General features: G+C 48.2%; 55 protein-coding genes, 1 tRNA gene and 1 pseudogene (2 of these 57 cut by a window edge). 22 read left to right on the forward strand and 35 right to left on the reverse strand.

All coding sequences use genetic code 11. The annotated features are described in order from the left end of the window. The 8 genes and pseudogenes from gntT to IQE94_RS02690 form a co-directional block, all read right to left on the reverse strand. Nucleotides 1–643 carry the 5' portion of a guanitoxin biosynthesis MATE family efflux transporter GntT gene (gntT, locus tag IQE94_RS02655; RefSeq protein WP_223342661.1) on the reverse strand. The gene continues 725 nt to the left of window position 1, outside the view, so only the first 643 of its 1,368 coding nucleotides appear in the window; it begins with the start codon at nt 641–643; the stop codon falls past the left edge of the window. A 156-nt stretch (nt 644–799) separates the two neighbouring features. Then, a pseudogene (gene ispF / locus IQE94_RS02660) lies at nt 800–1,191 on the reverse strand (2-C-methyl-D-erythritol 2,4-cyclodiphosphate synthase). Nucleotides 1,192–1,389: 198 nt separating this feature from the next. Further along, a complete protein-coding gene (locus tag IQE94_RS02665) occupies nt 1,390–1,938 on the reverse strand; it encodes a DUF3782 domain-containing protein (protein WP_212715962.1) in 549 nt (182 codons plus the stop codon). Between the two features lie 171 nt (nt 1,939–2,109). Continuing rightward, nucleotides 2,110–3,045: an NAD-dependent epimerase/dehydratase family protein gene (locus IQE94_RS02670; RefSeq protein ID WP_212715964.1), complete on the reverse strand. Its 936-nt coding sequence runs from the start codon at nt 3,043–3,045 to the stop codon at nt 2,110–2,112. A gap of 77 nt (nt 3,046–3,122) precedes the next feature. Then, nucleotides 3,123–4,271, reverse strand: a complete 1,149-nt coding sequence (gene cbiD / locus IQE94_RS02675) for a cobalt-precorrin-5B (C(1))-methyltransferase CbiD (protein WP_223342662.1) — start codon at nt 4,269–4,271, stop codon at nt 3,123–3,125. A 59-nt stretch (nt 4,272–4,330) separates the two neighbouring features. Then, entirely contained in the window at nt 4,331–5,200 is an 870-nt protein-coding gene (locus IQE94_RS02680) for a glycosyltransferase family 2 protein (RefSeq protein ID WP_212715967.1), read from the reverse strand. A 153-nt stretch (nt 5,201–5,353) separates the two neighbouring features. Further along, nucleotides 5,354–6,805, reverse strand: a complete 1,452-nt coding sequence (locus IQE94_RS02685) for an ATP-dependent DNA helicase RecQ (RefSeq protein ID WP_212715969.1) — start codon at nt 6,803–6,805, stop codon at nt 5,354–5,356. Nucleotides 6,806–6,903: 98 nt separating this feature from the next. Next, a complete protein-coding gene (locus tag IQE94_RS02690; protein ID WP_223342663.1) occupies nt 6,904–8,373 on the reverse strand; it encodes a glycosyl hydrolase family 57 in 1,470 nt (489 codons plus the stop codon). A 201-nt stretch (nt 8,374–8,574) separates the two neighbouring features. Between IQE94_RS02690 and IQE94_RS02695 the strand changes: the two genes are divergently transcribed. The 4 genes from IQE94_RS02695 (at nt 8,575) to IQE94_RS02710 (ending at nt 12,138) form a co-directional block, all read left to right on the forward strand. After that, nucleotides 8,575–9,396, forward strand: a complete 822-nt coding sequence (locus IQE94_RS02695; RefSeq protein WP_223342664.1) for a GNAT family N-acetyltransferase — start codon at nt 8,575–8,577, stop codon at nt 9,394–9,396. A gap of 298 nt (nt 9,397–9,694) precedes the next feature. Further along, a complete protein-coding gene (locus tag IQE94_RS02700) occupies nt 9,695–9,997 on the forward strand; it encodes an HU family DNA-binding protein (RefSeq protein ID WP_194014781.1) in 303 nt (100 codons plus the stop codon). 13 nt (nt 9,998–10,010) lie between these two features. Continuing rightward, nucleotides 10,011–11,114, forward strand: a complete 1,104-nt coding sequence (gene cobD, locus IQE94_RS02705) for a threonine-phosphate decarboxylase CobD (protein ID WP_212715975.1) — start codon at nt 10,011–10,013, stop codon at nt 11,112–11,114. Between the two features lie 145 nt (nt 11,115–11,259). Beyond that, the gene (locus IQE94_RS02710) at nt 11,260–12,138 is read left to right on the forward strand and encodes a bile acid:sodium symporter family protein (RefSeq protein WP_212715976.1); all 879 of its coding nucleotides are present in this window, start codon (nt 11,260–11,262) and stop codon (nt 12,136–12,138) included. A 253-nt stretch (nt 12,139–12,391) separates the two neighbouring features. Here IQE94_RS02710 and IQE94_RS02715 read toward each other — a convergent pair whose 3' ends face one another. Both IQE94_RS02715 and IQE94_RS02720 read right to left on the reverse strand, forming a co-directional pair. Then, a complete protein-coding gene (locus tag IQE94_RS02715) occupies nt 12,392–14,230 on the reverse strand; it encodes a mechanosensitive ion channel family protein (RefSeq protein WP_212715978.1) in 1,839 nt (612 codons plus the stop codon). Continuing rightward, a complete protein-coding gene (locus IQE94_RS02720; protein ID WP_223342665.1) occupies nt 14,190–15,302 on the reverse strand; it encodes a mechanosensitive ion channel family protein in 1,113 nt (370 codons plus the stop codon). The genes IQE94_RS02715 and IQE94_RS02720 overlap by 41 nt, the downstream gene beginning before the upstream one ends. A gap of 328 nt (nt 15,303–15,630) precedes the next feature. On the opposite strand from IQE94_RS02720, the gene IQE94_RS02725 reads away from it, so the two are divergent. Then, nucleotides 15,631–16,305 carry a class I SAM-dependent methyltransferase gene (locus IQE94_RS02725; protein ID WP_212715982.1) on the forward strand — a complete coding sequence of 225 codons (675 nt, stop codon included), beginning with the start codon at nt 15,631–15,633 and terminating at the stop codon, nt 16,303–16,305. A 74-nt stretch (nt 16,306–16,379) separates the two neighbouring features. Here the strand turns inward: IQE94_RS02725 and IQE94_RS02730 are convergent, their stop codons facing one another. Genes IQE94_RS02730 through topA form a run of 3 tightly spaced genes read right to left on the reverse strand, consistent with a single transcriptional unit; the run spans nt 16,380 to nt 20,928 of the window. Next, nucleotides 16,380–17,777, reverse strand: a complete 1,398-nt coding sequence (locus IQE94_RS02730) for a 1-acyl-sn-glycerol-3-phosphate acyltransferase (protein ID WP_212715985.1) — start codon at nt 17,775–17,777, stop codon at nt 16,380–16,382. 24 nt (nt 17,778–17,801) lie between these two features. Further along, nucleotides 17,802–18,206 (reverse strand): NIL domain-containing protein, encoded by a 405-nt coding sequence (locus tag IQE94_RS02735; RefSeq protein ID WP_194014791.1) that lies wholly within the window; start codon nt 18,204–18,206, stop codon nt 17,802–17,804. Nucleotides 18,207–18,213: 7 nt separating this feature from the next. Next, nucleotides 18,214–20,928 carry a type I DNA topoisomerase gene (gene topA, locus IQE94_RS02740; RefSeq protein ID WP_212715987.1) on the reverse strand — a complete coding sequence of 905 codons (2,715 nt, stop codon included), beginning with the start codon at nt 20,926–20,928 and terminating at the stop codon, nt 18,214–18,216. Nucleotides 20,929–21,324: 396 nt separating this feature from the next. Between topA and IQE94_RS18560 the strand changes: the two genes are divergently transcribed. Next, a complete protein-coding gene (locus IQE94_RS18560; protein ID WP_255611347.1) occupies nt 21,325–21,456 on the forward strand; it encodes a hypothetical protein in 132 nt (43 codons plus the stop codon). 40 nt (nt 21,457–21,496) lie between these two features. On the opposite strand, the gene aqpZ is transcribed toward IQE94_RS18560, so the two are convergent. Next, entirely contained in the window at nt 21,497–22,255 is a 759-nt protein-coding gene (gene aqpZ / locus IQE94_RS02745; protein ID WP_212715990.1) for an aquaporin Z, read from the reverse strand. A gap of 348 nt (nt 22,256–22,603) precedes the next feature. Here aqpZ and IQE94_RS02750 point away from each other — a divergent pair, with 348 nt between their 5' ends. The 5 genes from IQE94_RS02750 (at nt 22,604) to IQE94_RS02770 (ending at nt 26,677) form a co-directional block, all read left to right on the forward strand. Continuing rightward, nucleotides 22,604–22,918: a helix-turn-helix transcriptional regulator gene (locus tag IQE94_RS02750; RefSeq protein WP_212715991.1), complete on the forward strand. Its 315-nt coding sequence runs from the start codon at nt 22,604–22,606 to the stop codon at nt 22,916–22,918. Between the two features lie 198 nt (nt 22,919–23,116). Then, nucleotides 23,117–24,166, forward strand: coding sequence for a histidinol-phosphate transaminase (gene hisC / locus IQE94_RS02755; protein ID WP_223342666.1), 1,050 nt, complete (start codon nt 23,117–23,119; stop codon nt 24,164–24,166). Between the two features lie 4 nt (nt 24,167–24,170). Continuing rightward, nucleotides 24,171–24,974: a histidinol-phosphatase gene (gene hisN, locus IQE94_RS02760; protein ID WP_212715993.1), complete on the forward strand. Its 804-nt coding sequence runs from the start codon at nt 24,171–24,173 to the stop codon at nt 24,972–24,974. A 34-nt stretch (nt 24,975–25,008) separates the two neighbouring features. After that, nucleotides 25,009–25,431 (forward strand): hypothetical protein, encoded by a 423-nt coding sequence (locus IQE94_RS02765; protein ID WP_194073058.1) that lies wholly within the window; start codon nt 25,009–25,011, stop codon nt 25,429–25,431. Between the two features lie 205 nt (nt 25,432–25,636). Continuing rightward, the gene (locus tag IQE94_RS02770; RefSeq protein WP_212715994.1) at nt 25,637–26,677 is read left to right on the forward strand and encodes a GntR family transcriptional regulator; all 1,041 of its coding nucleotides are present in this window, start codon (nt 25,637–25,639) and stop codon (nt 26,675–26,677) included. Between the two features lie 75 nt (nt 26,678–26,752). Here IQE94_RS02770 and IQE94_RS02775 read toward each other — a convergent pair whose 3' ends face one another. The 10 genes from IQE94_RS02775 to ureA all read right to left on the reverse strand — a co-directional run bounded on the left by IQE94_RS02775 (nt 26,753) and on the right by ureA (nt 33,601). Further along, on the reverse strand, nt 26,753–28,165 hold the full coding sequence (locus IQE94_RS02775; RefSeq protein ID WP_223342667.1) for a DUF3370 domain-containing protein: 1,413 nt from the start codon (nt 28,163–28,165) through the stop codon (nt 26,753–26,755). Nucleotides 28,166–28,265: 100 nt separating this feature from the next. Continuing rightward, nucleotides 28,266–28,505 carry a hypothetical protein gene (locus IQE94_RS02780; protein WP_212715996.1) on the reverse strand — a complete coding sequence of 80 codons (240 nt, stop codon included), beginning with the start codon at nt 28,503–28,505 and terminating at the stop codon, nt 28,266–28,268. Between the two features lie 40 nt (nt 28,506–28,545). Further along, nucleotides 28,546–29,412, reverse strand: a complete 867-nt coding sequence (locus tag IQE94_RS02785; RefSeq protein WP_212715997.1) for a sulfite exporter TauE/SafE family protein — start codon at nt 29,410–29,412, stop codon at nt 28,546–28,548. 5 nt (nt 29,413–29,417) lie between these two features. Beyond that, nucleotides 29,418–29,957 carry a rhodanese-like domain-containing protein gene (locus IQE94_RS02790; RefSeq protein ID WP_212722176.1) on the reverse strand — a complete coding sequence of 180 codons (540 nt, stop codon included), beginning with the start codon at nt 29,955–29,957 and terminating at the stop codon, nt 29,418–29,420. A 69-nt stretch (nt 29,958–30,026) separates the two neighbouring features. Further along, nucleotides 30,027–30,560, reverse strand: a complete 534-nt coding sequence (locus tag IQE94_RS02795) for a DUF3122 domain-containing protein (protein ID WP_212715999.1) — start codon at nt 30,558–30,560, stop codon at nt 30,027–30,029. Between the two features lie 47 nt (nt 30,561–30,607). Continuing rightward, nucleotides 30,608–31,306, reverse strand: a complete 699-nt coding sequence (locus tag IQE94_RS02800; protein ID WP_212716001.1) for an MBL fold metallo-hydrolase — start codon at nt 31,304–31,306, stop codon at nt 30,608–30,610. A 131-nt stretch (nt 31,307–31,437) separates the two neighbouring features. Beyond that, a complete protein-coding gene (locus IQE94_RS02805; RefSeq protein ID WP_223342668.1) occupies nt 31,438–31,614 on the reverse strand; it encodes a hypothetical protein in 177 nt (58 codons plus the stop codon). A gap of 32 nt (nt 31,615–31,646) precedes the next feature. Further along, a complete protein-coding gene (locus IQE94_RS02810; protein WP_212716003.1) occupies nt 31,647–32,849 on the reverse strand; it encodes a transporter substrate-binding domain-containing protein in 1,203 nt (400 codons plus the stop codon). A 220-nt stretch (nt 32,850–33,069) separates the two neighbouring features. Continuing rightward, nucleotides 33,070–33,142, reverse strand: a tRNA-Glu gene (locus IQE94_RS02815). A 156-nt stretch (nt 33,143–33,298) separates the two neighbouring features. Further along, complete coding sequence (ureA, locus tag IQE94_RS02820; RefSeq protein WP_194015930.1) at nt 33,299–33,601, reverse strand: urease subunit gamma; 303 nt, start codon at nt 33,599–33,601, stop codon at nt 33,299–33,301. Between the two features lie 156 nt (nt 33,602–33,757). Between ureA and IQE94_RS02825 the strand changes: the two genes are divergently transcribed. Further along, nucleotides 33,758–34,171, forward strand: coding sequence for an MAPEG family protein (locus IQE94_RS02825; protein ID WP_212716004.1), 414 nt, complete (start codon nt 33,758–33,760; stop codon nt 34,169–34,171). 196 nt (nt 34,172–34,367) lie between these two features. Here IQE94_RS02825 and crtB read toward each other — a convergent pair whose 3' ends face one another. The 4 genes from crtB to IQE94_RS02845 are packed head-to-tail and all read right to left on the reverse strand — an operon-like array spanning nt 34,368 to nt 37,431. Further along, the gene (crtB, locus tag IQE94_RS02830) at nt 34,368–35,381 is read right to left on the reverse strand and encodes a 15-cis-phytoene synthase CrtB (protein ID WP_212716006.1); all 1,014 of its coding nucleotides are present in this window, start codon (nt 35,379–35,381) and stop codon (nt 34,368–34,370) included. A gap of 60 nt (nt 35,382–35,441) precedes the next feature. Beyond that, complete coding sequence (pds, locus tag IQE94_RS02835) at nt 35,442–36,860, reverse strand: 15-cis-phytoene desaturase (RefSeq protein WP_212716008.1); 1,419 nt, start codon at nt 36,858–36,860, stop codon at nt 35,442–35,444. A gap of 54 nt (nt 36,861–36,914) precedes the next feature. After that, complete coding sequence (locus tag IQE94_RS02840) at nt 36,915–37,133, reverse strand: hypothetical protein (protein ID WP_212716010.1); 219 nt, start codon at nt 37,131–37,133, stop codon at nt 36,915–36,917. A gap of 22 nt (nt 37,134–37,155) precedes the next feature. Further along, nucleotides 37,156–37,431 (reverse strand): hypothetical protein, encoded by a 276-nt coding sequence (locus IQE94_RS02845; protein WP_223342669.1) that lies wholly within the window; start codon nt 37,429–37,431, stop codon nt 37,156–37,158. Between the two features lie 210 nt (nt 37,432–37,641). Between IQE94_RS02845 and IQE94_RS02850 the strand changes: the two genes are divergently transcribed. Further along, entirely contained in the window at nt 37,642–38,370 is a 729-nt protein-coding gene (locus tag IQE94_RS02850) for a Bax inhibitor-1 family protein (protein ID WP_212716012.1), read from the forward strand. Nucleotides 38,371–38,583: 213 nt separating this feature from the next. Here IQE94_RS02850 and IQE94_RS02855 read toward each other — a convergent pair whose 3' ends face one another. After that, complete coding sequence (locus tag IQE94_RS02855; protein ID WP_223342670.1) at nt 38,584–38,838, reverse strand: DUF1816 domain-containing protein; 255 nt, start codon at nt 38,836–38,838, stop codon at nt 38,584–38,586. Between the two features lie 167 nt (nt 38,839–39,005). Here IQE94_RS02855 and IQE94_RS02860 point away from each other — a divergent pair, with 167 nt between their 5' ends. Together IQE94_RS02860 and IQE94_RS02865 are read left to right on the forward strand one after the other, a co-directional pair. Next, nucleotides 39,006–40,829 carry a DUF389 domain-containing protein gene (locus tag IQE94_RS02860; RefSeq protein ID WP_223342671.1) on the forward strand — a complete coding sequence of 608 codons (1,824 nt, stop codon included), beginning with the start codon at nt 39,006–39,008 and terminating at the stop codon, nt 40,827–40,829. 31 nt (nt 40,830–40,860) lie between these two features. Then, nucleotides 40,861–41,151, forward strand: coding sequence for a 4a-hydroxytetrahydrobiopterin dehydratase (locus IQE94_RS02865; RefSeq protein ID WP_194015940.1), 291 nt, complete (start codon nt 40,861–40,863; stop codon nt 41,149–41,151). Nucleotides 41,152–41,389: 238 nt separating this feature from the next. On the opposite strand, the gene IQE94_RS02870 is transcribed toward IQE94_RS02865, so the two are convergent. The 5 genes from IQE94_RS02870 to IQE94_RS02890 all read right to left on the reverse strand — a co-directional run bounded on the left by IQE94_RS02870 (nt 41,390) and on the right by IQE94_RS02890 (nt 46,660). Next, the gene (locus IQE94_RS02870) at nt 41,390–41,902 is read right to left on the reverse strand and encodes a peptidylprolyl isomerase (RefSeq protein WP_223342672.1); all 513 of its coding nucleotides are present in this window, start codon (nt 41,900–41,902) and stop codon (nt 41,390–41,392) included. 66 nt (nt 41,903–41,968) lie between these two features. After that, entirely contained in the window at nt 41,969–42,634 is a 666-nt protein-coding gene (locus IQE94_RS02875; protein WP_212716018.1) for a cytochrome b/b6 domain-containing protein, read from the reverse strand. Nucleotides 42,635–42,674: 40 nt separating this feature from the next. Continuing rightward, nucleotides 42,675–44,987, reverse strand: a complete 2,313-nt coding sequence (glgB, locus tag IQE94_RS02880) for a 1,4-alpha-glucan branching enzyme (protein WP_223342673.1) — start codon at nt 44,985–44,987, stop codon at nt 42,675–42,677. Between the two features lie 209 nt (nt 44,988–45,196). Beyond that, nucleotides 45,197–45,979 (reverse strand): MBL fold metallo-hydrolase, encoded by a 783-nt coding sequence (locus tag IQE94_RS02885; protein WP_223342674.1) that lies wholly within the window; start codon nt 45,977–45,979, stop codon nt 45,197–45,199. Nucleotides 45,980–46,042: 63 nt separating this feature from the next. Beyond that, on the reverse strand, nt 46,043–46,660 hold the full coding sequence (locus tag IQE94_RS02890) for a hypothetical protein (RefSeq protein WP_212716023.1): 618 nt from the start codon (nt 46,658–46,660) through the stop codon (nt 46,043–46,045). 137 nt (nt 46,661–46,797) lie between these two features. On the opposite strand from IQE94_RS02890, the gene pyrE reads away from it, so the two are divergent. Continuing rightward, on the forward strand, nt 46,798–47,394 hold the full coding sequence (gene pyrE / locus IQE94_RS02895; RefSeq protein WP_223342675.1) for an orotate phosphoribosyltransferase: 597 nt from the start codon (nt 46,798–46,800) through the stop codon (nt 47,392–47,394). Between the two features lie 53 nt (nt 47,395–47,447). Here the strand turns inward: pyrE and yvcK are convergent, their stop codons facing one another. Further along, nucleotides 47,448–48,836 carry a gluconeogenesis factor YvcK family protein gene (gene yvcK / locus IQE94_RS02900; protein WP_212716025.1) on the reverse strand — a complete coding sequence of 463 codons (1,389 nt, stop codon included), beginning with the start codon at nt 48,834–48,836 and terminating at the stop codon, nt 47,448–47,450. A gap of 191 nt (nt 48,837–49,027) precedes the next feature. Here yvcK and IQE94_RS02905 point away from each other — a divergent pair, with 191 nt between their 5' ends. The 6 genes from IQE94_RS02905 to IQE94_RS02930 all read left to right on the forward strand — a co-directional run. Further along, entirely contained in the window at nt 49,028–50,635 is a 1,608-nt protein-coding gene (locus IQE94_RS02905; protein ID WP_223342676.1) for a 2-isopropylmalate synthase, read from the forward strand. Nucleotides 50,636–50,889: 254 nt separating this feature from the next. Continuing rightward, entirely contained in the window at nt 50,890–54,396 is a 3,507-nt protein-coding gene (locus IQE94_RS02910; RefSeq protein WP_223342677.1) for an EAL domain-containing protein, read from the forward strand. A 174-nt stretch (nt 54,397–54,570) separates the two neighbouring features. Next, the gene (locus IQE94_RS02915) at nt 54,571–54,783 is read left to right on the forward strand and encodes a hypothetical protein (protein ID WP_212716027.1); all 213 of its coding nucleotides are present in this window, start codon (nt 54,571–54,573) and stop codon (nt 54,781–54,783) included. After that, the gene (locus IQE94_RS02920) at nt 54,780–55,175 is read left to right on the forward strand and encodes a type II toxin-antitoxin system VapC family toxin (RefSeq protein WP_212716029.1); all 396 of its coding nucleotides are present in this window, start codon (nt 54,780–54,782) and stop codon (nt 55,173–55,175) included. The genes IQE94_RS02915 and IQE94_RS02920 overlap by 4 nt, the downstream gene beginning before the upstream one ends. 373 nt (nt 55,176–55,548) lie before the next feature. Further along, a complete protein-coding gene (locus IQE94_RS02925) occupies nt 55,549–56,859 on the forward strand; it encodes an IS701 family transposase (protein WP_223341980.1) in 1,311 nt (436 codons plus the stop codon). 20 nt (nt 56,860–56,879) lie between these two features. Beyond that, nucleotides 56,880–57,671, forward strand: the 5' portion of a protein-coding gene (locus IQE94_RS02930; RefSeq protein ID WP_223342678.1) for an NCS2 family permease. Its footprint extends 807 nt past the window's final position; the window shows 792 of its 1,599 coding nt (coding positions 1–792); it begins with the start codon at nt 56,880–56,882; its stop codon lies off the right edge, out of view.

Raw genomic sequence — 57,671 nt, forward strand, 5'->3', positions numbered from 1 at the left:
CGACAATGCAGATCAAACCCAATGCCAGAGCTAAATACTGACTACTAGCAGTGGCCCAACCCGCTCCCGCACTGGCCCAGCCCCAACGGTTGATCATGAGATAGTCCAAGCCAACGTTGGAAAAATTGGCGACCAGGGAAATGAGCAAAACTAAGCCGTTGCGTTCCTGACCTAAGAGCCAGCCTAGGATCACAAAATTGAGCAATACCGCCGGAGCCCCCCAAATGCGGCCGTAGAAATAATCCATGCCCGATTGTTCTACCCCCGGAGCCCCCGTTAACAGGGCAAAACCGAATTTTTGCAAGGGATATTGCAGGGCTAAAATCCCTAGTCCCAACAATAGGGCCACTAAGGCACTCCTTAGTCCCGCCACCCATACTTCCCCTTGGTCTTCTTCCCCCACGGCTTGGGCTGTGAGGGCAGTGGTACTGGTGCGTAAAAATTTTAAGACCCGGTAGAGATAATCAAACAAAATTGAGCCTAGGATCACCCCCGCTAAATAATCAATGTCTTCCAGATGGCCCAAAAAAGCCGTGTCCACTAACCCAGCTAAGGGCACCATCATATTGGAAAGGACGGCAATGGTGGCTAGGCGAAAAAAACGGGGCAAAAATTGATACTGGCTAGGCAGGGCAAGATTCATAGAGACTTCTAAACTGGTCAGCGGCCAAGCAAAAATGCGGTCAAAATTCACAGGGCAGGTTAGACTGCTCTTCTCACATTTTGCAACAGGCAAACCGTAACAACCTTTACCAGTGGCATAGATAGGACGAGGATCTTCTGCCCTATGGTCCGGTGTTTATCCCTCTTTGACCAATAGGGCCACGCTGTAGGCGGCAATGCCTTCCTCCCTTCCTGTGGGGCCCAAACGCTCATTGGTAGTGGCTTTAATGCCAATCAAGTCTGGATCAATGACCAAAACTTTAGCTAAATTTTCCTTCATGGCCTGGATGTGGGGTTTAAGTTTGGGTTGTTCTGCCACAATCACGTTATCCAGATTATTAATGCGCCAACCCCGTTCAATGATGAGTTGATTAACCTGGGCCAAAAGTTTGAGGCTGTCGGCCCCCTGCCACTGGGCATCGCTGGGGGGAAGTAGTGGCCAATGTCCCCCAAACTCAACGCTCCTAGGAGGGCATCCATTAAGGCATGGGTCAACACGTCGGCATCGCTGTGGCCATCTAGCCCCAAATGGTGAGCAATGGTAACCCCCCCAAAATCAAGGGGCGATCGCCTACGAGGCGGTGGATATCGTAGCCGTTGCCGATGCGGAGAGCAGTCATAAAAATTAGTAAGTTTAAATAAATTGAGATTGAGAAAGTGGAAAATGATCGGGCTACCTAGAATTACTAAATAACGCCCAAAATTCCCATTTGATCGGGTAAATCATTACCAAAGCTTGGGCTGAAAATCAGCTGGAGTCTCGGCCAATTCAAACACCCCGTCGTGAATGCGGGCCACATATAAACCCTCCCGTAATGCCTGTTGCTTTAAGTCACCTGACCAATCTACCGCCACTAGAATGCCATATAATTTTTTATCTTTATGCTCAGGAAAGAAGATACGAAACTTCTGGAGCAAATTTTTCAATTGGGTAATGGATTCTTCCCTAGGATGGCTTTTTACTTCCACCACGTAAGCAGTATTAATGTCACTGTTGGCATAGGCTAGAACGTCAATTTCTAGGTGTTGCCCTCCTTTGCTAGCTCTGACACTGGGACTAATGACCTCCATGCCAAAACGCTCTTGCAGAATGCGCTCCATGGAAGGCAGAGCTAAACCTTCGGTAAAACTACCAAATTTTTTTCCTAATCCCCCAATTTGTTTACCTAGTTCTTTGATTTGACGATCAGTCTCCTTCATGCGGCGATCGGTTTCTTTTTGGGACTCAATTAACTGCCCCAGTAAGGTCCAAACTTCATCGGCAGTGGTAGCCACTATTTTCCTCCTTGATGTTCAGTAACAGTCAACCAATTAAAATGCTGCAAACATTGGCATTTAGTAAACTACAGCAAATTCCGAACCAGACTGATACACATTAAGCAGTCTTAACCACTTTCATTCTGTAAGAGTTTTGCCGTGTCACTCAAATACCCGAACCGCTGTAAGTTAACTAAAAGCTAGGATTTGTTCATCTAAGTCAAAATCTCCTTTTTCTTCCCCCTTACTGGACGGCAGATAATCCAGTTGAAAGCTATTTTTTAGGCCTTCTACTAAATCATAATTGGGATGCCAATCTAAATGGTGTTGGGCTTTTTGAATATCAGCAAAAAAGTGTTGTTGGCGCAACGGGAAGGCTTTGCGTTTACCAAAGTCAAAATCCTTGGGGTCATAGTGGACTAATTTAACTCCCTGGGGGTCAAGGCCCGCCGCACTGGCACAGGCTTGGGCCAAACCATTCATGGTGACGTATCGATCGCCGGAGATGTTATAAATTTGTCCGATCGCCGCTGGGGTAACGATAGTTTTGGCCATGGCGATCGCCAAATCTTCCACATGGCCTAGTTGGGTGATGTATTGACCATTGCCGGGGATGGGAATGGCTCGACCCCGCACTAAACGGTCAAAAAACCAGGATTCGAGGGCATTGTAGTTGTGGGGGCCATAAATATAGGTGGGGCGGATAGCGGTCCAGGGAATGCCGCTCTGGGCCAGATAACGTTCCGTTTCAAATTTTCCCTTATGACGACTTTGGGGATCCACCGCATCGGTCTCCCGGTGAGGCATTTGGGAAGAGGCTTGATACACACCGGCGGAACTCATGTAAACAAATTGTTTGACCCGACCATTGTATAAATCCACCAGGGGCTGGGTGTCGCTCAACTCCCGGCCGTTGTTGTCAAAAATTACGTCAAATTCTTCTTTTTCTAGTTTTTCTCGCAACTGCTCCGGGACCCGGCGATCGCCATGGATTTGGGCCAGGCCATTGACGGGATCAGGGCGATTTCCCCGATTAAACAGCACCACTTCATGACCTTGGGCCACCAGCACCCGGCAGAGATGGATACCGATGAAACGGGTTCCCCCCATAATTAAAATGCGCATGGTTTACTGTCTCCCTCCAAATGGCAACTGTCCTATTATCCCCTAGGCTGTGCCTCCCCGAAATTGTGGCGTTTTGTTTAGGCAGGCCGGTAAGTTTCTGGCATAGTCAACCCCAATTTGTCGGCCATGGCTTGGCCCTGGGCACTAATTACCACCGGTAGGCGATCGCCATCAAACAGTAGACTGCCCACTTTTAACCGATGTTGACTGACCTTATAAACATATTCCTCCGAACAGCGATCGATGGTGCCCGCCATAGCTTGGTAGATTTTGCTAACCCAAGGATAATTTTGCTCCGTTTGCCACTGTCGTAATAGCTTTAACCCGGCCTCAGTGGTGGGTGCCTGGCCAAGTTCCTGCACTAGAGGATAGGGTAAACTCCCTTGTACGGCCTGGGCGGTGAGAATTTCCAAACGGCCATCGGCTAAATGGTGATGGGTGTGGAAAATGCCCCCGGCTAGTTTGATCAATTTGCCGTGGTAACCCAAGAGCAAGATTTCCTGCACCCCTACCGCCGCCGCCGACACCAAAAGGGAGCCTAACCAATTGGCTGTTTTTACCATTTGGTCTAAGGGTACTCCCCACTGCCGGGCCAAATCTAAACCGTTTTCCCCCAAGCAAAATACTAAACATTGATGTTGCTGGGCCAAACTAGTCAAATGCCGCTGAAACTCCGCCAATTGATCCGGAGCACTAAGGGGTTGGGCAATGCCGCTGGTGCCTAACAAAGATAAACCTTCCACCACCCCAAAAGCTGCATTGGATGTGCGGGTAGCTAAGGTTCGGCCAAGGGGCAAAATTAAGGTAACTGCGAGATTCTGATCTTCATTAATACGGGGTTGCAAATGGTGATGTAACAGCCGTTGGGCATAGCTGTAAATGGCCGCTTGCCCTTCCCTGTCAAGCTGTTTGCCAATGCCTTCTCCCCCTTGAATAATCAATTTTCCTTCCCCTGGGGTAAACTCCACTTCCGCCCAAACAGGGGTATGGCGAGTTAAATCCAAGTTATTCCCTGGTTCACTGCGGCTGATGGCCAAAGCTCTGTGCTGGCCCAGTAAGGCTCCCTGTTCAATGGTGATTTCCGCTGTTATGGCCGGTTCCAACAGTTCCAACGCCACCACATCTGGACAGTTACCAGTGAGCAAGGTTTCCACAGCGGCGATCGCCGAGGCACAGGCAAATACGGGCAGAGTATAACCAGATTGGGCGGCAATAGACTGGGGCAAATTTTCTCACTGCTAATTAACTACAAGAAAAATAGGGCGATCGCCATGGAGCAATAGACTTAGTTAGGGTGAGCCGCAAACTCAATTTGTTGCCCATTGTTGGTCATATCTAAAAATTGTTCTAGATTTTGGCAACGACCTTCTTCCATGTAACGACGAAAAACTTTATTCAAAGCTAAATTTTCACTAAATTCTTGGTGGGCCGCCTGACGAATTGTGTTGGTTAAAGTCAAATCACCTTCGTCTAGCAAGGACAAAATAGTTAGATAAGCCTTTTCCGCCGTCTCAAAGGCATTGGCAGATTGGGTAATGGAATTGTCCCGTTTGTAGTAACGATAGAGAGGGTCGGGATGAATCGCTACTTTTTCTGTGCGACTCAATAGCTCTAAATTAAAAAGTACATCCGCCGCAAAGGGCACTTTCGTCCAACCATCTCCCAACAATTGCCGTTGAAAAACTGGAAAAAACGGAATGCGGGGACTAAGAATATCCGCCGCCGTGGCAAAGCTCAGTGCTTGCCGTTGGGGAAAGGGTTGCTTATACAACACCAATTCACTGTTATAAACCCCAGTGTTATCGATCGCCACGCCATATTTTTCCGCTAGGGGGACTAACTTTTCCAGGCGATCGGGGGCAAAGGCATCGTCCGCATCTAAGTTGGCCAGAATGTCCCCATCACAGATACTCACCGCCGTATTTCTGGCGATCGCCTCCCCACTGCCAATGCCCCCGGTAAAAATTTGCTTCAGTCTGGGGTCATTGATGCCCTGTTCCGCCAACAGTTGCAGGTAATCTACTTGGTCATCCACACCGATCGCCACCTGCCAATGGTCATAGGTCTGGGCCAACACACTGCGGAGAGTAAAAGCAATGGTGTTTTCAGCCCGATAGGCGGGGATAATGATGCTTACAAGGGGCTGATTAACCATGGTGAAAAAAGAATAAATACCCCAATTTAAGGCTGTTTGCAAAGAATACAAAGGTGTTAGTGGTCAGTAAAGTAAGACCACATTCGCCTCATATTACCGGAATCAGTATTGAATTTTATATCCAAATCATTAACCCCGGTGACACACCATCCCCTAGACTCCTGAAAATCGCCGACGTTTAGCCAAACAATTGTCGCAGGTGCCACAGGGTTTTCTGGCTTCTAAAGAGTCGGCTCCAAAAGTGGCCAAAATGGTTTGCCAACGACAGCGGGGAGTCGTCAGGTATTGGGTCATTAGGCGGTACTGATTTTTCAATTCCTCTAGGGTATTAGTTTGATTATTGTCAGTGGCAATGCGGTAGTTAAACGGATCTAACCACTCTAAATGACCCCGACGATGGAGCCACGCCAGAGCCATTTCCAAATCAGGAAAATGGGATTTCAATTCCCTTAAGTTACCCTGGGGCGGAATTTGTTTACTCAAGACCTCGGCTCGTTGTAGATATTTGCTGGCTTGACTCAAAAAATATTGGCGCAATTGGCGATCGCCAGAATCCAACCAACCAGTGGGTTCACTAATTAAAGTCAGACATTCTGACGGTTGCAAATCCCGTCCGGCCCGCCCTACTTCCTGGAGATAATCCATCAACATCAAGGGGGCTTGGTAGTGCAATACCCAACGGGTATCAGGTTTGTCGATGCCGAGACCAAAGGCGTTTGTACAAACCACCGAAGAGATTTTGCCCGTTAACCATTTTTGCTCCAACTGTCGCCGTTGGTGAGCCCCCAATCCGCCGTGGTAAGCTTCGCTGTCAAAGCCCCGTTCCTGTAACCATTGGGCTAAGTTAATGGCCATGGTGCGGGTGCGGACATAGACTAAACCAGTTTCTTGCAAATGCTTGAGCAAAAAACGCCGCAGTTGTTGCCGTCGACAATATTCACTCAGCACCGTTTTGACTTTCAGTTGCAGTTGGGGACGATGGGGGCTGACCTGAAAACATTCCGGCGATCGTAGATTTAATCCCGCTATGATCAAATCCTGTTGTTGGCGATCGGCTGTGGCAGTGAAGGCGGCCAGGGGAATCTGGCCCTTGTCTCGGCCTAATCCCCGACGCAGGGCTCCTAAACGACGGTAGGCAGGACGAAAACTATCTCCCCACTGCACTAAACAATGGGCTTCGTCGAGCATTAAACCTTGCAACTTAATCTGAGGTTGGCGGAGCAAATTCCAGACTGGCTCGCTCAGTAATGTTTCTGGGGAAAGGTAGAGAAGTTTTAATTGTTGTTGGCCTAACTGATGCAATACTTGTTTTTTCTCTGGACGACTCAGTTGGCTATGGAGACAGGCGGCGGGCAGATTTTGCCTTCGTAAACTTTGCACCTGGTCTTCCATTAGGGCCACCAAAGGCGAAATCACCAAAGTTAACCCCTTCCCCAGCAATGCCGGCAGTTGAAAACAAATGGACTTTCCGCCTCCGGTGGGCAGTACCACCAGACAATCCCGCCTGGCCAATAAACAATCAATTACTTCCCCTTGCGGATAACGAAAGTGGTCATAGCCCCAAATTCGACGGAGGGCATCTTCCAACGATTGGCGATCGGCCATGGCAGACAATGGGATTGATGATTTACTGGGAGATTGGAAAGTTGGTCAAATTTTACCTAACTCTGCCCAATCTTATTGTCCTCAGTAAACCCGAAGAATTAAGCTAAAGCTTCTTCTCCCCGACGGTACAATTCCCGAGCGTAATCCGTCCAGGTGCCTTGGCCCCAATAGCGGAAGCAACTGGTTTCCACTAACAATAAGTACAGTAGGGCATTTTGATAATCTTGCTGTTGGGTAACGCTGGGACCTTCCGCCACTAAGCGGTCAAATTTTTGGTGGAACTTGGCACTAAGCTGATTCATTGGTTCGAGCACATTTTCATAGCCCTGCACCCAACTGAGATCATTAGTCCAGGAGGCCCCATCCATGGTGAATTGATGGTCGGTGGCCTTCAAATCGGCGATCGCCGCTTCCACCAGTTCATGGCTGGGGGATTCGGGGTTAACCCGTTGCCAAATTTTGTGTTGCTGAATGGCTTGGATGGCGGGGAATTCGGACTCCTGCACCCCGGCCGCTTCCAACAGTTCCAAATATTCCGTACCATTAATGGCCACTGTGCCGGACTTGCCCCCGTTTTCTGCCATTTTGCGGGTGGCTTGTTCGTAGGCAGGGGGAAATTCGTTCATCATTACACCGCCATTTTCTCCGTCTGCGATCTGGGTCACACAAGCAGGAATTTGATGGCTACCCACGGGTTGTTTGCCTCGGCCTAAAGCCTCGTAATAGGGCTGCATTTGGGCCACCAATTTGGTGTCAGACCCCTGGGTTTTAATTAGGGCCACAATGCTGACCTCGTCTCCTTTGGAATTACGGGCCACCAAGCGATTAGGAATATATTTTTGATCACCGGAAAGCCCACTGCCATCGAGGTTTTCCACGGAATGTTCCTGCACCATTAACCAACGGTAACCACATTCTTTCAGGGCTTTAACGTATTCAAACAAGGTGTCGGGATGGTTGGGTAAATGCATTTCCGGTGGGGAAAAACCCTTTACCCTTTGTAGAGCTTCGACACCAAAAATGTCAGCAAAATGCTGTTGCCAAGCCAATATGTGTAATTTCAAATCTGGGATGGGGGTGGAAGGGACCACCGCATGGCTCCACATGGTGCCTAGCCATTCCACGTAGGGCTGATATTGGGCATCACAGGCCAACCGTTTGAGGTCATCCAAAATATCGTGGCGCCCCATTTGCTGAAACGCCCAGAGCAGGTTGCCAGAGTAGTCCAACATGATGCGGGGATTGGCACCTTCCGCCACGAGCCGGGGAATAATTTCACCTAAGCGACGGTAGCACCAGGCAAAGGGATCGGCGTTATGGTTATCCCCTTCCCCAGGATGTTCAAACATGTACTGCAGGTTAGAAATCAACGCTCCGTCTTGCCCGGCTGGGATGGTGGGTTGGTGCATATGCAAAGCACAGGCACAGGCAGACTGCAAATCTTCTAGGCGTAAATTTGTTTGGTGCAAAAACACTGGCTTATTGTCATTCACCACCGCTAAGATTTCTGCCTCTTGGCCAGCAATGGGGGGCAGGTCTAATTTTGTCCGTTCGGCGATCGATACCATCCGCAGTTTCTCCTAGGGTGAGTAGATTAATGATTGTTAAGATTCAAGGTTTTTGATTGACTCAAATCTATGGCAATCCAAGGTTAATGCTAGCATTGGGGCGGTTTCAGCATTAATTACAATTGCCTTTACTAAGTCAACAAACGTTGAACTTCATCACCGCTAAATGTTATGCCTGAGCAAGAATACTTAATCAAAACCATGGATCGATCCGAGGTGGCCTTAGCGGTAGATTGGGCGGCCGCAGAAGGCTGGAATCCCGGTCACCAGGATGCCGACTGTTTTTATCAAGGCGATCGCCGGGGATTTTTACTAGGTTTATTGGCGGGGGAACCCATTGCGACCATTTCGGCGGTTAAATACAACGAGGAATTTGGTTTTTTAGGCTTTTACATCGTCAAACCGGAGTATCGAGGTCAGGGCTACGGTTGGCAAATTTGGCAAAGGGCTTTAGCTCATTTAAACGGTTGTAATATTGGCCTGGACGGAGTGCTGGCCCAGCAGGCAAATTATCAAAAATCCGGCTTTAATCTGGCTTACCGTAATATTCGTTACCAGGGCCTGGCTGGCGGCCAATCTCCCCCATCCTCCCATCTAGTGTCTTTGAATGCCATTGCCTGGGAAGATGTGTTGGCCTATGACCGTCAATGTTTTCCTGCTCCCAGGGAAGAATTTCTAAGAATGTGGTGTCATCAGCCGGGGCACCAGGCGATCGCCTATCAAGAAAATGGGATTTTGTGGGGTTATGGCGTTCTACGCCCCTGCCAGGTGGGGTACAAAATTGGCCCCCTGTTTGCTGATACTCCAGAGGTGGCCGAAGCGCTCTTTTTAGCTCTAAAAGCAATTCCTGCAGCGGAAAATACCATTTACCTCGATGTGCCGGAACCCAACCAAGCGTCGAGCGCCTTAGCGGAGAAATATGGTTTGCAGATAGTTTTTGAAACTGCTCGAATGTACACCGGGCAAGCTCCCCCCATCGCCCTAGACAAAATTTACGGAGTCACATCCTTCGAGTTAGGCTAACTTCTAATTCCGGGTAATCCGGGTAAACTGAGCGCAGTAAAACCCAAATTTTCGTAAAGGATTGTGACAAAATCCCCAAAAACTGCAAAAATTCGTGGGGAAAAGTGATCCTACTTCCACACTTTGTGCATAGAATAAGGCAGTGAAACAGCCGGTATGCGGGGATTTCAGGGATTTTTAATGCCAAATTTCTGTGTAGATCCGGGCTGTGGATCCTCCCGATGACCCTGTTATGGGGAGAAAATGCCTAAAAAATGAGTCTATTCCAACAAACTCACTCTCAAGGAGATTTTTTCAGATGAATAAAGGCGAATTAGTCCATGCGGTCACGGACAAAGCGAAAGAACAACTGGGGGAAAGCATCACGAAAAAGGAGGTAGATGCGGTAATTTCAGCCGCCATTGATTGCATCATGGAGGTGGTGGCCGAAGGGGAAAAAGTGACCCTAGTGGGCTTTGGTTCCTTTGAAGCCAGGGAACGCAAGGAAAGGGAGGGCCGCAACCCCAAAACCGGGGATAAAATGCTCATTCCAGCCACTAAGGTGCCGGCTTTCTCTGCAGGCAAAATGTTCAAAGATAAAGTTGCTCCTGATAAAAAATAATTGCCACTGACCTTTGTTTGAGCGACCCCACCACGGTGGTAATTTGGGTTGGGCAGCGGAGATGGCAGGCTGTCCAGCTTTTTCTTTATTAGATTTTTCCGCCAGTATTAATCCTTTGGGCCCTCCCGCCGCCGTCCTGGCCGCCATCGAGTCAACGTTGCCGGCCCTGCACCACTATCCCAATCCCGAATATCTTCGTCTCCGTCAGGCGATCGCCGCTTACCACCATTTACCAGTGGATTGGGTTTTACCGGGCAACGGTTCGGCGGAATTATTAACTTTAGCGGGGCGCACCTTTGCTAACTTGGACTGCACCTATGTGGTGGGGCCAGCCTTTGGGGACTACGGCCGTAGTTGGCGGGGGGCCGGAGCCAAGCTACAAACTATACCCTGGGAAGTGGACCAACCCTGGCCTTGGCAAAAATTGCAATCACCGTCTGAAACCACTAATGCCATTGCCACCCAGCCCTCAAAACGAGGCTTAATTCTCAATAATCCCCATAATCCTTCCGGCACTCTACTAGCTCGGGAAGAAATTCTCACTCTCCTGCCCCACTATCAATGGGTGTTATTGGACGAGGCTTTTATGGATTTTCTGCCCCCAGAGCAAGAGCAAAGTTTAGTACCCCACCTGGAGGCACATCCTAATTTAATTATTCTCCGCTCTCTGACAAAGTTTTACCGTTTGCCCGGATTGCGCCTGGGTTATGCCCTGGCCCATCCAGATCTTTTGACCCAATGGCAAGCTTGGCGAGATCCCTGGCCAGTTAATGTTTTGGCCGAAGCGGCGGCGATCACCTGTTTGGAAGCGGCGGAATTCCGTCAACAGGTGTGGCAATGGTTACCCCCTGTCCGTGCCGCATTGCAGAAAGATTTAGCTAGTTTGCCAGAATTGTTCCCCGTAGCAAGTCAAGCCAATTTTCTGCTTGTAAAAACCGCTATTCCCGCTCCGGAACTTCAGCTAGAACTATTAATTAAATTCCAAATTTTAATTCGAGATTGCCTTAGTTTTCCGGAATTGGGCCAGGATTTTTTTCGGGTCGCAGTGCGGACTATGGCGGATAACCAAAAATTAACCCAAGCCCTAGCTAGCATTATGGCCACAGCCAAATCTTGATTGGTTATGGTCATAGTTTTATTAGTTTAAATTCTTCCTATTCTTTTGTTTTATTGGAACAAAAAAAAGTAGATTTACTTCTCCAATCTAGCCAGCAAATTACCCTATACTACTAACTTCATATTAATACTCTCCTTTTGCTGCCATGGAGTCCAATTTTTTAACAAACATTTTTTTACCCCTAGCCCTTTTTTTAATTATGTTTGGCATGGGGCTTGGTCTTAACATTAATGACTTCAATCGCATTTGGCTAGAACCCAAAGCAGTTGTAATTGGTTTAATTGCCCAATTACTAATGCTGCCCATGGTGGGATTCGGGTTAGCATCTTTATTTTCTTTGTCCCCAGAGTTAGCAGTGGGTGTGATGATTTTAGCCGCTTGTCCCGGTGGATCCACTTCCAATATCATTACCTATTTGCTCAAAGGCAATGTTGCTCTTTCCATTACCCTAACCGCCATCAGTAGTTTAATTACCATCATCACTATTCCCCTAGTGATTAACCTGGCTGCTAACTATTTTATGGGGGAACAATTTGCCCTCCAACTTCCTTTTTTCCAAACCGTTTTACAAATTGCCGCAATTACCATTATTCCCGTTAGCTTAGGCATGGCTTGTCACCACTTTTTACCCAAGTTGACCATGGTATTGGAGAAAAATGTCAAATGGCTTTCCCTCTTTTTTCTTGGGATTATTATCGTCGCTATTTTGGTCAAAGAAAGAGCAAATTTGGCAGACTTTTTCCTCCAGGTGGGGGGAGTAACCATAACGCTCAATCTCCTCACCATGATCCTGGGCTATGGCATTGCCCTCTTAGCGGGACTGGGCCTTGCGGAAAGAAAGTCCATCACCGTTGAAGTGGGTATCCAAAATGGTACTTTGGCGATCGCCATTGCCACAACCCTTTTAAATGCTCCGATTATGGCCATTCCTGCGGCAATTTATTCCGTGGTCATGTTCCTGAATAGTGCTATTTTTGCTGGTTTGCTGAAAGCGAAAATATTTAGTGGGCTTAAATCTGCATAAAGATTTTATCAGTGACAAATGAACGATCAAAGTTTTTTTATAAGAAAGTCCATTTTAGCTGTGCATGGTAAGCATCTAATCTACTCATCAATCAGCTTGCTGATACCAGGCAAACCATTGGCAACAATCAAATAATTAGACCAGATACCTTTTCCTACAATCCCTCTAATTCCCTGACATAGGGGTTTTGTTGCTGATGGTAGGCTGTACTCCTATGCCTCACAGTAAATTCCGTAAACAGACAGTGCCCTGGTTAAATTGTAATGGGTGACTGGAAATAGATTGTCGGATCTTCCATCGTAAAGACAATTCCTTGCTTAGAAAGGGAGTTGGCAATTTCCACGCTTGCCAGAGTTAATAAGCGTTTACGCACTTCAATTACATCATCTTGAGAACCAAGAATGGTCAAACTAACCCGCAATCTTTTACCTGTGCCATCCGAATAGGAAATATTGGTGCTATTTGCATCAATTCCTGACAAAATCGAGGTTTTTTCGATGATTGCTTGTCGTACTAGAGCGAATTTTCGTTCCTCCAGAACTACCGGAAAATTCATATAAAGTAAAACCATAATTTTCTTGGCAAGGGTCACATTTTCAATTTCTACACTTACTAAAATGGAGTTGGGCATAACAATAATTGTACCGGTACCGAGAGAGCGAATTTTAGTTGATCGCAAACCAATGCTTTCTACCTTTCCTAGTTCTCCACCTGATAAACGGACGTAGTCCCCATTAACGAAGGGACGATCCAGATAAAGAACTAAGGTTGCAATCAATTGTTCGAGAATCTTTTGTGCTGCAAAGGCAACGGCTAAACCAACTAATCCTAAACTTGCTACTAAACCAATTAAGTCAAAGTTGAGACTTCTAGCAAAAGCCACCAAGGCGACAATAAAAGCAAAAACATTAATGATAGTTTCAAAAACAAGAATTGCGTCATCACTTCCGGGACTAAATCTTCCCCCTATCTTAAAACCATAAGTGCGTAAATATCGACTAATAAGTTTTGTAGATATCCAATATATACTGCCAATTAAAAGTAGGTTAGAAATTGGCTTAAGGAGATTATAGGCAATTGGAGCGAAGGATTCTAATAAAATTAAAGACCAACTAACAGCAAGATTAAGAACTACAAATTTGAATAGGCGATCGCTTGGATAAATAATATCATTATAGATTTTTTCAACGGATTGAGGTGCTATTTTTTCTAAAGCTAATTTCACTAAATCTGTGGCATAACGGCTAAATATAAAAGAGCCAATTAAAGCACTGAAAAATATTAGCCACTGGGGTTGAAAAAATGGAGAAATAATATGGTAACGCCAACTTCGTAAAAGGGGGAACCATTCAGAACTAATACTTAGAATGGCAATCCAGCCTAAAGTGAAGCCAATCTTGCTGACAATGCCAGTTTTTAGCTTAAATTTTCGAGTTATAATACCCAGCAAAATTTGCAAGCCAATTAATGCGGCGATCGCCATCAGAATCCAAACACTCCGCTGCCAAAGATATTGATGAGTTCGCTCTTGCTTTGCTTTATTAATGGCCGTCTCTAAAATTTTCTGCCATTCAATAGCTTGTTCTAGCGGCGAAAAATTGGGTAAGACATCATTGGCCGTTACCGTGAGCAGATATTGATCATTTAGGGAAATATAAGTAACTCCAGTGTTGCGATCATTATTGACATCAAAATTAATGTTTTGAGAATTAGCAATAGCTTCGCTGATCATTTTATTTGCAAAGTCAGCTCTATCCTTGGCAGTAAAACGATCTACTGCTTGCAAATCAAAGAGAGGGAGTCCATCTACGATGATGGGCTCACTACTGGAAGCAAAGCCATTGCCAAAATTTGGGGCCGGACTGGGGGAGGGATTTTGGGCAAAACTCAGGGGAGCGAAGAAAAATAACCAACTGATAAAGAATAAGATGATTGGTTGAGTTAATTGCTTAGTTACTGGCTTAGTAATTCTAATTAAATAAAGATTGAGCCATATAACTATAGCTTTAAAAACTTGTAAATAACCTCTATTTAAAATTTTGTTTAAGCATCTAAATAGAGATTGGAGAATCCACATAAATTGTTGGCTCATTAAGAGTAAAAGGAATATTTTGTTGTGTTAGTTGCTTGGTGATTTGCTGCCTAGAAAGATCTAGCAATTGTTTTCGCAAATCCATCGATAACTCATTAGACCCTAAAATAAAAAAGGAAATTTGGGCATAATTATCTGCAAACGCAACCTCAGTACTACGCCAGTCTAAGCCAAAAATATTCACTGTGCTGTCCATAACTATTTGGCGAATTAATGCTTGCTCATCAACTGATACTTTGTCTGGAAAGGTAATCGTCATTACTGACATGATTTTCCTTGCACCAGAAAAATTTTCAATGGTAGCTTGAGTAAGGGAATTATTGGGAATGACTGTGAGTGTGCCTTTGCCAGAAATGCGGATTTTAGTTGACCTCAAACCAATACCCTCAACCCTTCCAAATGTGCCTTGTTTGCCCTGCTGTCCATCGGATAAACCGATATAGTCACCAACCATAAATGGACGATCTAGAGTTAAAACAATTCCCCCTAAAAATTGTTCTAATGTCTTTTGAGCAGCAAAAGCAATGGCGATACCCCCAATACCTAAACTAGCAATAATGCCAGCGACATTAATATTATGACTGATGCAAAAAAAGATAATTAGGGTGACGGCGATCGCAAAATCCCCCAAATAGCGGAGTAGAAAAATTGATTCCCCTCTCACTTTGGGATTAGAGGCAAAAGTTATTCCTAAAATTTTGGTGTCAAAAAAATCTCTAAATAGTTTTGATAAAAACCAACCACTAAGTACTGTGATGCCTATACTGAAACAAAATTCAATTAAACTCAGCCATTCTGTGTTCGGAATTAGCAACAGCGTTATTTCCATAGCAAACAGCGTGATTAAAATCAAAAGAATAGATTTAGACGCAATTACTATTCGCAGATAGGTTTCCGTTAAGGATTGCGGAATGAGCCAACTGAAAAAGAATTTTAGTGTGGGAATAATGATTATTCCTCCGAAGAAACTAACACCTCCTGCAATCATAATTAAGCTAATTTGCAATAGCCGATCGCCATTACTTAAAGCCAATTCTGATGCTTGGTTAATCTTATTAATTGCGTCTATCATGGCGAATCGTTATCGGGAGGTTGTGATTTTGGGCACTGTCAGCTTAAGGAGTGAATTGGGGAAAGCCTCTACAGGTCAGGATTCCTGCAATTTCAATAGGGAACTGAATGAAGCCCATGGCCATAGCCGGAGTGTTTTTTCTCCAGACTTCCATTCTGTAGTCATCTTAAAGGGTAAATAAACACCTGCCAGCTTCCATCATTCCTTGCCGTAGCGTCTTTCACTGTCGGGAAACCACCGCACCCACCTGCCCTATATTCAGTCCTTCGTTAAAATCAATAGTGAAAATAACTCTTTTCCAACGATTCACCATTAGAAATTAAACCCCATGGCCCCGCTTAATCCTGACCAGCGCAGTAAGCTCGACCCCAGCAATGATAGTCAGTTTTATGCTTATCCCCGTTTTGTTACCCATGTGGACAATGGCTTCATCGAACAATTAACAGAGCTTTATCGGCAAAAGCTCAAGCCTGGCACAAAAATTTTAGACTTGATGGGGAGTTGGGTATCCCATTTGCCCGGGGAAATGCACTTTGCTCACGTAGAAGGCCATGGCTTAAATGAGGAAGAATTAGCAAAAAATCCCCGGCTAGATCATTACTTCGTACAAAATCTTAATGAAAATCCAGCTTTGGGTTTCCCAGATGCAGAATTTGATGCCGTATTAATGGCCGTATCAGTACAATATTTGCAATATCCTGAAGCTGTGTTTAGTGAAATTGCCCGTATTCTCAAACCCGGTGGTGTGGTAATTGTCAGTTTTTCCAATCGCATGTTTTACCAAAAGGCGATCGCCGCTTGGCGGGACGGCACCGATGCCAGTCATTTGCAGTTAGTCCGGGCCTATGTCCAATCGGCCAAGGACTTTGGCCCACCAGAATCCATTGTTAAACCAGGGCAAAACTTACCGGGCTTCTTGCAACTTTTGGGTATGGCCGGTAGTGACCCCTTTTATGCCGTGGTAGCTTCAGTGGAAAATAAAACTGTGGATAACCATGGATAAGATCAGCACTGAAACAGATTTGGAAGGCTGATGATCAATAAGATTACTAGCACCAGGTAAACCATTGGCAACAATTAAATAATGAGACCGGATAACTTTTCCTGCAAAACCTCAGTTATCTTGGCGATCGCCAATTTTCGATTCCCTTGGTAGTCGCTATAATAATCATCCACTAAAATAGGATAACCAATGGTAAGTTGGGCCCGCTGACGCCCCAAAATAGGACGATTATTGAGATTGCCGCCCTTCATACGGGTAATGACATTCCAAAGCAATAAGATGGTGTCAGCAAACCGTTCCACCGTCGGTTTTTCTTTGACATAATGGCCCGTTACAGCGACAAAATTTTCCACTAGTCTCATATGCCACATTCTTAAATCTGCTTCTTCAGCAATGCGATCAGCTAATCCTTTTTTAACGGCAGATAAAGATTGTTCATTCCGTAATTCTTCTCGATAAATATAGTCCCAACCAGCCTGCTCCAGCCGCCGACAACGATCGGCTAGGACTCCCTTGGGAGTAATTTGAAAATATTCTTCCCCCACGGTTAAGGCCGCATGAAGTAAATTCTGCAGACGGGAAGCTAATAATTGATTGGCATCGGTTTCTAAGCCGTTAAAGTTTTCTTGCAAACAGTTAGCTAAATTCTTCACCGTTGGCAAATTTTGTTGGTAAAAATGTCGATAAAAATTTTCCATTATATCCAACATCACTTCCCCTAAGTGGTAAAGCCGCTCGTATAGCTTGGCTTCTCCCAAACTATGATCGTCGCTGGGGAGAATGCCACAGTCCTGTTCCAATTGGGAAAGCAAATTTTCAATCTCTTGCCAGGGAGGCGTGAGGTAAAAGTATTGAATACCCACTGGCAAAATTAACGTCTGCTCCTGCCGTTGGGCTTTGCGTAAATCCTCCACGCACCAAAATCCCAGTTGGGCAATGCCTGGTTCCAGGGGAGAAATCAGTTCGTTATGGCCGTTGGTGGCTCCTTCTGGCGCGGCGGCCAGGGGATATTGGCCATTGAGCATTAAATTTCGAGCAGATCGTAAACCAGGGCGGTCTAATTTACCTCGTTGAATGGAGGTACCCCCCAAACGGGGAAATAACCACTGTAGAAAATCTCCTCCCCAGAGGGGAATGCCCCGGTCATACATGAAGTGGGAATGGCTCAAAGGTGGCGGTTGTAGGGGGCCTTTTTTCAACGCAGGCGGCAATAAATTCCAAAATAAATACCCCATACATAGTGGATCATTGATGCTGGGGTGGCGGAAGGCCAGCAGTAGACGGTTTTTCCCTTGGCTAAAATCAGTGTAGGCCCGGACTAAAATTTCTAAATTTTCGGCCTCAATTTTGGCGATCGCCGTTTGGGAGCGGATCCACCAGGGGAGAATCAGGGGCCCTAGTCGAAGCAACCAGGGCTGGAGATTGGGAGCTAAAAAGTCCAGGGGGGGTTGGGCTTGAATGGGGGATTCCATGAGAATAATTGCCGGTGATGGAGCCTAAAAATTAGTGGCGATCGCCTGGACAGGACAGGAGGGAATACATTGCTCACAGACCACACAACGGGAGCGACGAAACATCAGGCGAAAACTGTCCGGGTCTAAACTCAGGGCTTCCGTGGGGCAGACCCCCGTACAGAGACCACAGTCCACACAGCTTTGGTCATCAATGACAATTTCGCGACTAGCCAAGGAAACTTCAATACCTTGGGAGCGCATCCACTCCAGAGAGGCCTCCAGTTGATCAATGTCCCCAGACAATTCCAGCACTACTTTGCCCACCTGGTTGGGGGCCACCTGAGCCCGGATAATATTGGCGGCAATATTAAAATCCTTGGCCAGACGATAGGTGACGGGCATTTGCACCGCACTACGGGGGAAAGTGAGGGTCACACGCTTTTTCATCCTGGTCTCAACTAGCCTCGCTAGACTGGTCTGGATTGGTAGCTTTACTGGGGGATTTCTTCCGGGTGGTGGTGGTGCGTTTAGCGGTAGTTTTCTTGACAGTACCGGTGGCACCAGCCTTTTTAGTAGTGGTTTTCTTTGTTCCCTTGGCTGTGGTGGTAGTCTTTTTACGGCTAGTTTTTTTCCCACCGGCCGCTTTTTCCGCCAACAAAGGTAAGGCCTTTTCTAGGGTAATGGTTTCTTCCGTTTCCCCTTCCGGCAAACTGGCATTGACTTTGCCATGTTTGATGTAAACCCCATAGGGGCCTTTGAACAAATTCACCGGCTCTTGATCTTCGGGATGTAAGCCCAACTGTTTAAGGGGAGTGCGGTTACCCCGGCCTCGTTTTGGTTCCGCCAACAGTTCCAAGGCCCGCTCCAGGGTGATGGCCAAGACATCGTCCTCCCCTTTCAGGGAACGATAATCTTTGCCGTCCTTACCTTGGTCGTGGACCACATAGGGACCAAACCTTCCCAGACTAGCTTTGATATTTTTGCCCGATTCGGGATGGGCCCCCAAAGTACGGGGCAAGGCCAACAATCCCACCGCCATTTCTAGGGTGACATCCTCGGGCTTAACTCCCTTGGGCAGGGAACTACGTTTCGGTTTCTTATTTTCCTCCGTGGCTTCCCCTAGCTGGACATAGGGACCATAGGCACCAATGAGCATAAAAATTGGTTCCCCCGTTTCAGGATGGGTGCCCACTTGATCAGGGCCTTCGGTTTTTTGCTTGAGTAACACCGCCACCTGATCTGGGTTAAGGTCCGCTGGGGTTAGATCGTGGGGGATGGATGCCGTAATAATTTCTTCCCCCTGGGGAATTTCGATGTAGGGGCCAAATTTGCCAATTTTCACCTTGGCGGCTAGGTTTTCCAACTCAATGGCTTTGGCGATCGCCGGGTCGATCTGGTCTTGGCGCACTTTGACTTGGTTTTCTAGCCCTGATTCCCCCAGGAAAAAGCCTTGGAGATAGGGGAGCCATTGGGTTTTTCCCACGGCAATTTCGTCTAACTTTTGCTCCATGCGGGAAGTGAATCCCGTATCTACTAAGTCGGGAAAATGGGATTCCAGTAAACTGACCACCGCAAAGGCCGTGAAGGTAGGGGTCAAAGCTTTGCTCCGCATTTGCACATAGCCCCGGTCAATGATGGTGCCGATAATGCTGGCGTAGGTACTGGGGCGGCCCACCCCTTCACTTTCCAACGTTTTCACCAAGGAAGCTTCCGTATAGCGGGCGGGGGGTTGGGTTTCATGGCCCAAGGTATCGATTTCTTGGCAATTCGGGCGATCGCCGACTTTGAGGGGAGGTAAAATTACTTCTTGGTTTTCCAAGGCGGCATCGGGATCATCGGAACCTTCCACGTAGGCCCGGAAATAACCAGGAAAATCAATGCGTTTGCCCCCAGCCCGGAATTCCGCATCTTCCACCTTCAACGTCACGCTCAATTGGGTGATTTTAGCGTCGGCCATCTGGCAGGCCACGGTTCGTTTCCAGATCAGTTCGTACAGAGCCAATTCCCGTTCCTTTAATCCCGTGCGATTGGGAATGCGAAACTCAGTTCCAGCGGGGCGAATGGCTTCGTGGGCCTCTTGGGCCCCTTTACTTTTGGTGGTATATTGCTTGGGCTTGGGACTGAGGTACTCCTTACCGTACATTTGTTGGACGCAATTGCGGGCTGCTGTCACCGCTTGGTCAGAAAGATGCACCGAATCCGTCCGCATATAGGTGATATAACCCTCCTCGTAGAGTTTTTGGGCCACCCGCATGGTATCCCGGGCGGAAATACCCAATTTACGGTTAGCTTCCTGTTGTAGGGTAGAAGTGGTAAAAGGGGGAGAAGGCTTACGGGTACTAGGTTTTTCTTCCGTATTAATCACTTCCCAGGGTTGCCCCAACAAACGATCCCTCAAGGCGATCGCCTGGGCTTCGTCCAGCACCACCACATGTTTATTAGGTAACAAAGCACCGGTATTGGGGTCAAAGTCACTGCCACTGGCCAATTTCACCCCCGCTAGGGTGGCTAACTTAGCCTGAAAAGGATTTTTGCTTTGTTCCAGTTCTGCTTTTAAATCCCAGTAACCAGCGGTTTTAAAGGCCCGGCGGGCCCGTTCCCGTTGCACAATTAAACGCACCGCCACCGACTGCACCCGGCCAGCGGATAGTCCCCAGGCAATTTTTTTCCAAAGCAAAGGGGAAAGGGTGTAACCCACCAAGCGGTCTAAAATGCGGCGGGTTTCCTGGGCATGGACCAAATTTTCGTCAATTTCCCGGCAATTATCCAACGCATGCCGAATGGCTTCCTGGGTGATTTCATGGAATACCATTCGTTTAATGGGCACCTTCGGCTGGAGCAGTTGTAATAAATGCCAGCTAATACTTTCCCCTTCCCGGTCTTCGTCCGTGGCTAGAATCACTTCGTCGGCGTTTTTCAGGGCGGATTGTAATTCCTTCACCACCTTTTTCTTGGTTTTGGGCACCACATAAAGGGGGCTAAAATGGTCTTCCACGTTGACGCCCAAATTGGCCCAATTCTTGTCCTTGTAGGCCGCGGGCACCTCATCTGCCGAAGCCGGTAAATCCCGTACATGGCCCATGGACGCTTCCACCCGATAATCCTGGGGTAAATAATTGCGGATGGTGCGAGCTTTGGTGGGGGATTCAACGATGACGAGTTTGGACATAGGGAGGGGATGAAACTGGGGATGGAACCGGAGGGGAAAATTTGGGCGGGTCTGAGTTGGACTATCGACATTGATGACTTTAGCGGACTTAAGCCATAACTAATACTTATCTTAATCTTCCCAGAAGATCAAACCTGGCCTGGAGGTGTTGACATTTCCACGATCTAATCATTAAAGAATAGGGGGGTAAGCTCCTTGGGACGCCCCAGACGCTGACGGTGTAACTCTCCCAAGTTTGGGGTTAGGTAAGGCATCATTGGCGTTTATCTTTGCAAGGGCCTTTTAGTAAAGTTTTAACTTGTCCTCTAAATTTCCCAATAATGGGGGAATGGGGGATCTTGTGTTTTCTCCCCAAACTTGGGGGCAGGGGAGCTTGGCAAACACAATCCAAGGAACATGGCAGACCCCAATGGTAACCACGGCAATCAGGTGATTGTGCTACAAATTTGCCACAAAAATCTCCCCGGGGGCTACCACAACGGAGGCTATCTGGGGAGCAACAACATCAACAAAGCTAAGATAACCTAACTCTACAATTAAATAAGGAGAGTGAGGACGATTTCTTTCCCTAGTCTTCCCCTTCTGAGGCCACTGCAGGGCGACTTAAATCTTCCAACACATTGTGATAGACAAAGCCAGCTAATAATGCTCCGGCGATCGGGGCCAGCCAAAATAACCACAATTGGCCGATCAAGGCAGGATTGCCACAAAAAAGAGCAACTCCGGTACTGCGGGCTGGATTAACAGAGGTGTTGGTGATGGGAATGCTGACTAAGTGGATTAGGGTCAGGGCCAAACCGATGGCGGCGGGGGCAAACCCAGCGGGGGCCGGTTTATCCGTTACCCCAAGGATGACCAATAGGAACATGAAAGTAAGCACAAACTCGATTAACAGCGCGGCCATAAAGCTATATCCCTGGGGGGAATGGGCTCCAAAGCCGTTGGTGGCCAGGGGGTTAGATTGGGCTGGATCGAGCACGAAATTAGGATTGCCCTGGGCGACGATGAGGATAAAAAAGCCAGCTAAGATCGCCCCCAGTACCTGGGCTCCGATGTAGGGAGCTAGCTGAGAACTGGGGAATCTTTTGCCCATCCAGAGGCCAAAGGAAACCGCCGGGTTAAAGTGACCACCGGAAATATGACCTAAGCCGTAGGCCCCAGTGAAGACAGTCAGGCCAAAAGCAAGGGAAACCCCCAGATAACCCAAACCGAACTCGTTGGTGTTTTCGCCACCGGGAACAGAAATAAATGCGGCAAAAACAGCGCTGCCACAACCACCGAGAACCAGCCAGAAAGTACCGATAAATTCAGCAATGTACTTTTTCATTTGCGTTTAAAAAAGGTAAAAAGAGTTTATTTTAGTCAGGCCCGACTTAAGTCTAGATGCGATCGACTAGTCCGGATCAAAAATATCCACCACGAAAAATAACATTGTTTTGTCAAAATCGACACAAAAATCGGCAAAACTTTACTTTCGGGCGAAAAACTTGCCTCAATGTTCCCCCATCAAGCTTTCCCCTTAAGTTTTAGACTTATATTTCAACTTGATTTTGCTTTCTGTGCAAAAGTTAAATAGCCCTCCAGAAAAATTTGCACCATGGCCGGACAAAAGCTTGAGGGCATCTCAATCAAGCGGACTGCAAACAATGATGCATTAGTATTTCTGCCTATTGCCGTGAAACCAACCGAAAAAGATCTAATTAGTAGCGGATTCCACGCCCTCTCTGACCCCATTCGCCTACAGGTACTGACGTTACTGGAAAATCAGGAACAATGCGTGTGTGACCTGTGCGAGCAACTAACCATTAGCCAATCCAAGTTATCTTTCCATCTCAAGCGTTTACGGGATGCGGAATTGGTGCACACTCGCCAGGAGGGCCGCTGGATTTATTACCGTCTTAACCCAGACCAGTTTTATCGTCTCCGCCATTATTTGGATTCCTATGGCCAGGCAATCCAGGACTACGGGACTCGCCATTGCTGTGAGTGAACTACCTACGCTGAATCAAAGATTACGGCGTGGAGTTTCTCGCTCACAAGAGCTAAAAAAGAGCCTCAACAAAACTCCCTCTTTGTCCCATTTCTTCCTTGACAACGCCTTTACAGCGGCAACAGTGTCGGGGTATGGTCTGTATTGGGAGAAGCTTTGAACAAAGGGATTTTTTGCCCCTTTGGCCGTAATTTCGCAATGGTGTCCATCCGTCCATCTGTCCGTCAAACCCCTGCCTATGTGCCCGGGGAACAGCCCCAAACTAACGATTTTATTAAGCTCAACACCAACGAAAATCCCTACGATCCTCCGGCCCAGGTGTTGGCAGCGGTGGCGGCGGAATTACCAAAGGTACGGCTTTACCCTGATCCCGTTTCGACCCAGTTACGTCAGGCGGCGGCGGATTTGTATGGAGTGCAGTTAAACCAGTTGTTGGCGGGCAATGGCTCCGACGATATTCTCAATATTGTGCTGCGCACCTTTGTTGATCCAGGGGAAACCATTGCTTTTTTAGATCTTACTTACTCTTTGTATGAAACGATCGCCTCGGTGCATGGGGCTAAGGTGCAAAAGATTGCCACCGATGCCAATTTTGATTTAACCGGGCCGGTGATTTGTCCGGGGGCAAAATTAATTTTCCTCGCTTCTCCCAATCCCCCCAAAGGCAAACATTTAAAGCGAGAATTCCTTTGGCAAACCTGCGCCCAGGCCGAAGGAGTGGTGGTAATTGACGAGGCCTATGGGGATTTTTCCGACGAGGACCATTGGGATTTTCTGCAAGAGTTCGACAATGTGATTGTTTCCCGCACCCTTTCTAAGAGTTATAGCCTGGCGGGGATGCGGGTGGGATTGGCGATCGCCGCTCCGACATTGATTGCGGAAATGGATAAGGTGCGGGATTCCTATAACCTTGACCGTGTAGCCCAGGCCCTGGGCACTGCTGCCTTACGGAACCAGACTGAGTTTGTGCCCCTGTGGGAAAAGGTACGCCATACCCGCAGCCGTTTGATGGCGCAATTGGCAAAGTTGGATTTCCAGGTATGCGAATCGGACGCCAATTTTGTTTTTGCTGCCCCCCGTTGGATTGCCGCCGCTGACCTGTACCAAGCCCTGAAGGAAAAGAAAATTTTAGTACGTTATTTTAACCATCCCCGCATTACCGATTATCTGCGCATTACAGTGGGTACCGACGCCGAAATTGATCAACTACTGTCGGCGATCACCAGTGTGAAGGGGTCTTTAGGATAGGGAAATGTTGCCAGAAGTTGAACAAAGATTAGCCATCGCCCAGCAGTTGGCCACCATTTCCGGGGACATACTCGCTCAATATTTCCGCCGCTCCCATCTCCAGACTGGCACAAAAACCGACCAGGTTTCCGCTATTGTTACCCAAGCTGATGAAGAAGCAGAACAGGCCATGGTGGATTTAATTCAAGCAAAATTGCCCCAGGACAGTGTAATTAGGGAAGAAGGGGAGAATATTAGCGGAGAATCGGGCTATACCTGGGTGCTAGACCCCATTGATGGCACTTCCTCCTTTGTGCGGGGCTTGCCAATTTTTGCCACCCTGATTGGCTTAGTGGATGAAAATATGCAGCCAGTGCTGGGCATTGCAAATCAACCCATCAGCGGCGATCGATGGCAGGGGGTACAGGGAGAGCAGAGTAACGTTAACGGCATGCCCTTAGTTAATCCCTATGAAAAGAGCGAAATTAATTTAGCCTCCGCCTGTATTGCCTCCACCACACCGTTAATGTTCACCACCCCGGAGCAACAGCAGAAAATGGCAAATATTTACCGTCAATGTCAGCGCACCGCCTTTGGGGGAGATTGTTTTAATTACCTTGCCGCCGCCAGTGGTTGGACGGCCATGCCCGTGGTGATAGTGGAAGCGGATCTGAACTTTTATGATTTTTGTGCGCTAATCCCCATTTTGGCCGGGGTTAATTATTGTTTTACTGATTGGCAGGGGCGGGATTTAACCCCCACATCCACCGAAGTAGTAGCTAGCCCCAACATAAAATTGCACAGTGAAATTCTAGCTTTCCTGCAATAATTGATCCGTGTTTGCTTCTGGAGGGGGTTGACGGGTGCAATTAAGCTTTCAGGAACGTTTGGAGTCCATTAAGGCCGGTTGCCTAGGGGCGATCGCCTTTGGGCTGGTTTACGGATTGACCTTGCTGGGCAACAACTATTTCAGCCTACTCACAAGCCCACTGAGTTCGGACTGGATTAACCTGGGTTTGAACGTTGGGAGTAGTTTGCTGAGTGGCTTTTTATTTGCTGTCACCTATCGCTACATCATTCGCCAAGATGACAATGCCCATCTCCGGGACGGGGCCGTGCTGGCCTTTACCCTCGTGCGGAGCGGCGGATTGATTGAATTGCCCACCACTGAAGATCCCCTGGCGATCGCCATTTTGATGGGGGAAAGTCTGATTAGTTTTGCCGTAGTTCGTTCCAGCCTGGATTGGGCCATGGATTGGGGTTGGCTCCGCCCCTTTAACAGTTGAGGGAAATTTTAAAAATTTGTGGCTAGTGAAAATTGATTGGGAAAACGTTGGCAAATTTCGTTAGCGACAACTAATCATTTGGACCAGATGACCAGTGGCGATCAAAACCTAATTGCCAATGAACCTTTCCCTGGTGGAGACCGTCTTTAGCCGTGGGATAAAATCCGGACTTCATCTGCCTACTCCTCGTTTACCCTTCCCTAAAATGCTACAGTTCCAAATTCAAAACGACAGCGAAATTCCTGCTTCCAAGCAGTTATTTGACCAAATCCGTTTTGCGATCGCCTCCCGCCAATACCATCCGGGGCACCGTTTACCCAGCACCAGGCAACTGGCCATGATGACGGGTTTGCACCGCAACACCATCAGTAAGGTTTACCAAAATCTGGAAGATGCGGGCTTAGTGGAATCCATCGCCGGTTCAGGCATTTACGTTAAAGCCCCCAGCACCGAGGAGGGCATTATCCTTGATGGCCCCCTATTCCGGGAATACCCCGAAGCTAGTCAACTAATCCAAAAGACCATTGATGAACTGCTCAGCCAAGGGTTAAACCTTTCCCAGGTGAAAGAGCTTTGTTTGGAAACCATTGACTGGCGACTGCGTAGTAACGCTAGAGTATTGGTCACCGTTCCCCAACGGGACATCGGGGCGGGACAATTAATTCTCAACGAATTGGAACAAGCCCTGGTAATTCCTGTGCAGTTAGTGCCCATGGAAACCCTCAAACAAGCCCTGTCGGAACTGCCCTCCGGCACAGTGGTCACCAGTCGCTACTTCCTGGCGGAAGCGGAGTCCATTGCCACTCCCTACGATGTGCGGGTGATTCCCGTTGATATTTACGACTACAGCAAAGAGCTAGAACTAGTTAAGGCCCTACCGGAAAACTCCTGTTTAGGCATTGTCAGTCTTAGCCCAGGCATTCTCACCATTGCGGAAATTCTTATCCATAGTCTGCGGGGAGAATCCCTCTTTTTGAAATCGGCCTTGGTGAGCGATCGCCAGAAATTACGCTCCCTAGTCCGTACCGCCCGCACCATCATCACAGATCCCGCCAGTGAACCCATTGTGCGCCAGGCGATCGAAGCGGAACGCCATGATCTAATCCGCATGCCGGAAATTATTTGTTCGGAACACTATATTGGCGAAAAATCCATTGCCATCCTCAAACGGGAATTAGGCCTAGGGGAAGAGGAAGGGGAAGAAGAACAGAGCCCAGGGGTAAAGGTTGGTGTAGCCAAAAGTTAGTCCTAGTTGTCCTAACTTGCTAAACTCAGGCGATCAATTCCCCATTAGTCTCATTAGTCTCCCCCAGTCCCCTGGTCAGCGAGTCCTCACTGTCAACAGTTGGGGTGGTGTGGCATCGGGGGGATAGAGTAGATCTACCTGAACAGTGCGTTTTTCTCCCGGTTTTAGGTCTAGGGTGACCAAATTTTCTCCCTTTTGCCCCCGTCGTTGCACCAGATGGTAGTAACGGTTATTGGTCTGACCCCGGCGATCGGTGTAGCTGAATCTTACTGTGCCCCGGAAAAAGACATTGACAGCGGGAGGAACGAGAAAAGTTAACTGGTCATTGGATGCGTCATTAAACTTGAGTGGGGTTTCCACCGTCAGATCAACGGTCTGATTGCGGTTGGTGTTATTCACCAGAGGTAAAGTCAAACTATATTGCACCCCATAATTGCCATGGGATTCATAGGCCGTATCCGGATAACGCACCGCCATGGGGGCAGACTGATTTTGGCCAGTACCCATGCGTCCTCCCTCTAGGGAGCTGATGGGATAGGAAAAGCCCCGTCCTGGTTCGGGAATATTTAATTGTTGGCTGTTGTCGTCGGTGATGGTGCCCTGCCACTGGGAGCCAATGGAAACCCCTGCCACCCGGCTATAAATTCGCCGTTGGCTATTGCGGGGAATACGGTCCCTGGGTTGCATGAGGTTAGCCGTTTTAAGCAAGTTTTCCCAATCCGCTAAGCGGGGAGCTTGTTCTACGCCAAAATTATCCTGGGGAGCATACATGGCCATGCTGGCCGCATGGATAGGAACGTTGGTGTTAAGGCGGAGATAGGCAGAAAAACCATTGCGCGGCAATCTAATCGGTGGCGGCTGCCCGGGCACTGGGGTATAGTTCACCGGCAAAGGCTGATTGATCAGCATGCGACTTTGCCCAGCGGGAATGACAAATTTTTCGGGGTAATCACTCTGCCGTTGTCCCCGCAAAACATCGTTCATTACCCGGCTACCGGGGCCAGCAAAAACCTTACCGTCATTGTTTTCCACCACCGGCGGCAGATCAATAAATAGGGCATCGGGGGAAGTGAGGGAACTGGCTCCCTGGAGAATTTCCACCGTGGCGTCTTGCCGACTGCCATTGAACAATAACACCCCTAGGTATAAAGTCCTGCCTTCGGGAGATGCTTGGACAACGTGGTGGGCAAAGACATCAAACCGACCCCGGAAGGGATGATTCAGGTGGGCGTAGGGATGACCCATGCCAATGGAAGACAGGGTGGAGAGAATAATGCCTTCGTTAAAAATTAGTTCGGGACTATTACTGTTAAAAACCGGAATTTGATCTAGCTGCCCTGGCAAAGGACGCACCGGCTGCACTACTTTTAGTTCTTGGGGAGAGTCCCCAATGTTGGGAGCCGGCTGGGTGATTACCGGGGGAGGAGTGATGGGAATGGTGATCGGATTGGCTTGGGCCAGAACTAGAGGTGTGAGCAGGGAAAGCATGGATGATGAAGCAGGGCAAAAAATCGCTAATGGAGATGGGGACGGTCAAATTGGCTGAAAAGTGTCGTTTTTTCCCTTTAGACAAAAGGTTGCATTGGATTCAGGAGGGGGTATGGCGATCGCCCCACCATTCTTTGAAGGAGATAAGGGCATATAATCCCAGGATAACGAGGGTCGCCCAAGGGGAAAGGTAATGGGCTATGATGCCGCAGGCTAACCCTAGAAAAATTAGCCCCAGGGGAGCAGAAGTTTGCTGTGCATTGGAAAGATAAAAAAAGATGGCAAAAATTAGCAAGCCTCCGATCACCCCTAATGCTGTGTGGATAGCAATGGTTACCATGGTCCGTAAGGTTTTTTATTCCCCATTGATTCTGCCGGATCTACCGGGTTTTTTGTAGCAATACTTGGGAGCTTTGTTCCGGCAGGTAGCTATTGGTCTTGGAACTCCATAGAGTGCCCCGTTGTTGAAAAAGAATAAAAGCGGCGATCGCCATGAGGAAGTAGGCAAAACCCTGCTGTAAATTTCTTGCATCAACAAAACCGGATAGATAGGAACCCAATAAAATTCCCAAGGCAGCGAAGAAGGTGAAACTCACCATCAAGTGATAGTCCAAACTAACTTGGCCAAAATAACCTAAAAAGCCTGCTGCAGAGTTAAAGGCAATAATCAACAAAGAAGTACCGATCGCCTCTTTCATCGGTAACTTTCCTAGCAATACCAGGGCCGGCACAATGGCAAAACCACCCCCTACCCCTACCAATCCAGTTAAAATGCCAATGGCAATGCCCTCAGTCAAAAGCCATAGCCAACAATATTTACAAATGGGGACAGGATAGGCTGCCAAGGCTGTTTCCTTAGTGGAGGCAGACTGGGGCCGCTGTTGGGATTTGAGGATCATAAAAATGGCCGCCACCAGCATCAGCACAGCAAATAAAACCAACTGGAATGTTTCCGTTACTAGGGGATGGGCTGCTAATTTAGCGCCGCCAAAAGCCCCCACCATGGTGGCAGAACCAAAAATCAGGGCCTTAGGCAAATTAACGTTCCCCCGACGCCAATGGGGAATTACCCCAATCAAGCTCACTACCCCCACAATCACCAACGTCATGGCGATCGCCGCCTTGGGAGGAACCTGCATAACGTAAACCAAAATTGGCAAAGCCAAAACCGAACCACCGCCACCCAAAAGCCCCAAACTTAAGCCGATGCAACCTGCCAAAAAATAGCCCACCATTTGGAGCACCATAGTTATTACCCCTTAATTTGGTTGTAGGGTAATTTGCCCAACAAATTGGCCATCATACAGGTGCCAGAAATGCCAGCAAATAATAATCCCGCCCCCACAAAACCACTGAGAAAATAAAATCCCGGCGCAACGAATGTACCCAATAAAACCCCGGTTAACACCAAACTGCCGGCAATAATTTGCACCTGACGCATAATGCTGATGGGGGCATTTTTTGTTTTTACCGTGGGCAATCCTGCCTGCTTCCAAGCTAATAATCCCCCTTCCAAATGAATGATTCCTTCCACTCCAGCGGCTCTTAATTGTTGCAGAGCACTACCAGAACGATTACTACTTTGGCAATACAACACCGTAGTTTTTCCTTCTGCCTGGGGCAATTGGCTACGATTAAGGCGAGATAGAGGGAGAGAATGGGCATCGGCGATGTGTTCTCCGACAAATTCCAGGGGTTCCCGCACGTCAACTAAAATGACCGCATCCTGTTGTCGTAGTTGTTGCAGGGTTTGAGGAGCAATGGTGGAGTTAGTTTGGGTTGAGCTTGTCATCATTAATCTCCGGGATAGTCTCTACAAAATCAGAAAAAATATTACACAAATGAACAGCAAAATTAGCAATTATTCCGAGGATTTGGCCAACAACCCCTGCCATTCTTGAAGCACAAAGTAAGGTACTTTGATTTGTTGATTTCCTTCTTTTAATGGTAAATTTAATGTCCAAATGCTATTAATTTCTAGATTAGTAAAATCTGTTGTAACTAAAAATTGACCGATATTTTCCCCAGGACTATCTTCCGCTAAAAGATCAGTTAAGTTGATGTTGTTACCACCATTATCCTGAACCACTAAGGGAGCAGGATGGCGAAAGGATATTACCCCAGGAAAACCCACCAAGCGCAAATTAGTTTCCGTTTCACCAGTGGCTTTTACCCGTTTAAATAACACCACCTGCCAAGTATTTCCTTCCTGGTCTCGTAGGGATTGGCGAGATTGGGTCAGGGTTTGCCCTGGTTTTTCGGTGGTTTGCCGCACTAGGGCCGGAGTTGCCCCAGGCCAAAGAGTCCCCCAGGCCAGCCAAAGCCCCAAGCTGAGCACCGCTACGGTGAAGATTTTGCCCCAGGTACGGTAAAGGGACTGAAAGCAACTAGCCATAATTTGCAACGGATTTTTCACCGGGAAATGGGTCTAAAATTAAATTTCTAAAGAGCAACGGTCTTTTGACCACAGAGTTGGTTGGCGGGCACTGCTTCCATAATTTTTTTCGGATCGGGCAAGTTTAAACTATTCATAAATTCGATAAATTCCTGGCGATCTCGCCCTAAAAATCGGGGATTAAAACGCTTTTCTTCCCCCATGGTGGAAACGGTGTGGCCTCGATAGTCATGGCCAGGATAAACCAAAACTTCATCGGGCAGGGTGAATAATTTATTGTGGATAGAGTCATATAAAGTGCTGGCATCCCCACTTTGGAAATCCGTCCGGCCACAGCCCCGAATGAGCAAAACATCCCCTGTCAAAACATGGGTTTGATTCACCAAAAAAGCCAAATGGCTGTCGGTGTGCCCCGGAGTGGCGATCGCCAGGATGGGTATGGAACCAACATGAATCATTTCTCCATCCTGCAAATGGCGGTCAGCACAGTCCACGTCAGCATATTGGGGGACGAGGTTTTGACAGCCAGTTAATTGCCGCAGTTTTCCCGCTCCAGTAATGTGGTCGGCATGGACGTGGGTCTCCAGACAAAAAATCAACTTGAGATCTAATTCTTTTAGTAGGCGCAGATCTCTATCCACTTGTTCTAAAACAGAATCTACTAAGGCCGCAGACCGACCACGGGGATCAGCAACTACGTAAGTGTAAGTGGAGGTTTCCGGGTCAAATAATTGACGAAATAGCATGGTTTTTATCGACTCTACTCTTTTAGATCGTGCAACGAAAACAAGCAAAGGTCAATCAGCCACTGGTTAGATCTTTTGATTGCCAGAGAAAATACGGATAAAACCCGAACCTGGATAAAATCTCCAGATAATTATTTAATACTAAAAGTAATGGAAACCACTGCAGTGATGTCCTTCTCAACGGCAGAAGTACTATACATTCCCATATCGCTAACATCGGTGGAATTGCGGGAGATAATTTGAAAAACCCCCGTTTGGGCACTCTGCACTGGCCTCACCTTACTATTGGTGTTACTGGTGATCGCCAAGACAAGTCAAATTTGGTTAATGGGGCGGTAATCTAGCCGGAAAGTTCCCCACTATCGTCGGGGGCAAGGTCTTGATTTTCTTCAACGCCTGGCCCCAACCACCGTTCAGTAAATTCATTTATTCTTCTGCTATAAATTAAATCCAGTATTTCGACATTGAGGGGCTTTTTCAAAGGGCTATTTTCCTCAATCACAAAACCATAGGGTTCCAGGGAAATACGAATTTCTGTTACTTTTAATTTCGCCTCGGGATGCTGTTGGGTGTAATAAATTAATGCCGGTCGGTCGAACATTACCGCCTGCACCTGCTCTTTTTCTAGCAAAGCCACTGCCCCAACTAAGTTATTGGCCTCTTTAATATCCGCTCGATAAAACCGGGCCCAGTCCACCGCGGTTGTGTCCCGCACCACAGCGATGTCTTTATTTTTGATGTCATTGACGCTACTGAACAGGGGAGTGGCATTGGCTTCAGAAAGGGCCGTAGTGAAAGCCGAAGCTAATCCCGCCGTGATGGAAGAAAAACTCAGCAGCGCCACCACCATCCATACCCCTGCCACCAGTTGTCCTAACTTAGTCCGTGGCGATCGATCCCCATAGCCCACCGTTGTTAGGGTGACCAGGGCAAACCACATACCATTTTGCACTCCTTCTGGATAATGGGGGGAAAACTGCTCTGGGTTTTTGCGATGTTCCGCCAGCCAAATTAAATTTCCCACCAGAAATAGTAGTAAAGTGAGCACTCCCGCCGAAGACAGGGCCGCCAGGCCAAAAAAGGGAGCCAATCTCTCCCATAGGCCCAGGGGTTCTCCGGGGATCAATAATCCGACTCCACTGCTGAAATAGGGTTGGGTAAAGGTTATGCCTTCAATGGCTGCCCGCTCCGGGGTGACGCTAATGGGGCCAATCAAAATATCTAGCTTCCCTTCCGCCACTGCTTTGATGCCTTCGGAAATGGAGTTTTGCCGTAAATACTGCGAATTCCATTTCTGGGATTGGGCAATGGCTCTCCACACATCCAAACTAATGCCAGTTACCTCTGCGTCATTTTCTCCATAAACCACAAAGGGCGGATTGCCCACTACCCCCACTTTCAGATTTTGTGAATCATTTTGGGAATCGGATTCTCCGGCAATTTGACCCTGCACTGGCTCATTCCATGGCCCCGTAGTAATGTCAATGGCGATCGTGGCAAAACTAAGGGAAACCACCAGCATTAGACGACGCAGGATTAACATTAGCTAAACAAAGCCTCAAGGACAAAGAACTACGCCCCTATACTGCCATAGATGGAGTTTTGGTCTTGCCATTTCTGCGCTATTTTCCTCGACAAGTTCCCTGTTATGCCTTTCTGTCCTATGAATGGAAAGAAAGCCTAAAACTTCCTGGGGAATTTTTGGGGTAAACAATGAAAAAGAAGCCCCAAAGAACCCCTTTTCGTTTTTTTCTTTTTTATAATACCCCCAAGGGAATTCGAATCCCTGTCGCCTCCGTGAAAGGGAGGTGTCCTAGGCCTCTAGACGATGGGGGCTAGGTGGTCTTGATAACGAGCCGTTATTTCAGACGTTTTTAAATATAGCGATAAAGATTGATCACTGTCAACCCTAGGCAATGATTTTTTTCCACGGTCAACGGGGCTGGGGTTTAACGACCAAAAAGCCGGCCGCTCTGTCTGACCGACCCGTCACTAGCGAATAGGATCGTGAACCGTCACCAGTTTGGTGCCATCGGGAAAAGTTGCTTCTACCTGCACCTCTGGCAACATCTCCGGTACCCCTTCCATGACTTCGTCGCGGCTCAATAGGGTGGCGCCATAGTTCATCAAATCAGCTACGGTGCGACCATCCCTGGCCCCTTCGAGAATGGCGGCGGAAATATAAGCTACGGCTTCGGGGTAGTTGAGTTTGACCCCCCTGGCTTTACGACGTTCTGCTACTAGGCTAGCGGTAAAAATCAGTAGTTTATCTTTTTCTTGGGGGCTTAACTGCATGGGATAAGAAAAACAAAAAGAGCTTGAATAGGAAAAGCAAAAAGTTGGGTAACACCCTGACCGTCAGTATAGCGATTAAGTCCGACCAAATTAATGATTGGGGGGAGGGGAGCTTTTTGGGCTAGTCTGGGACTGTACATTCTTGCAGCGGGACCGATGACGACAACGGAGTTACTCTGGCCAGCTTTGATCACTGCTTTGGCGGCGGTGCTTTATTTGGTATTGGTGATTAATGTGGGAAGGGCCCGGGCCAAGTATAGGGTAATGCCACCGGCCACCACCGGAGACGAAAATTTTGAACGGGTGCTGAGGGTGCAATACAACACCCTAGAGCAGTTGGCATTTTTTCTGCCGGGGTTATGGCTATTTGCTCTTTACCGAGATCCAACCATTGCCACTATTTTGGGGGCCTTATGGTTGCTGGGGCGCATTCTCTACGCCTGGGGCTATTACCAAGCGGCGGAGAAAAGGATGGTGGGTTTTGCCTTGGGTTCCCTTAGTTCAATGATTTTGGTAGTGGGGGCATTGCTGTCCATTCTCTGGCAGTTGTGGCTCCTGAGTTCCCTTTGAAACTCTTAAGTAGACGACGCATTTGTCCCCAACTTGACCAGGAAAATACTGGGGCGATCGCCTTTGTTCGCTACACTGATAGTTTGAACCCTTCATAAAGTGAGTCCTTAGCCCACCATGGTTAGGGGCTTTTTTCTGACCTTAATTGAGTCAAGCCAGTAAGTAGCTACCTATTGACTAAAATCTTATCAACACCCTACAGCACCTGGGCCCTCAACCAGGCCACGGGTAGATATAGCAACTTCTTGGGAGTGGGCACATAGGCCCGGCGATCAAACACGTTGTAATTATTAGCTTCAATTACATCGAGAATGCCCTTGTATAACATTAATGCGGTCCACACTGGCCAACGGGCGTCTCGATTTAAAGCCCGAATCCCCCGTTCCGCATCTTCAAAGTAGGCCCGGGCCCGTTCGATTTCAAACTTCATCAGGCCACGCCAACGGTCATCGTTGACCCCATTAAGCAAATCCTGTTCGCTATAATCAAACCGCTCCAAATCTTCCAGGGGTAAGTAAATTCTGCCCCGCTCCACGTCCTCCCCCACGTCCCGCAAAATGTTGGTCAATTGGTTGGCCACCCCCAAAGCGATCGCCTCTTCCTGGGGAATGTACACGGCATCGGGTTGCCAAGGAGCTTGGCCATTACCAGTATCCACCCCCAATACGGCACTGGACATTAGGCCGACGGTGCCCGCCACTCGATAACAATAGAGGTCTAATTCTTCAAAGGTTTGGTAACGGGAACAGTAAAGATCCATTCTTTGCCCAGCGATCATGTCCCGAAAGGGCTGAATGTCGAGGGGAAAAGTTTCTAGGGTATCCACCAGGGCCACATCAGCATCATCCTGGGGATGTCCAGCAAAAATAGCTTCTAGGCGGCGCTCCCAATGATCCAACGTTTCCGGGGTGGTGGTGGCCGCCTGGGGCCCATCCACTAGTTCGTCAGTCCTACGACACCAAAGATAAATTGCCCAAATGGCCTTCCTTTTGGCAGGAGGCATCAGCAAAGTTCCCAGGTAAAAAGTTTTTGCGTACTGGGCAGTTACTTGACGACAAATTTCGTAAGCTTCCTCAACAGAAGCACAGGGCTTTGCAGATGGAGACGGTTTGGGCAGTTGTAACATTAAGGACGGACGGGGTTCGGAAGTCAGCCACCAGGATTGGGGTTTGGTAACTGCACGCTGGGGGGAAATTTGACCGTTAGCCATTTAGCATTGTCGCATTAGGGTTGCCATTTGTCAGGAAGATTACCAGGGAGTCCAGGCGGCTTAACCCACGGTGACTATTTCCCGGGTTGGGGGAACGGTTTGGGGGTTGAAATCGGCGGCGATCGCCTGGGCACATTGTTTACCGGAAAGCACCGCTCCTTCCATACTGCCCAAGTATTTTTGCATGGTAAAGTCCCCTGCTAAGTAAAAGTTTGGCACCGATGTCCGTTGATCGGGTCGACAGGCCTGCCTTCCTGGGGTCGCTTTGTAGACAGAGCGGGGGGTTTTGACCACGTGGGATTTGAGCAGTTGGGCCGGATTATCACCGGTAAAGTGTTGGGGAAAGAGTTGTTTAATCTCCGCCATGGTGGCCGCCACAATCTCTGCGTCGGATTTGTTGATCCAATCCTGGGCCGGGGCCAGCACCAATTCCAGCATGGATTTGTTTGGGTCACTGTATTCCCGACAGGTGTTGCTCATGTCAGCGTAAACACTCAGTAACGGCGATCGGGAAAAGAGAAGGTGATCAATGTCCGTCAACTTACGGTCAAACCAGAGGTGGAGGTTAATCACTGGGACGCCTTCTAGTCCTTGAATTTGTTTGAATTCAGGATATTCCCGCCAGGGAGCCGGCACCATGGTTTTGAGGGGGTCCACCGGCATGGCAGAAACGTACAAGTCAGCAGTAACAACCCGATCTTCTGCCCCGTCTAAACCCCGGATTAGGTAACCTTTAACGGTGCCGTCTTCATTGAGCAAAATTTCCTTAAGAGGGGCATTAAGATGCACTTCTCCCCCCCGTTCCGTGATGTAATCCACCAACGGCTGACAAAGACGTTCCGGCGGCGCCCCATCCAGGAATGCCATCTTAGAACCATTTTTTTCCTGTAAAAAGCGATTGAGGGCGGTGAGTAAAATGGTGGCGGAAATTTCATCGGGGTCAATGAAGTTCAGCGCCTTACTCATGGCAATAAAAACTTCTTTTTCGATGCGGGGGGGAATGTTTTGTTTGGCCATCCACTCCGACCAGGTATATTGATCCATCTCTTCCACATAGCTCTGGCCCTGGATAATGGCCGGCAAAAGCCCTAAGCCAAAGCGAATTTTTTCTGGCCAGGTGAGCATGTCGTTATTGCGCAGAATGGCCACCAAACCGTTGATGGGAGCCGGAATATCGGGGAAGTCAAAACGGGAATAGGTGCCTGGTTTCTCGGGTTGGTTGAAGATCATGCTGTGCTCTTTCCATTGCAGGCGATCTTCGATGTCTAATTCCTTAAACAACTGCAACATGTTGGGATAGGCCCCAAAAAAAATGTGCAGGCCAGTTTCATACCAATCTCCGTCCTCATCTTTCCATGCGGCGATCTTCCCGCCTAATACATCCCTACGTTCCAAGACGACGGGGGTAAAGCCCGCATCGGCTAAGTATTTGGCACAGGCTAGGCCGGCTAATCCGGCTCCGGCGATCACAACGCGCATGGGTTACTGTCTCGCTAAGGCATTTGGGGTTTACAGGTTGATTGTTATTATACTTTACGTTTCGTAATATTTCGGGGGATTTTGCCAGGATAGCCAATTTGTATTAAATGCTACCAGAGCGATCGCCAAGGGGGTAAATTTCCTCTGGCTAAGGGATAGGAGAATTTTATCGGCCCGGAGTCCAGCCCCTAAAACAGTGACGGTAACCTTTGTCCGGTCTCTCCGCTCCCCAGCCATGAGAGCCAAATTTGACCCATAGGCTCTGGAAAACATAGTCAACCCCAACGGCAACAGATCAGGAATAATCTTCCTCCGCTTCGGCCCCCTCCGCCGCTTCTTTTTCCTTCTTCCTCTCTGCCAGTACACAGGCCTGTCCGGCCCCCAACACAAAACCGGCGATCGCCCCGAACCAAATTAAGCGCCGGCCATATAACGTGCGATAGGGCTGACTCATGGTGACCTGTACTTGGCTAGGCCGTTGACGCAGGGCAATCTGCCCCATCCCCCAACCAAACACAGTGCCCAGTAGGGCAGTCATAACCCCGCTCAAGACAACAACACGGTAATTCATAGGACTAAAGCCTCCTGGTCTGACAATGGAACAATACACAGTTCATGCTTAGCTCAGCCGGCGGGATCCAGGGGCGGAAATAGCCCATAAATAAAGGTTTACAGGGACTTACCAGCACTTAAAGCAAGGCTATGGTTGTCGATAGTATATTAAAGGGAAGGGAAAAAATTTTTCTCCCCTGTGATTATCCTAGTCAAAAATCCACTTTTTATGAGTAATACCAGCAATTTTCGTCAGATCATGGCGGAGGCAAAAGGCCAAAGTCTGATCGGGCCAAACGTGATCAAAAATGCCCTCCCCTATCTTGGCGGAGGCTTGGTACTGACAGCGGCGGGAACCTTTGGCGGCCTCAGCGTCATGCAGGGTAACCCTGGTCTATTCATGACCACCTTTTGGGCCGCTTTAATCGGTAATTTCATTCTCTTTTTCGTGGCCATGCGGGTGGCCCAGAGTGGCAATAACGCAACGGCTCTACCCCTGTTAGCTTTGTACAGTTTGCTGTCGGGCTATACCCTGAGCGGCATTATTTACGTGGCGCTCCAGACTAGCGGAGTGGGTATCCAGGGCATTGGCATTGCCGCTTTGGGCTGTGGAGTGACCTTTGTGGTGGCCCGTAGTATTGGCTCCAATTTGTCGGAGGAAGATGGCATTGCCCTGAACAAAACCGTTAGCTTGGCTCTTATTGGCCTAGTGGTGGTCATGCTTCTGCAGGTGGTGCTTGGATTTTTTGGGATAATTACCCCCACATTCCTAGAAGTAGCCATTTCTGCCTTCGGTGTATTGTTATTTGCTGGAGTATCGGTGGTGGACTTTTTCGTTCTGCCCCGCACCTATCGGGATGATCAATATTTGGCCGCATCCCTGTCCATGTATTTGACCTATATCAACCTTTTTATCTTCATTCTGCGCCTACTGATTGCCCTCAACGGTCGAGACTAGTTTGGAGTTGGCGATCGTCTGATTGCTATCGTTGATGCTGACTAAAACATCAGTCTGAAAAATCTGAAATAAAGCTAATCCCCCAGTTGCATGAAACTAGGGGATTTTTTATGGGGGGGATCGGGAAAAAGGAATGAAATGGGAGCTTGATTAACTTTGCCTCCTTAATGCAGGGAGATGAATAGTCAAAACTTTGCCCCTGGTGGGGAGTTCTCAGCCTTCGATGGTTAATTTTCTCGGCTTATAGGAGCGTTCTATCTTATATTCGATGCCCTGGGCCCCCTCCATCTCCAAATCCTGGAGATAACCTTGGTGGTGGATGATCGCCTCTTCTTGGGAAGCAAAGGGGCCAAAATAATAGATACAGCGGGGGGACTGGGTGGAAACACGAATCCACCATTTACGGTTGGCAAAAAAAGCTAGACTGACGGCGGAGAAAAAAATAAGGAACAGCAGAACGCCAAACATAAACAACTCGCTCGATGGAAAATAATAGATGATATGGGAATGATTTAGGGCAAGATGACTTGGAAGAGCTTGGGCGCAAAAAGGCAGGGGATGATAATCCGACCAACTCTCCCCAGAGTATAGTATTGGTCAAAGCATAATGGAGACTATTCACCTCATCCCAGCCTATGTCAAAGTCGAAGTCCTCCGGGCACCGTTTTTCTTTGTTGATGTTACTGCGGTTACGCCGTGGCTTTACAGCTAACCTAGATTTGACCGATGAACATAAGGTGCAAATCTACACCCAGCTTTCTGAATCCGTCAGCCTTGGGGACATCAGCTATTGGATTGAGGTTTTGTTTGCCGCGGGCATTGCCACCCTGGCTTTGGTGCTCAATAGTCCAGCGGTAATCATTGGGGCGATGTTGATTTCTCCCCTAATGGGGCCAATTTTGGCCAATGGCATGGGATTGGCCGCAGGGGACGTAGTGCTCTGGTTGCGGGCGGCTTTTAACTTATTGCTAAGCTGTAGTTTGGCTATTATTTTTGCGACTATTTTAGTGGTAATTGTTCCTTTTAAGGAGATTACCCCCGAAATTTTGGCCAGAACTAATCCTACCCTCCTGGATTTAATTGTGGCTCTGTTTTCCGGGGCTGTGGGATCGGTGGCCACCTGCAAACAAGCTAAGGGAGTAGCGGCTTCTTTACCGGGGGTGGCGATCGCCGTGGCCTTAATGCCGCCATTGTGTGTGGTGGGTTACGGCATTGGTATCTATTTCAGCCTCAACTCTTCCCAGGGATTGACGGTGGCTAAGGGAGGAGGATTGCTATTCATCACCAACCTAGTGGCCATTGTTTTCACTGCCATGATTGTCTTCTTTTTTGTCCATTTTGATGTGCGGGCAGTGCGGGAAGCCATTGGGGAGTGGAAACAAGAAAATCCCGAAAGCCAATTAGTCAGTTCTTGGCTGAGAAAATTCCCCGCCTATACGACTTTTCAACGGGTGGGAGGTTTGCCCAGTCGCTTTTTCTTGATTCTGGTTACCCTGGGGATGATTTCCTTTCCCTTGACCAAATCTCTGGAGCAGGTGCGCCGCCAAGTGACCCAACAACGGGAGGAAAACCAGTTAAACTCCACCATTAAACAGGTGTGGCAGGATAACTTTGGCGATCGCGGCAATGAAGGGGAGTTTCATTCCTACATTGATCAGGTCAAAGCGAAGCAAGACAACAAGCAAATCACCGTGCAACTCCAAGTGGTGACCGATAAGCTTTACAGCCAAGACGATGAAAAACGTTTTATTGATCAGTTGGCCACCGCCCTCGACCGTAGTCCCAGCAATATCAGTTTGCGCTTTGTGCAAATTCCCACTAGCCAAGCGGTCAATACGGAGCCCATTGCGGTGGTTTCAGAGTTGACCTATTTACCGGATTTACAGGAAGAATTAATGGCGGAAATTGGCCGTTCCCTGGCCCTGGTCACCCTACCCGATACGGTGCAGTTGGTGGACTACCAAGTAGTACTGCGCAGTGATAGTTCTCCCCTGAAGTTGGTGGTGGTCTATCTGGGCGATCGGGATTTACAAGAAGATGCCCAAGCTATCCTCTCTGGCCAAATTCGGCGGTCTTTGCAGGTTAATGATGCCATTGTGGAATACCAACGCCTCGCAACCGATCAAGGGGTGATTCCCCTTACCATTGTTGACGAAACCGCGGCGATCGACAGCGCTCCCCTTAACCTTTCTAGCCAAGCTCAAGCAACGCTTAACAGTGTGGGGCAAATTCTCCAGTCTTACCCATCCTTGCATTTGCGTCTCATCATCCAGCGCCCCCCAGACAGTAATCCGGCCAGTCTTTTTTCCCAAACTGAACAAATCAGAACCAATCTGAGTGATAACTGGCAAATTGACGATAGCCGAGTGCAGGAAACCACCAACGTGAGCGAACCAACCCAAGTATCCTTCAGTCTTTTTCTGGGAGATGGTATAACGGACGGTAAGGGCAATCCCTAATCAATAGTTGAAAATTTAGATAAATTGCACCATGGCTACCCCCCAACGTTTAACTGACTCAGAAATCCAAACCGCCCTGGGGGAACTCAGCGGTTGGAGCCTGCAGGGCAATAAACTCCATCGTCAATTTAAGTTTGGCAACTTTAATCAAGCCTTTGGTTTTATGACCCGATTGGCTTTGGTGGCAGAAACCCTGAACCATCATCCAGAATGGTCTAATGTTTACAATCGAGTCACCATTGACTTAACCACCCATGATGCCGGCGGCATTACAGAATTGGATGTGAAATTTGCCACCCATGCCAATAGCTTTGCCGATTAATTGCCCGAAAAAGCAGAATTCCCCTGAATGTGGCACCAGGGGAAAAAGAAAATTCCGGTTAATAATTTAACCATCCGTTTGGCAGGTTGAATTGTCGCTGTTGAATCCTCCTAAATGCCATTGATGAAAGGAAATTTTTGCAAAAATCCTTTTTTCAAGGGGCAGGCTTAGTGGACTTATTTAAAAGACAAACTCAAACTTTACCCGTAGAGCCTGGACAGAAATCCAGCATAAAAAGTTATTTGATCTCGCCGCAATCACTGATAACGATCGCCTGTTTGGTTTGACCACTTTGGGAGCCGTTGGCTTCTAGTTGCTCGAGAATTTCTAAACCTTCTACCACTTCCCCAAACACGACGTGTTTCCCATCAAGCCAAGGGCAGGGTACAAAAGTTAGAAAGAACTGTGAGCCATTGGTGTTGGGCCCCGCATTGGCCATGGACAGTAAACCAGGGCGATCATGCTTTAACTGAAAGTTTTCATCGGCGAACTTTTCTCCATAAATAGATTCTCCGCCGGTGCCATTACCCCGGGTAAAATCTCCCCCCTGGGCCATGAAATCGGTAATTACCCGATGGAAGTGGGAACCTTTAAAATGCAGGGGTTTACCGGCTTTACCCACACCTTTTTCCCCAGTGCAGAGGGCCCGGAAATTTTCAGCGGTCTTGGGGGTAACTTCGTCAAACAATTCCATCACAATGCGACCTGGGGCATCGTTACCGATGGTGATATCAAAAAAAACTTTACTCATCGTACAAATTTCATTGGGCAACCCATTCTAACAGATTCTTGAATGCCCATAGTTTGGCCAAAGAAGCTAGGCAAAAAGAGGAACAGTCAAGGCAAACAGTAATCCCGCTAGCACTAACCAGTGGAGCCACTGCAAACTTTTTGAAGACAACCGCCAGCGAAAGTCCCTGAGCCATTGCTGGGGACTGTCCTTGGCTCTGCGCCCCCAACTCGCCATTGATCGCCAGAGGGCAATGCCTCCCACCTTGGCACTGAATAGTAAATGGAATCCCAGACAAAGAACAACGACCAACCAGGCCAGCAGGTGGAAAAGGTAGGGCAAATGGTTGAGTTGTTTTTGGGGTAACCAACTTTCCTGCATCATTCTCCCGCTCACCACCGCCATAGTTAAGGCTACCAGCATGAGGGTATTAGCCAATCTCTGCAATGCGAGCCAAAAGCCTGGAGTGCCAGGTTTCCGTAACTGCTCCCAACTTTGGTCGGACCATAAACGGCGATCGCCTAGGTGGAAACAGTACAGGGCAAAGGGAAACATAAACAGAAAGAGGGCCAAAGCGCCGGTGCCATGGAGATCCTGAGTGTAATAAGGTTTCGGCAACGGCAAAGACCCCCAACGACCGTCATAGGTGTTGTAGACCCAAAAGCCACTGGCGATCGCCAATAGGGTCAACAGAGCCATGGCCCCATGGAGGAGCCGCAACAGCAAGGACTGATAGGGACGGGTCTGGGACATACGGAAAATTTGGTGAGGAAATTACAGGTAACCCAACTAACTAGGCTATCTCAGTGCCCTCCTGAGTCGGGATAGCATTACCTTCAGCCTGACGGTTTGACTTCAGTACCAACACCGATAAGGGAGGCAAGCATAAATCCAAGGAATAGGGCTGTTCGTGGAAAGACCATTCCTCCGTCCATTTTCCGCCTAAATTGCCCATGTTACTGCCACCATACTGTCGGGCATCACTGTTAAACAATTCTGTGTAAAAACCAGGCTCAGGAACACCAACTCGGTAATGGCTATGGGGTTGGGGAGTAAAATTACAGATAGTCATCACAAATTCAGCGCTATCCTTAGCCCGACGAATGAAGGAAACTACACTGTGGCGGTTATCACTGCAATCAATCCATTGGAAGCCAGCTTCTTCAAAATCATTACTGTATAAAGCTGGCTCATTTTTATACAAATGGTTCAATTCAGTGAAGAATTGTTTTAGTTGTTGATGGGGCGGATAATTGAGCAGATGCCACTCCAAATCGCCCCACACATTCCACTCACTCCACTGTCCAAATTCCATGCTCATAAACATGGTTTTCTTGCCGGGATGGGTAAACATATAGGTGAATAAAGCCCTAACGTTGGCGTACTTCTGCCATTCATCCCCAGGCATTTTGCCCAACATATTGCTCTTACCATGCACCACCTCATCGTGGGAGAGGGCCAGCATATAATTCTCGCTGTGGTTGTACCACATACTAAAAGTAATACTGTTTTGGTGGAACTGGCGGAACCAGGGGTCCATGCTGAAGTAGTCGAGCATATCGTGCATCCAGCCCATATTCCATTTCAGGTTAAAACCCAGACCGCCAACGTAGGTGGGCCAAGACACCATGGGCCAGGAAGTGGATTCCTCGGCAATGGATAAAATACCGGGGAAGTAGCTGTAAACAACGCTGTTTACTTGGCGTAGAAAGTCCGCCGCTTCCAAGTTTTCCCGGCCGCCATACTCATTGGCAACCCATTCCCCTTCCTCCCGGCAATAATCCAGATAGAGCATGGAGGCCACCGCATCCACCCGCATGCCATCAATGTGGTACTTATCAAACCAGAACAGGGCATTGGCCACTAGGAAGTTCCGCACTTCATTCCGGCCATAATTGAAAATCAGGGTGCCCCATTCCTTATGTTCCCCTTTGCGGGGATCGCCATGTTCGTACAAATGGGTCCCGTCGAAAAAGGCTAGGCCATGGCCATCTTTGGGGAAATGCCCCGGCACCCAATCAATAATGACGCCAATGCCGTTGAGGTGACATTGATCAACGAAATACATGAAATCTTCGGGACTGCCAAAGCGGGAGGTGGGGGCGTAATAGCCTGTTACCTGATAACCCCAGGAGCCGTCAAAGGGATGTTCGGCGATCGGTAGTAGCTCAATGTGGGTGTAGCCCAATTCCTTCACATAAGGAATTAACTTATCCACCAGCTCGTAATAGGTCAAAAACCTGGCCCCGGTATTCCACTCGGACACTTCCACGGGCACCCCTTCCCCATACAAAGTTTTTACCGGTTCGTCGTAGGCAGTGTGGAGCCAGGAACCCAAGTGGAGTTCGTAAACAGAAACTGGTTTGTTGAGGGGATCACTGGTGCGTCTAGCTTCTAGCCAATCTTCGTCATGCCATTGGTAACGGTCTAGGTCAGCCACAATGGAAGCAGTTTTGGGGCGTACTTCCTGGTAAAAGCCATAAGGGTCGGTCTTTTCGTAGATATGCCCTTCCCAGTTTTTAATTTCGTATTTATAGGAGGTGCCCACCCCCAACTCGGGGATAAATAATTCCCACACCATGTTGTTGCGTTTCCGCATTTGGTGCAGTCTACCGTCCCAATTATTAAAGTCCCCCAAAATGGAGACATTACGGGCGTTGGGGGCCCAAACGGCAAAATAAACCCCTTTAACGCCGTCCACCGTCATCAGGTGAGCGCCTAGTTTTTCGTAAATGCGGTGGTGATTGCCTTCCCCAAATACGTGCAGGTCAAAATCCGTCAGTTTGGGAGTTTTAAAACCGTAGGGGTCGTAAATTACCCTTTCGTGGCCATCCTCGGTAATGCGTAGCTGATAATTTTTGGGTTCTTCTAGATCCAACACACATTCAAAAAAGTTGGGATGGTGGGCGGTGGTCATAATCACTTCCCGGCGATCGGTGGGCAGCAACACTGTCACCGCTTCAGCAGTGGGTAAATAGGCACGAATGACCCATTGATTGACCTTGCCATGGTCCCCAAGGGGATGGCAGCCCAACACTTCAAAGGGATCGTGGTGAAGATTATGGACAATCTGATGGACTTGGTCAGCGTTGATGGTGTAGGTCATTCGGCTCTGGTGATTTTTAAACGTTGGCGGTACTGCAATGGGTTTGCCCAGCCCAAGCTAGGGGAAGATCTCATCCTACTCCTGGCTATGACTGCGGAGAAGGAATTTTGATTCGGGAATAAACCTACTTTATACACTTTTTTGCAGTTTTCCCTGGGGCAACCATATTTAAAAGCACTGGGGTAGCAAATGCTTTGTTTATTCCAATTTTAGCCAACGGCGACTTGGGACATATCCAGAGGCACAGTCAGGGGCACCCCTACTTGGGGCTCCAACAAGGTAGCCTGGATGCCTTCGTTGCCTAGGGATTGGCGAAACTGGTCTAAATCACCGTCTAGGCGTAAAACCCTAGTGAGCAGACCACCATAGCTCAATTCCGCAGCGCCGGAGGTGGGCACGATCGCCTGGGGATGGACAGTACGGCAGAGTTCTAGGGTTGTTTTTTGGCCGTTGAGCACGGAGATAAGACCGAGAATATTAATGCCAATGACGGGGGTTAAAACCACATCAATGGGGCCAAGATCCTGCAACTGGGAGGAGTGGAAACCGTGGGGTTCGTAGTAAAGCTTAATGCCGGTTTGTAAATCCGTTAACACATAGGCATTTTCCACCAAGGTAGGGCCAATGGGAGAACCGGGCAGGGCGAGAATTTCTACCCGGCCGTTGAGGACAAATTTTTGCTGATGGGGCAGAGGATGAACCTGTTCATAGCCCAAATCGGTGGCGACTTCAGCGGCCTTGAGAGAACCCAGGATAGGCCAGCTTTTATTTAATTCTTTTAATGTGAGGGGATGGGCATGGTCTTCCAAACCCTGGGAAAGCAAAATCAGATCAATGTCAGTGGGAATTTCCACGGGCTGGGAACGAAAGCCTCGAAACAACCAGGGCGTATTGCCAAAGGTTAGGTCTCCCACCAACCAAGGATCGAGCAAAATCCTTTGCCCTCCCATTTCAATTAACCAAGAGTTACTGTCGTACCAGGTGAGTTCCATAACCAAATTTTTCCCTGCAGATCGTCCCCTCCATTGTAAACGATTGTAAAGAAGGCCCCAGTTTCAGGATAAAAGAACGGATGAATTGTTTGACGGGCAAGTTAGGGGGTTGGCGATCGCCGTTGGGGGCCAAGCCTGAAAACGCCAATGGAAAAAGGGTGGTAAAAAGGGGGAGAATTGCCAATTCATTGACCAAGCGGTGGGGGGCATATCCCTGGCCAGGCAATGGAAAGCTAGCCGCTCCCACAGTAGGGGTTCCGCCACCAACCGACTGCCCCAATGAGTAATTTGGGCCCATTGCCGCTGGGGGCAGTTAACCAAGCAGAGACTGTTGCCCACATAGTTATCGCTGGAAGCCATTAACAATAGACTTTCCCCCATTTCAAAACAATTAAATTGTCCTGGTTGCCAGGCTAACAGAGGGGTTTTATCGGCGGCGGTTAGATATTCCGTTACCCCCACCCCTTGGACATCAAAGCTAGGAATGGGATTGGCGAATTCAGGCCCTGGTTTGACTGCGCCTTGGAATGTGCCCTGCAGTTGGCTACCGTCACTGAAGGTGTAGATCCATTGCCATGGTTGGGGAGATGGAGCGTTTGCCCGTTGGCGGACTAGGTTCACATTGACGGCGATCGCCAAGGGGGAAATGGAGAAACCTGCTTGATAATGTGCCCTGCCCATGATCCTCCCCTTCCCCTACACTTAGGGATTATTACTCAGTGCTGTTATCTCCAGCTTATCGGTATTGCGCTTCTCTTGGGTGCCATACAATGAAAAACTGATCTCGGATATTTATATCAGTTAAAAAAGTCGACTCCATGACCGATCTGACCCTGGCCGCCCTTAAGACTGCTCCCCTGGAACAAGTACGTCAATATTTACTTCGTCTGTTGGCCATCCATGCCTATAAGGAAGGAGATTTTATTCTCTCCTCCGGTCAACCCAGCACCTATTACATCAACGGTAAATTAGTTACCCTACGGGCGGAAGGAGCCCTGGCGATCGGGCGATTACTGTTGGCAGAGCTACCGGCGGGCATCGAAGCAGTGGCAGGGTTAACCCTGGGGGCCGATCCCATTGTCAGCGCTGTTAGTACTGTGTCTGCCTACGAAGAAAAACCCGTAGCGGCCTTAATCATTCGCAAAGAAGCCAAGGGCCATGGCACCAAAGCTTACATTGAAGGGCCAGAGTTAGCTCCGGGAACTAAGGTGGTGGTGCTGGAAGATGTGGTCACCACTGGCAAGTCCGCCATGTTGGCAGTGGAAAGGTTACGGGATGCAGGTTACCAAGTGGACACAGTCATTGCCCTCGTCGATCGCCAACAGGGAGGAAGGGAATTTTACCAAAGCCAGGACCTAGGCTTCCAAGCCCTATTCACCATCCCTGATATCCAAGGGGTTTATCGCCAAAGCTAGACCGGAGGCGAGAGCAGTTAACATTCCGGCTCAATCTTTCAAACTGAAACCCACTACTGGCCCCCGTACCAGCGCATTAACACCCTTGCTAACCTTTGGGGGTCGTGGCGCACCTGATGGCTTTTTTCGTCTTCCTGCATCACATTGGCTAGCACAATGCGGCAACCCTTTTGGATCACCGCTTCCCGGTCTAGGTAAACAGGATGGGAGTTTTCGGCGGCGTATTTCTCCAACACGGGGGCAGAAGGGGGATTTCTTTGCACCAGTACTGCATCGTAGAGCTTTTCCGCACAGACCTGATCGATCGCCGTTAAATGATCCGAGACCGTGTAATTATCCGTTTCCCCCGGTTGGGTCATCACATTGCAAATGTAGATGCGGGGCACCTGGGCCTTGGCGATCGCCGTTTGAATTTCGGGAATGAGTAAATTGGGCAAAATGCTGGTGTATAAACTGCCTGGGCCAATGATGATGTAGTCGGCCGCTTTAATGGCCTTGAGGGCCGCCGGTAGGGCCTTGGGGGATGCCGGTACACAACCGATGCGCCGAATTTTGCCCTGGGCTTCAGGAATATTTGATTCCCCTTCCACATAGCGCCCATCTTCCATCTCCGCCCATAATCTGACATCATCCAGGGTAGCTGGTAACACCTTCCCCCGCACCGCTAACACCTTCGAGCAGGCGATCGCCGCCATTTCCAAATCCCCGGTAATTTCCGCCATGGCAGTGAGGAACAAATTACCAAAGCTGTGCCCCGACAGCCCATCCCCCGCCTTAAAACGGTATTGAAACAACTCCGTTAATAACTTTTCTTCGTCCGCCAGAGCCCCAATACAATTGCGGATATCCCCCGGGGGTAACATGCCCATTTCCCGCCGTAAACGCCCCGACGAGCCGCCATCATCCGCCACGGTGACAATGGCCGTGATATTGGCGCTGTAGTGCTTCAGGCCCCGCAAAAGGGTGGATAGGCCAGTGCCGCCCCCCACCACCGCAATTTTGGCCCCTTTGTTGAGACGACGGTGGGCCAAGAGTACATCCACCAATTCCTGGTCATTGTCCGGTTGTAAGACCTCGGAAATGGAACCAACAGTGCGACTTTGGCCCCAAAACACAAAAAAAAGCCCCAGGGCCAAAATCAGGGGACCGGAAACGTAGTTGGGCAGAAGATTGGTTAAAAATCCGAGGGTACTGGAAACAAATTCCGTAATGCGAAAAATCGGCGTTAACTTGATCCAGATGGCTAAGCCCAAAAATATCAAAGTCAGACCCACGGCACTGATTACCATCCAACGTTTGACAAATAGCCCCGGAGCCATCCATTTGAACCAACGATTCACCCTGGGGGGAGTGCGCTGGGAAACCCGATCGCCCAACTTCCGTTGTTCGGTCTTGAACTTGCGCATGGCAGACTTAGCGGACTTAAAGCGGCTATGGCTCATGGGACAGGGATGATGGCAAAGGCTGGGGAAAAAAATTAGCCATGGGGCAAAAAAGCAAATTACTCCTTACGCACTACGGGGGAACTGGTCGCTACCGATTTTACCCCCTCAAAGCATGCCAACGTCTAGATAGACAAGATACAATCAGAATCTATCTGTGTCTTTTTCACCCTTGAAAAGGTGCGTTTACTATGACTAGTCCGGCTGATCGTATTTTGATTTTCGACACCACGCTTCGGGATGGGGAACAGTCCCCCGGAGCTACCCTGACCGTGGAAGAAAAACTATCGATCGCCAGGGCCCTATCCCGTCTGGGAGTGGACATCATTGAAGCCGGTTTTCCCTTTGCTAGCCCAGGGGATTTTGAGGCGGTGCAGAAAATTGCTCAAACAGTGGGCACAGAAAACGGGCCGGTAATCTGTGGTTTAGCCCGGGCTACAAGGAAAGATATTAAAGCGGCGGCGGAAGCATTGAAACCGGCGGCCAAGCATCGCATCCATACTTTTTTGGCCACTTCTGACATTCACCTGGAGCATAAGTTAAAGAAAACTAGGGCCGAAGTATTGGCGATCGTGCCGGAAATGGTGAGTTATGCCAAATCCTTGGTGGATGACATTGAATTTTCCCCCGAGGACGCTGGGCGCAGTGACCCAGAATTTTTATATCAAGTGTTGGAAGTGGCGATCGCCGCCGGGGCCACCACCATTAACATCCCCGATACGGTGGGCTACACTACCCCGGCCGAATATGGCGCTCTGATCAAGGGCATTGCCGATCACGTGCCTAACATTGACCAAGCAATTATTTCCGTCCATGGCCACAATGACCTGGGCTTAGCGGTGGCCAACTTCCTGGAAGCAGTGAAAAATGGAGCCCGCCAACTGGAATGCACCATCAACGGCATCGGTGAACGGGCCGGCAATGCGGCCTTAGAAGAATTGGTCATGGCTTTGCATGTGCGGCGCAGTTACTTCAATCCTTTTTTGGGGCGGCCAGCGGATTCCACCGAGCCCCTCACCAACATTGACACTAAACATATCTATGCCACTTCCCGTTTAGTGTCGGAGCTAACCGGCATGATGGTGCAACCCAACAAGGCCATTGTCGGGGCCAACGCCTTTGCCCATGAGTCGGGCATTCACCAGGATGGGGTGCTAAAAAATAAGCTCACTTACGAAATCATGGATGCGGAATCCATCGGTTTAACCAATAACCAGATCGTCTTAGGGAAGTTATCCGGTCGGAACGCCTTTGGCACCCGCTTGAAGGAATTGGGTTTTGACCTGAGCGAAACGGAATTGAATAATGCTTTTATTCGTTTTAAGGAAGTGGCGGATAAGCGCAAGGAAATTACCGATTGGGATTTGGAAGCCATTGTTAACGACGAAATTCGTCAACCCCCCGAACTATTTCGTTTGGAGCGGGTGCAGGTTTCCTGTGGCGAGCCTTCCGTTCCCACCGCTACTCTGACCCTCCGTACCCCCGTCGGCGGAGAGGAAACCACTGTGGCGATCGGTACGGGCCCCGTGGACGCAGTGTACAAAGCCATTAATCAGATCGTGCAACTCCCCAATGAGTTATTGGAATATTCCGTCACCTCCGTCACCGAAGGCATTGATGCGTTGGGCAAAGTGAGTGTGCGCCTACGGCACAATGGGGTAATTTACACTGGCTATGCGGCCAACACCGACATCATTGTTGCTTCCGCCCGGGCCTATCTGGGGGCATTGAACCGTCTCTATGCGGCCCTAGAAAACCAGAAATCCCAGGGCCATCCCCCGGTGGTGGCTTCTCTGTAACAAACATCACAATTTGTTGCTAAACTTCCCCCGCAACCCATGGAGGGTGAGGCAAAGACCTATAATTTGGCCATGATCCCCGGAGATATGGTGACTCCGGGAAGGTGGCTTTTTCGCTGAAATTACGTTGGATGAACATTTGGTCTCGTTTCAAGCTCCCCACTTTGCCATGGTGGGTTACCAAATCAAAGGGCTTGCCGGAGTTCGTTGTCCCTGCACATCTGGCGACAGGGGGTGGGCAGGAGGATAGATCGATGGGTACTGATTTAGAGTGCGAACAACAACGGGAAATTGACCAGCTCAAAAAACAATTGGAGGTGGCGGAGGCCACCACAGCAAGGTTAGCCCAAGAACTGGCCCAGCATCACCAACGGGGTTTGTCTTCTTCACAAAATAATACATCAAGTCTGCAGACAGCCCTTGCTCGCTTGGGACAGTGGGGCTTGCTGAGCCATGATTTATATGCATTTTTTGATCAAGCTACCAAGTTAATTCGCACTGTTTTAAATGTGGATTACTGCGGCATCTGGGAACTTTTACCCAACCGTTCTGCCCTACTGCTCTGTGCTGGGCAAGGCTGGGAACAATCCTTAGTCGGGAACTACACCATTGATGCCAGCGACCGTTCCTACGCCGGTTATACCATCCGCCATAATGGCGATCGCCAGGTGGAGGACTACGAGCCAGTGATTGTGCTGGATCTGAGGTTGAGTACTAAATTTCGGGCCTCCCCCTTATTGCATAACCTGGGCATTATCAGCGGGGCAAATGTGATTGTGGCGGGGCCAAAAACAGCTTTTGGAGTTTTGGGCATTTATAGTCTCACTATCCGTGAATTTACTGACGAAGAAGTTGATTTCCTCACGGTGGCTAGCCATATCCTTGCCGCCACCATTGACCGCCAAGAATACGAAGAGAGATTACTGTTACTGGAGCAGGCGATCGACGCTAGTTCCAATGGTATTTTGATCACCGATGCCCTCGATGCAGGCAATGCCGTAGTTTACGCCAACCATGGTTTTGAAACCATTACTGGTTTTAGCCGTGAAGAAGTGATGGGGCAAAACTGCCGTTTTCTGCTCAACGAAGACCGCCAAGGGGAACAGGGCAAACAGTTAGCCATACTCCGCTCGGCGATCGCCCATGGCCAAAAATGCGAAGTGGTGCTGAAAAATTACCGTAAAGACGGCGTCCCTTTTTGGAATCATTTATATCTGTCCCCCATCTATAACCAGCACAATTTTTTAGTCAACTTCATCGGCATCCAAACCGATGTCACTAAACAGAAGCTAACAGAACAACAACTACGAACCAGCCAAGAATTTTTCAGCAGGATGATCGTCACCATCACCGATGGGCTATTAATTGTCGATCAAGAGGGCATTATTCAATTTGTTAACCCCGCCGCCAAGCAGATGTTTAAACGGCGGGAAAGCGAACTACTGCAGCAACCCTTTGGCATTCCCTTTGTGGCGGATCAGGTGACCGAAATTACCCTCACGCCCCTCGGCGGAGATCTAGTGGTGGCGGAAATGCGGGTGTCTCCCATTCATTGGCAAAAGGGTAAAGCCTCTTTGGTTTCCCTACGGGACATCACTGAACAACATCAAGCCCGCCTGGCCCTGGCGGAAAGTGAGAAAAAATACCGCCATATTGTGGAGTTAACCTCCGAAGGAATTTGGATTTTAGACCAAGACCAACAAACTACCTTTGCCAACCGGCAATTGGCGGATATGTTGGGCTATTCGGTAGAGGAAATTTTAGAAAAAAATATTACGTCCTTTGTTCTTGCCATTCACCATTTGCCGGAGTCGGAAAATAGTCACCAAGAGACTTTGCAATCTTTCCCCCGTTGTATGTTGCCCAACCATTATGAGGTTTACGACGTACAACTCCAACGGCGAGACGGTAGTGTGCTCTGGGGTTTGGTGTCCCGCAGTGCGTGGTATAACCAATGGGGTAATTACCAGGGGGAGCTGGCCATGCTAACGGACATCACCAAACGGAAATCCGCCGAGCAGGCCCTGGCCGCCAGTGAGCAACGCCTAGAGGGGATTTTAGGCTCCATCCAAGATGTGGTTTGGTCCGCTGACGCCGCTAGTTTTGCCACCCTTTACCTTAACCCCACCACGGCCATGGTCTATGGCCAAGCCCTGGAGGTGTGTTACCAGAGCCAAAATTTTTGGTTTGAACAGGTCCACCCTGGCGATCGCCTTTTGCTGGAATATCATCTGCAATTGTTGATGGAAAAGGACCAGACGGAGGTGGAGTATCGCATTGTGCAACCAGGGGGTAAGGAGCGGTGGTTATTTCGCCGTAGTCAATTGGTGCGGGATGCCCAGCATCAACCCCTGCGTATCGACAGCATTGACAGTGACATCACCGAGCGTAAATCGGCGGTGGAAAAACTCCACTACAATGCCAACCATGATTCCCTAACCAATTTGCCCAATCGGTTAATGTTCCTCGATCGCCTGGGCCATGCTCTGCAAAGAAATTTACGTCGCCAGGATTTAAGGTTTGCGGTGCTATTTCTGGATTTAGATGGTTTTAAAATTATCAACGACAGTTTGGGGCACGCCTGTGGGGATTTACTGCTCCAGGGCATTGCCCATCGCCTGTGCCAATGTCTACGGCCGGAGGATACCTTGGCCCGGTTAGGGGGAGATGAATTCACCATGTTGATTGAAAACATCACCTGTCCGGAAGATGTGATCGCCGTGGCCCAAAGAATTCACCGGGAATTACAAAAGCCATTTAACTTGGACGGCCAGGAAATTTTTACCAACACCAGCATTGGTATTGCCCTCAACCACCCCGAATATGGCCATCCCCAAGATATTTTGCGGGACGCAGACACCGCCATGTATCGAGCTAAGGCCGCAGGTAAGGGTCGCTATGCTATTTTTAACCAGACCATGCACCACCATGCCGTGCAGAGGCTCCAGCGAGAGAATGACCTACGGCGGGCCATTGCTCGCCACGAGTTGCAGTTATATTATCAGCCGATTGTCTGCCTCAAAACTGGACAGTTACAGGGAGTGGAGGCCCTAGTGCGTTGGCATCATCCGCAAGAGGGTCTGCTCCTACCCGCAGAATTTATGGCGATCGCCGAAGAAACTGGCTTGATTGTACCCATGGGGGATTGGATTCTCTGGGAAGCAAGCCGACAATTACTGCAAATTAAGGAAAAATTTCCCCACATTCCCCGGCTCCAAGTAAGTGTTAATGTTTCCGGCCGCCAATTGCGGGACCAACGGCTGATACAAACGGTGGATAAAATTCTGGCCATCACCAGCTTGGTACCCCAGGATCTCAAACTGGAAATCACCGAGAGCTTATTGATTGATAACTTAGACCTGGCCACCGATGTGTTGACCAATCTACGCCAGAGAAATATCCAAATTTCCCTCGATGATTTTGGCACCGGCTATTCTTCCCTCAGTTATCTGCACCGCTTTCCCATCAACACCATTAAAGTGGACCGTTCCTTTGTGAACACCATGGAGCCCAACAACCAAAACACTGCCATTGTCCACACCATTGTGACCCTGGCCCACACTCTCGGATTGGACGTGATTGCCGAAGGCATTGAAACTGAGCGGCATCTAACCCAACTCCATTGGCTGGGATGCGATGCAGGACAAGGATATTATTTTGCCCATCCCATCCCCTCAGAGGATTTGCTAGATTTTTTGGCGATCCAAATGCCCCGTTGGCTTGTGCCTGCTGTGACTGAATTACGAACTAAGCCAGCTTAGTCAATTAAATCTCCATGGCCAGAAAAATGACTGTTTTTCCCCAGGGATGGAGTAGCTTTTTTATGTTGACCAGTCGATCAACTTGACCTCCCGCTTCCTATTTCCTCGGTGCTATGAATACTTTGGCGATCGCCGAGTATATTGAAAAAAACTCTAACCTAGAGAGTAATAATTATGACCTTGCAAGAGATCCAATTCCAAATCTTAAAATTACCGACCCAAGACAAATGGGAACTGGTTCAAACTCTTCTAAATGCCATCCAAAAAGATACTAGTGACTTAAAAATACCCTCAAAAAAAACCTATCCTCTGCGCGGCTTACCTATCACTATTAGTGAAGATTTTGATGATCCCATGCCAGAATTGTGGGAGGTATTAACGGAATGATTCTCCTTGATACCCATACTTGGCTGTGGTTACTTCACGATCCTAATCAATTATCCACCCCAGCCCAGGGCATTATTACCGAATCTGAAAACAACAATGGCATTCTTATTTCCAGTATTTCAGTCTGGGAAATTGCCACTAAACAAAGCCTCAATAAACTGCAACTTCCTCTACCCATTCACGAATGGTTTGAATTAGCCCAACAACAACCTGGCACAGTCATTGAACCTCTTTCTCCTTCCGACGCAATTGATAGTGTTAATCTGCCTGGAAACTTTCATAAAGATCCGGCCGATAGAATCTTAGTGGCGATCGCCCGGCGGTATGAAATCCCATTGATTACCTGTGACCAAAAAATCTTGAGCTATTCCCATGTCAAAACTATTTGGTAAAGCCTAATTGCCGAGGGCATTGAAACTGAGCGGCATCTAACCCAACTCCATTGGCTCGGGTGCTATGCAGGACAAGGATATTATTTTGCCCATCCCATCCTCTCAGAGGACTTGCTAGATTTTTTGGCGATCCAAATGCCCCGTTGGCTTGTGCCCAATGTGACTGAATTGCGAACTAAGCCAGCTTAGTCAATTAAATCTCCATGGCCAGAAAAATGACTGTTTTTTCCCAGGGATGGAGTAGCCTTTTTATATTGATCCGTCGATCAACTTGACCTCCCGCTTCCTATTTCCTCGGTGCTATGAATACCCCTCTTCCGTCAGACTGAGGGAATTAAAATGGAGATAAAAGGCTGAAAAGCGCGGAGGGAGAATGACAAAGACAAGAGAGGCGAAAAAGACAGTACAGTGTGTAGACACATATAGTGAACTGTATAAAGATATATTTCCAGAAGTGAGGTCTTATGAGTCATTTAAATATATCATTGTGGGAATATTAAGTGATATAAAAAGAAAGAGTTTACCTGCAATAGCATCATCACTAGGATTGAAAAATGAACAGGGATTACTGCATTTCATGACAGATTCTCCTTGGGAATTAAAAGAATTAGAAAAAAGAAGATTAAATATTATCTTAGAAGTTTTAGAAGGAAGAGAAATAATAGTAATAATAGATGAAACAGGAGACCCCAAAAAAGGGAAAACAACAGATTATGTAAAAAGACAATATATTGGAAATTTAGGAAAAATAGAAAGCGGTATAGTGTCAGTAAATGCCTATGGTTACTGCAATGGAGTAACGTTTCCTCTAGAATCAAAAGTATTTAAACCAAAAGAAAGATTAAAAGAGGGAGATAAGTATAAAACAAAGCCGGAATTAGCAGTAGAGATAATAAAAGAACTAGAAGAAAGTGGTTTTAAAATAAAAAGAGTAGTGTCAGATAGCTTATATGGAGAAAGCCATAGCAATTTTATCAGTGCCGTAGAGGAATTAAAAATAGAATATGCAGTGGGAATCCGGAGCAATCATGGGGTCTGGCTTCCAAAGGAAGCTAAAGTAAGGGCAAATAAGTGGAGGAGGTTTGAACATATAAGATGGGATGGAAAACAGGAAGATAGGTATATCAGAGAAATAGTTTATGGCAAAAAAAGCGCAATAAGATATTGGGAAATTAAAACAGAAACAGAAAAAGAGGAGGAAAAAGCAGGATGGTTTGTAATGACTCGAATACCAGATATTAAATATAAAGAAGTTGGCAGAATATATGGGGTAAGGTCATGGATAGAATATGGATTTAAGCAATGCAAAAGTGAATTAGGATGGGCAGATTTTAGGGTAACTCATTATGAGCAAATTCAAAAATGGTGGGAATTAGTGATGTGTGCATATTGTATGATTTGTTTTTATGATGAGAATTTTAATCCGACTCTAAATTCAACGTCAAAGTATCATCAAAAGCATGAAAAATGGGATAAAGAAGAAGGGTGGAAAAAATGGCTAAACAACCTACGATTAGTGATCTCTGTATTTAATGCAATAAATCTTATCAAAAAGTGGTTAAAAGTATTTCCATTTGCCCATGTTTTGGATGAGTTAACTAAACTTTACAACAAGGTTGATAAGCTAGATCGATTAAAGTATTTGCTAAATTCATGGAATACATTCTATTCTTCTTCTGCCTAGATTGATGAAAGAGGGATACTTTGGCGATCGCCCCGCGTTGGTTTGTCAAACAGGACATTGATGGCTTCTTTGGCCTGGCGGTGAACAACTTGGTGCAGATCCTGGTGATTGTGGGATTGACCCAATCAGTGTTGCAATTTCCCCCCACCCTGATCTATGGGCGTATTTTACCCAGCATTGCCATTAGCCTGATTGTCGGCAACTTTTATTACAGTTGGCTGGCCTATCACCAAGGAAAACGGGAAGGACGGGATGACATCACCGCTTTGCCCTACGGCATCAACACAGTCAGTTTGTTTGCCTATATTTTTCTGGTTATGCTCCCGGTGCGATTATTGGCGATCGGCTCTGGAGCCAGTAGTGAAGCGGCGGCGGAGTTGGCTTGGCAGGCGGGCTTAGTGGCCTGTTTTGGCTCCGGTCTGATCGAATTGGCGGGGGCTTGGGGAGCGGATTGGTTACGGCGCTATACCCCCAGGGCCGCTCTACTTTCCACCCTAGCGGGCATTGCTTTGACTTTCATTGCCCTTGGTTTTTTCCTTCGCACCTACGCCCATCCCTTAGTGGGCATTTTGCCCTTGGGGGTCATTCTGCTCAGCTATTTCGGCAAGGTTACTTTCCGGTTACCGGGACTAAAATTGGCTATTCCCGGCGGATTGATGGCCATTGTGCTGGGGACCATTCTGGCCTGGGTAACAGGATTAGTCACTTGGGATGCTCAACAAGTAGAAACGGCGATCGCCCCCTTGGGAATTTATCTACCCAGCCTGGATCTAGCCAGCCTCTGGCAGGCGAAGGGAGTATTGGTCAGTTAT

This window comes from Synechocystis sp. PCC 7339, from assembly GCF_019924095.1.
In the GTDB taxonomy this organism is placed as follows: Bacteria; Cyanobacteriota; Cyanobacteriia; order Cyanobacteriales; family Microcystaceae; genus Synechocystis.

Excerpts from the sequence above, each read along its gene's own strand:
- hisN (WP_212715993.1), top strand. The coding sequence starts at position 24,171 with ATGTTGCCAGAAGTTGAACAAAGATTAGCCATCGCCCAGCAGTTGGCC.
- IQE94_RS02920 (WP_212716029.1), top strand. The coding sequence starts at position 54,780 with ATGATTCTCCTTGATACCCATACTTGGCTGTGGTTACTTCACGATCCT.
- IQE94_RS02690 (WP_223342663.1), bottom strand. The coding sequence starts at position 8,373 with ATGGTATCGATCGCCGAACGGACAAAATTAGACCTGCCCCCCATTGCT.
- IQE94_RS02850 (WP_212716012.1), top strand. The coding sequence starts at position 37,642 with ATGAGTAATACCAGCAATTTTCGTCAGATCATGGCGGAGGCAAAAGGC.
- IQE94_RS02905 (WP_223342676.1), top strand. The coding sequence starts at position 49,028 with ATGACTAGTCCGGCTGATCGTATTTTGATTTTCGACACCACGCTTCGG.
- pyrE (WP_223342675.1), top strand. The coding sequence starts at position 46,798 with ATGACCGATCTGACCCTGGCCGCCCTTAAGACTGCTCCCCTGGAACAA.
- IQE94_RS02670 (WP_212715964.1), bottom strand. The coding sequence starts at position 3,045 with ATGCGCATTTTAATTATGGGGGGAACCCGTTTCATCGGTATCCATCTC.
- IQE94_RS02720 (WP_223342665.1), bottom strand. The coding sequence starts at position 15,302 with ATGATAGACGCAATTAATAAGATTAACCAAGCATCAGAATTGGCTTTA.
- IQE94_RS02785 (WP_212715997.1), bottom strand. The coding sequence starts at position 29,412 with ATGGTGCTCCAAATGGTGGGCTATTTTTTGGCAGGTTGCATCGGCTTA.
- IQE94_RS02715 (WP_212715978.1), bottom strand. The coding sequence starts at position 14,230 with ATGAGCCAACAATTTATGTGGATTCTCCAATCTCTATTTAGATGCTTA.
- topA (WP_212715987.1), bottom strand. The coding sequence starts at position 20,928 with ATGTCCAAACTCGTCATCGTTGAATCCCCCACCAAAGCTCGCACCATC.
- IQE94_RS02925 (WP_223341980.1), top strand. The coding sequence starts at position 55,549 with ATGACAAAGACAAGAGAGGCGAAAAAGACAGTACAGTGTGTAGACACA.
- IQE94_RS02885 (WP_223342674.1), bottom strand. The coding sequence starts at position 45,979 with ATGGAACTCACCTGGTACGACAGTAACTCTTGGTTAATTGAAATGGGA.
- IQE94_RS02710 (WP_212715976.1), top strand. The coding sequence starts at position 11,260 with ATGGAGTCCAATTTTTTAACAAACATTTTTTTACCCCTAGCCCTTTTT.
- IQE94_RS02780 (WP_212715996.1), bottom strand. The coding sequence starts at position 28,505 with ATGGTAACCATTGCTATCCACACAGCATTAGGGGTGATCGGAGGCTTG.
- IQE94_RS02915 (WP_212716027.1), top strand. The coding sequence starts at position 54,571 with ATGACCTTGCAAGAGATCCAATTCCAAATCTTAAAATTACCGACCCAA.
- IQE94_RS02825 (WP_212716004.1), top strand. The coding sequence starts at position 33,758 with ATGACGACAACGGAGTTACTCTGGCCAGCTTTGATCACTGCTTTGGCG.
- ureA (WP_194015930.1), bottom strand. The coding sequence starts at position 33,601 with ATGCAGTTAAGCCCCCAAGAAAAAGATAAACTACTGATTTTTACCGCT.
- IQE94_RS02680 (WP_212715967.1), bottom strand. The coding sequence starts at position 5,200 with ATGGTTAATCAGCCCCTTGTAAGCATCATTATCCCCGCCTATCGGGCT.
- IQE94_RS02860 (WP_223342671.1), top strand. The coding sequence starts at position 39,006 with ATGTCAAAGTCGAAGTCCTCCGGGCACCGTTTTTCTTTGTTGATGTTA.
- IQE94_RS02700 (WP_194014781.1), top strand. The coding sequence starts at position 9,695 with ATGAATAAAGGCGAATTAGTCCATGCGGTCACGGACAAAGCGAAAGAA.
- IQE94_RS02725 (WP_212715982.1), top strand. The coding sequence starts at position 15,631 with ATGGCCCCGCTTAATCCTGACCAGCGCAGTAAGCTCGACCCCAGCAAT.
- IQE94_RS18560 (WP_255611347.1), top strand. The coding sequence starts at position 21,325 with ATGGCAGACCCCAATGGTAACCACGGCAATCAGGTGATTGTGCTACAA.
- IQE94_RS02810 (WP_212716003.1), bottom strand. The coding sequence starts at position 32,849 with ATGTTAATCCTGCGTCGTCTAATGCTGGTGGTTTCCCTTAGTTTTGCC.
- IQE94_RS02855 (WP_223342670.1), bottom strand. The coding sequence starts at position 38,838 with ATGTTTGGCGTTCTGCTGTTCCTTATTTTTTTCTCCGCCGTCAGTCTA.
- yvcK (WP_212716025.1), bottom strand. The coding sequence starts at position 48,836 with ATGAGCCATAGCCGCTTTAAGTCCGCTAAGTCTGCCATGCGCAAGTTC.
- IQE94_RS02795 (WP_212715999.1), bottom strand. The coding sequence starts at position 30,560 with ATGGCTAGTTGCTTTCAGTCCCTTTACCGTACCTGGGGCAAAATCTTC.
- IQE94_RS02730 (WP_212715985.1), bottom strand. The coding sequence starts at position 17,777 with ATGGAATCCCCCATTCAAGCCCAACCCCCCCTGGACTTTTTAGCTCCC.
- IQE94_RS02875 (WP_212716018.1), bottom strand. The coding sequence starts at position 42,634 with ATGTCCCAGACCCGTCCCTATCAGTCCTTGCTGTTGCGGCTCCTCCAT.
- IQE94_RS02685 (WP_212715969.1), bottom strand. The coding sequence starts at position 6,805 with ATGGCCGATCGCCAATCGTTGGAAGATGCCCTCCGTCGAATTTGGGGC.
- IQE94_RS02870 (WP_223342672.1), bottom strand. The coding sequence starts at position 41,902 with ATGAGTAAAGTTTTTTTTGATATCACCATCGGTAACGATGCCCCAGGT.
- glgB (WP_223342673.1), bottom strand. The coding sequence starts at position 44,987 with ATGACCTACACCATCAACGCTGACCAAGTCCATCAGATTGTCCATAAT.
- IQE94_RS02770 (WP_212715994.1), top strand. The coding sequence starts at position 25,637 with ATGCTACAGTTCCAAATTCAAAACGACAGCGAAATTCCTGCTTCCAAG.
- IQE94_RS02775 (WP_223342667.1), bottom strand. The coding sequence starts at position 28,165 with ATGCTTTCCCTGCTCACACCTCTAGTTCTGGCCCAAGCCAATCCGATC.
- IQE94_RS02735 (WP_194014791.1), bottom strand. The coding sequence starts at position 18,206 with ATGAAAAAGCGTGTGACCCTCACTTTCCCCCGTAGTGCGGTGCAAATG.
- IQE94_RS02865 (WP_194015940.1), top strand. The coding sequence starts at position 40,861 with ATGGCTACCCCCCAACGTTTAACTGACTCAGAAATCCAAACCGCCCTG.
- aqpZ (WP_212715990.1), bottom strand. The coding sequence starts at position 22,255 with ATGAAAAAGTACATTGCTGAATTTATCGGTACTTTCTGGCTGGTTCTC.
- IQE94_RS02800 (WP_212716001.1), bottom strand. The coding sequence starts at position 31,306 with ATGCTATTTCGTCAATTATTTGACCCGGAAACCTCCACTTACACTTAC.
- IQE94_RS02890 (WP_212716023.1), bottom strand. The coding sequence starts at position 46,660 with ATGGGCAGGGCACATTATCAAGCAGGTTTCTCCATTTCCCCCTTGGCG.
- hisC (WP_223342666.1), top strand. The coding sequence starts at position 23,117 with ATGGTGTCCATCCGTCCATCTGTCCGTCAAACCCCTGCCTATGTGCCC.
- crtB (WP_212716006.1), bottom strand. The coding sequence starts at position 35,381 with ATGGCTAACGGTCAAATTTCCCCCCAGCGTGCAGTTACCAAACCCCAA.
- IQE94_RS02790 (WP_212722176.1), bottom strand. The coding sequence starts at position 29,957 with ATGACAAGCTCAACCCAAACTAACTCCACCATTGCTCCTCAAACCCTG.
- IQE94_RS02695 (WP_223342664.1), top strand. The coding sequence starts at position 8,575 with ATGGATCGATCCGAGGTGGCCTTAGCGGTAGATTGGGCGGCCGCAGAA.
- IQE94_RS02910 (WP_223342677.1), top strand. The coding sequence starts at position 50,890 with ATGGGTACTGATTTAGAGTGCGAACAACAACGGGAAATTGACCAGCTC.
- IQE94_RS02840 (WP_212716010.1), bottom strand. The coding sequence starts at position 37,133 with ATGTTTTCCAGAGCCTATGGGTCAAATTTGGCTCTCATGGCTGGGGAG.
- pds (WP_212716008.1), bottom strand. The coding sequence starts at position 36,860 with ATGCGCGTTGTGATCGCCGGAGCCGGATTAGCCGGCCTAGCCTGTGCC.
- IQE94_RS02845 (WP_223342669.1), bottom strand. The coding sequence starts at position 37,431 with ATGAATTACCGTGTTGTTGTCTTGAGCGGGGTTATGACTGCCCTACTG.